This window comes from Bacillus cereus group sp. BfR-BA-01379, assembly GCF_022663605.1.
GTDB classification, from domain to species: domain Bacteria; phylum Bacillota; class Bacilli; order Bacillales; family Bacillaceae_G; genus Bacillus_A; species Bacillus_A mobilis.
In genome coordinates this window covers 1-57,671 of the sequence record NZ_JAKUFT010000005.1, presented here as the reverse complement: position 1 = coordinate 57,671, position 57,671 = coordinate 1, and the positions used below count along the sequence as shown (strand labels likewise).

The window sequence follows — 57,671 nt, the reverse complement described above, 5'->3', positions numbered from 1 at the left end:
TAAAACCTATTATGGAAAATGGAAAGATTACAGAATACGCTTTTGCCGTAGCATCCTTGCAACCTGTTAATGAAGCAATGCTCGTTTTAAAGGATTATTATGTCTATGCCTTAATCATCGTATTTCTCGTAATTATTTTGTTATCCTTCTACTACTCAAAAATCATTGTGAAACCATTAATTAAAATGAATCGTGTTACAAAAAAAATGGCCAATTTTGATTTTAGCGAGAAATTACCTGTGACAGCAGACGATGAAATTGGTGGGCTTTCCGGCAGTATTAATACGTTATCTGTAAATTTAAAAGACCGAATCGATCGATTAAATGTTGCCAATACAAAATTACAACAAGATATTGAACGTGAACGTCAATTAGAGAAAACGCGAAAAGAATTCATTTCTGGTGTATCACACGAATTAAAAACACCACTCAGTGTAATTAGAAGTTTCGCAGAAGGAATTAAAGATGGCGTTAGTAAAGATACGACGTATTACACAGACGTTATCTTAGAAGAAACCGAAAACATGAACAGACTTATTGTTGAAATGTTAGAGTTAGCAAAATTAGAATCAGGTACGTACAAACTAGATATGACGACATTCTCAATCGGTGAATTAATTCAACAAGTCTATACAAAGTTATTATTTAGCATGGAAGAAAAGCATTTACAAGTGAACATAGATGTAGACTCTTCTATATTTGTGAAAGCGAATCGTAGTCGTATTGAGCAAGTGGTTGTAAACTTACTTAGCAATGCAATTCGCTATACGCCAGATGGAGAAAAAATACAAGTCTCTGTTATAGCAATGGAAGATACAGTAAAAGTCGAAATCGAAAACACAGGAAACCCTATCCCAGAAGACAGTCTTGAAAAAATTTGGGATCGTTTCTACCGTTTAGATGCATCTCGTAGCCGTCATACTGGTGGTACTGGTCTCGGATTATCTATTGTAAAAAACATTTTAGACCTCCACCATGCCGAGTACGGTGTATATAACACGAATAATAGTGTTGTATTCTACTTTAATTTACAAAAAGTAAAAGAAGTCAAATAATTTGTCTTAATTTCACTAGGAGTTCACATGAAATTCACACTCTCCCTTTATAGTAAGAAACAAGTTAATCCTTTCCTTTACACACATAAAAGAGGAGAGTGCGTGAAATGAAACAAGCAGGACAACCTATTCAAAATGAAAAACAATTAGAAACTATCAAAAATATACTTTTACAATCTTCGAAACGTGATGGCTTATTATTCGTATTAGCTGTAAATTCTGGCTTAAAAGTAAGTGAAATCTTACAATTAAAAGTTAGTGATGTAATCGATGAAAATGAAAATGTTCGCCATTCCATTTTATTTTACAATGAAAAAGTAAAGAAACATAAATGGTTTGCTGTAAATGAAGACTTACAGCACGCGATCGAAGACTACATGAAAGAACGTAAAACTTGGAAACGTAATGAACCATTATTAAAGTCTCAAAAAGGAACAAAATCTATTACGAGACAACATGCATGGTACATTTTAAACAAAGCTGCAAAAGAAGTTGGATTAGAAGGGATTAGCTCACATACACTTCGAAAAACTTGGGGATATTGTGCATACAAATCAGGTGTTGATATCGCATTTTTACAACACTTCTTTGATCACAGTACTCCATCAAAAACTTTAAAGTATATCGGTATTGCTTAATAACTCTTATACATAAAAAAGGTTACCATTTTATAAATGGTAACCTTTTTTATGTTTCACACTCTCTTTTCTTGTCTCTCCTATATTGTAGTGGTACTCTAATAATAAGGGGGAGAAATTATGAACACATTAACAATTGAATTACCGAAAGAAACGGCTGAAAAACTTGATTTATTAAAACAAGCTTACGAAAAGAAAACAGGTGCTTCCATTTCTGAGAGTACTCTTGTTCAAACACTTATCTCAAAAGAGTTTATCCAAGCGATAACTCCTTTTGATTTACAACAATTCGTTACTGGAAAAGAACAGCATTAATTGCTGTTCTTTTTTTGATACTTTATCAGGAGTTTACTAGCATTCTCCTCCGAAAAACTTCTTTGCTTCTGCCTAACTTTTTATCAGGAATCTTCCTACCCGTTACTGTCTCATAAAAAGTTTTTTATTTATTTTTCGGAAAACCATTGACAATGATAATGATAACCATTATCATTTATTATGAAGCCAACAATTGATGAATCAACCAAACGCTCAGTAACATTGTTACCCCTCTTTTTCATATAGAAAGGCACTGTACATTCCCCCTGTTTGTACAGTGCCTTTCTTGTTTATTATCATTCAAACAAATTTAATTGCTCAGGCTTCGGCTCACCATATGTAATGTTCATCATTTTCATAAGCTGTTTCGCATTATCCGCTGCATCTCCGCCCGAATTATTGTTAAATAGTACATATATGCCCTTTGTCTTCTTTTTCAATTGCTCTAGTCTTTCTATCCATTCTTCTAATTCTTTATTGTTATAGCGATATAAGCAACGAACCGCTCTCCAATTTTCACCTTTATCCAGCCAGCCATGAACATTTCGTCCATGAAAACGTATTAACACCATCTCTGCATTCGTTACTTCTAAAACGAGCGGTACCGAACCTATCCCCGCCTGTGGCTCGTCACAAATTGTATGAATCCATTTCTCCTGTTCCAAAAACCGTAAAGTCTTATCTCTCATTTCTGGATAAAACCATGTTTGATTTCGAAATTCTATGGCACACGGCAAACCTTCCATTTTTTCTTTCGTATATCGAAGAAAATCTACATTTTTCTTTTTACAATCAAACCATGGTGGATATTGAAATAAAATCGTTTTTAATTTATTAGCTTCTATTAAAGGAAGAATAGATTGTTTATACACATCAAACATCTCGTCGAAGGTAGAAAACGGAATTTCACCTTTCATATGTCCCGTCATCCCTTGATATGCTTTTACGACAAAAGAAAAATCTTTCGGTGTCTCCGTTGCCCATTTTGTATAGTTTCGCGCAGGTTGCATCGCATAAAATGAACTATCCACTTCCACAATAGGAAAATGCTCACTATATGTTCGTAATTTATTTCTATTTTCATAGGGATCTATATATAAAGAATCATGATCTCCCCACCCTGTCACTCCAATGAAAAGCAAATATATCCCTCCTTTTTAACTTCACCTTCTATCCACTCTACTCACTTCCCGAACACTTCGACTAATCAATTTCATTAAGTAGCCCCTTCTTTAAGAGTATCCGTATAAAAATATGATATACTAGATGGAAGAATTTTTAAATTGAGGGGTTATTTATTTATGCTTCCAAACGATGATACTGTATCTCATGAAAAGCGAATAGAAGAATTAGAAAATAAAGTACGTTTTTATGAAGAACTTGTGAATCAATTACCACATCATTTCACATACAAAAATCCACATATTGGTTTACAAATAAAGAAAACGAGAACAACTCATTCTATACAAGACATACAAAAAGAGAATAAAGAGGCTGATTTTCAACTTACTTGCGATTCATTATTTTTATTTGAGCAACTTGAAACATACTTTGTTCATATTTTTGATGCTTTTTCACATCATGTTACCTTTGTTGATAGTAAAGGAAATATAACTTTATGTAATCAAGCTGCAGCAGATGATTTTGGTGTAGTACGAAATGATATAATCGGGAAACCAATTCAACAATTATTAAAATTGCCAGAAGAAAAAATTAAAGCTCTTGAAACATTAAGAACGGGAACTGAATTATATAATGAAGAAGTTTTAGACAAAAATTATGGCATTTTAAATAACCGAATTATTCGTGATTATAACGGAGAGATTTTTAGAGTTATAAGTGTCTTTCATTATTTAAACACAGAACGTGATGCAGAAAAATTTTCGTTAGCAGGGCGAATTGCAGCTGGGATTGCACATGAAGTACGTAATCCTCTTACAACCGTGCGGGGTTATTTACAATTTTTACAAGAAAGTGTTTCTCCATCTAATAAAGAATTATTTGAAAACTTACTCATTCCTGAATTAGACCGGGCAAATAGTATTATTACAAAATTTTTAGCTATTTCAAAAACACGCGAATTTACAAGAGAACCGTTTCCTATTAACACATTTTTACGTGAGTATATTCAACAGTTACTAGCTAGTGAAGTCTTTTTACATAACATTTCAATTGATTATAATTTTTCTACCGAATTAGATAATGTATTAGTCCATATTGATCGTCATGAACTTGTGCAAGTTTTTTTAAACCTATTTCAGAACGCTGTCGATGCTCAAGGTGAAAAAAAACTTTCTATCCAAATTACTAGTTATCGCCTAGATAATTTTGTTCGTATTACTTTCACTGATAATGGAATTGGTATTCCACCAGCCATTCAAGAATATATCTTTGATCCATTCTTCTCAACAAAAGATTCAGGAACAGGACTGGGTTTGTCAGTAACGAAGAAAATTATTCAAAATCATAACGGTACATTAAAAATGACCAGTAATCAAGATGGTACAACTTTCACTATTTCAATTCCAATTTTACCTAAAACGACCCTTGAAAGATTAAATGAATACAAATGAGGTATTCCTCCACAAAAAGCATGCCAATTGTTATATACTCTCAACAATTGGCATGCTTTTTTATATTGAACTAATTTTCTTTCAGTTCTATAACTCTTTCTCCATAACTTAATTGTTTTTGCTTGATAGGCAAACTTCTTATTTTTTTAGAAATAGTAGTTTGTCCATCGCGAATTTAGTACAATTTTCATTTTAATATATAGTAACGACTATTGATTCTATGAAAGAAAGGAATGAAAAGATGAACAATAAAAATAAAGGAAAAGTATTTTATGGTAATGATTGTTGCGAAGTCAGAGCTTGTAGTTATATTAACATCTCCAAGTCCGAACTTACAGAATTCGTTAAACTTCTTCAAGCTCTTGGTCAAGCTATTCAAGCTGTCTTCCAAAACCCTTCTCAAAATAATATCGATAACTTGATTGTTGCCCTAAATAACCTACAAAAATTCCTCAATTGCTTAGATTTGTCTCCAGCACAAAAACAAATTGGAAATTCGATTATCGCTAACCTATTAACTATTTTAAAAACAAAACCTTTCTCATGCGGAGCATTGTATGTTGAGCTACAAAGCTTGCTTAATTATTTATTGTATATCGCTAAGTTATTCAAAGTAGATTGTTGTACGATCGACAAACTAGTTAAACTCATAACAGAGATCCAAACTATCCTAGTTCAATACGGATCAGGTTGCCTTGGAGGAGGAGGCGCAACAGGTGCTACTGGTGCTACCGGGCCTCAAGGTGCTACTGGACCTCAAGGGCCGGCTGGCGCTCAAGGTGCTACTGGACCTCAAGGACCAGCGGGCGCTCAAGGTGCTACTGGTGCTCAAGGGCCTCAAGGTGCTCAGGGACCAGCTGGTGCTCAAGGCGCTACTGGACCTCAGGGCGCTCAAGGTATTCAAGGACCGGCCGGCGCTCAAGGTGCTACTGGTGCTCAAGGACCGGCTGGCGCTCAAGGTGCTACTGGTGCTCAAGGACCGGCTGGCGCTCAAGGTGCTACTGGTGCTCAAGGACCAGCCGGCGCTCAAGGTGCTACTGGTGCTCAAGGACCAGCGGGTGCTCAAGGTGCTACTGGTGCTCAAGGACCGGCGGGTGCAACAGGCGCTACTGGTGCTCAAGGTGCTACCGGCGCAACAGGACCAGCGGGTACTCCAATTCCTGTAACTATCGCTGCAATTGGAAACTCCAATGCTCAAACTATATCACCTGGAATGAATATCCAATTCAATCAAGTTTTTGAAATAAATAATATTAATTTTAATGACACTACAGATACTTTAACAGTTTTAGAAACAGGCGTATATGATATTAGTTTCTCAGCGTCTACAACTTTCCCAGGATCTTCACCATTTGGATTCGGTATTTCATTCAATGGTCAACCACCTACTCGTAATTTCTCAACTAATGTTATCGGTAGTGCTGTTTCGTTCTCTACAATCGTTACTTTACAAGCTGGTACAACGATTTCTATACAGCCTACAGCAAACACTATTTCTATTCCTAACACAGGTGATACAACTGCAACACTATCAGTATTCCGAATTTACTAATTTTCACTAAATAAGCATATTTATAATAATATGTATCGTTTTACCGTGCATTAAATCTCTCTTTATATAGAAAGGAGCACTTATTTGGGAGGATAAGTGCTCCTTCTTTACGTTTCTTTACCTCAAATTTACTCTACCTTAATCCTCATTCTGTATGATAAATATTGAAGTCAAAGATATGAAAGAGGGATGAAAATGAGAGTTATGTCACTAATACGCATTTGGTTTGCTCTTATGGTATGCATTATTTTATGTGTAGGATTTTTTTTAACTCTAAAATATTCCACTATTTCAAAAGCAGAGAGAAAAACTGTTCCATACAAACTTTTGTATACAAAACAAAGCAACATCCCTTATTCCAATGCAACAAATAATGAAAAGAAAGTTATAAAGGGAATGCTTATTACGAAAGCTTCTAGTTCCGAAGCGTTACTTCAAATTGCTGAAACGATTAAAGATCAGTATACAAATAAAAAAATCGATGAAATTACACTTTCTATCCACAATGAAAATAATGGTAATTACGAAGAAGAATTACCTTACGAACCTATTAGCAAAGGAAAAATAATCGTCACATACGATTCTCAATCCTTTGGCAGTACGAACATTATACTTAACGAGTAGTAACTAGTAAGGAGAAGGGATAATTTCAACCGTTTAAAGTTTCATTATGTTTTTCATACAAAAAAGAGGCGAATTTTGTTATTCGCCTCTTTCTTTTACCAAAATGAAGGAATCCATTCTTTCACTTTATCAATCCACTCTTGTTGCTCTTTTTTTCTTTGTTGTTCCTCTTCTTTCCTTCTCTTCTCTTCTTCTTTTCTACGTTTTTCCTCTTCTATTGTATTCAATTGTTTTTTATACTCAGCCTCAGATATGAGCGATAACTGGAATGCTTTTTGAGCTGGATTGGCATTCGCCTTTTTCATAATATCCCGGAACATTGTTGTCGTAATTTGACTGCCCCCTGGAACATAATGATCGCTATCTGTTTTATCATACCCTACCCAAATCGCACCTACTAAATCTGGTGTGTATCCAACAAACCATGAATCCTTTGCCCCACTGCTTGGTCCATTTACAATTTGAGTCGTTCCTGTCTTACCTGCCGTATCAACATTATTAACTTTCGCCTTTTCGCCCGTTCCCTTTTCGACAACGCCTTTTAATAAATATGTCATCTTTTGAGAAATTTTCTCGCTTGTCACTCGTGTCTCTTTCTTATACCACTTTCCAATCGTTTCACCTTCAGCATTTTGTATCTCTCTAATCGCATGAGCTTCCACTTGGACACCGTCATTTGCAAACGTACTATACGCTTGAGCCATTACAAATGGAGATGTCCCCACATGCATCCCGCCTAAAGCGATTGGATACGTACGATCTTCTGGCACTAATGGAATACCAAAACGCTCTAAAGATTTCAATCCTTTATCCAACCCAATTTGCTCTAATAACCAAACAGCTGAAACATTGTACGACTTTGCCACAGCTTCATACATCGTCACATCACCGTGAAAAGTATGATCGCTATTTTGTGGTTTATATTCTTTAATATTAAATGGTTCATCTTTTAATATATCGTATACTTCATACCCTTGCTCTAACGCTGGTACATATACAGCTAAGGGTTTTAACGTTGAGCCAGGTTGTCTTTTTAACTGGGTTGCATGATTAAACTGTAAAAACTGATACGGCCCTCTGCCCCCAACTAAAGCTGGTACGCCACCTGTTTTTGGGTTCATAAGAACTACACCCGTTTGCATAAGTTGGTCTGAGCCACTATCTTTGAAATAGCTATCATTATTCACAACGTCTTCTACAGCTTGTTGTTTTTTCGGATCAAGCTCTGTATAAATACGATAACCACCCGCTAAAATTTCATTTTGTGTTAATTCGTACTTGTCCATCGCTTCTCTAACAATATAATCTACATATTGAGAGTATTTCCCCTTGTATTTATCATCCACACCACGTTTTAACACAAGACCGCTCTCTTTTTCTTTATTATACTGTTCATCAGAAATATATCCTTGCTCTTTCATTAAACTTAAGACGACATTACGTCGTTCGATAGACTTATTAAAGTTTTTATAAGGTGAATAGGCAGACGGTGCTTTAATCAATCCAGCAATCGTTGCAGCTTCTGAAGCTGTTAAATCTTTTACATCTTTATCAAAATAAGATTTAGCTGCCCTTTTTATACCCCAAGCACCTTCACCAAAATAAATTTGGTTCATATACATTTCAATAATTTCATCTTTCGTATACGTACGCTCTATTTTTTTTGTTAAAAAATATTCCTTTATTTTTCGAGAGTATGTGCGGTCTTGGGTCAGAAATACATTTTTCGCAAGTTGTTGCGTAATTGTGCTTCCCCCTGCTACAACTTCTCCTGCTGTAATATTTTTAAAAACTGCACTTATAATTCCACTATAGTAAATACCGTGATGGTTAAAAAATTCCTTATCTTCTACTGCAACAATTGCCTGAACCATAATGTCAGGAATATCTTTCCTTTTAACACCTTCTGTTTTAGAGGAAGCTAATTTAGTCGCAACTTCATTATTTGCATCATAAATTAAGGTCGGTTGCGGAACAGCTTGTTTTAATTCAGATATGTCTTGAATGGAAATTATTATATTTATAGCAATAAATAGAGTAGCAAGTAAACTTCCTAATATAATTAATGAATTCCGAAGTTTCTTCCTCTTATTGAACCACTCCTGCATTTTTTTTAAGTGAGTGTTCTTCAATTTCATTCGTTCACTTCCTTCGTTTGTTTACACTCTTCTTTTCAAAAGGAAGAATATACCTCCTTTTAAATTTATTATAATAACGTAGTCTTTCCTGTAGTGTAAAGCTTTTCTTTCACATTCATACTTTTTACAAGAAAAGGACATTCTACAAGTAAGATATTCAATATTGATTATTAATATTATTAATACAACAATGAGAGTTATGTTAAGTTTTTGTAAACTTTTCGATAAAATGTTTTAAAAAACGACAGTTTTTTGTTAGAATTGACTAGCCAATATATTTTACATATATTACTTTTGTGGGGGTAACTAATAATGGTATTTAAATCAAAAAAAGATAAATTTTCTGAAATGTTAATGAATGTTTCCGAAAATTTAAAAGAAGGCGCGCAGTTTTTCGTGGAGTATAAAATTAAAAATGCTAGCGATTTAAAAGAGTTTTCTATGCGCATGAAAGAGTATGAGTCAAAAGGTGACTCATTTATTCACGAAATCATTATGGAGCTAAACAAAGCGTTTATTACTCCAATTGAACGTGAGGACATCCTACAACTTGCAATGAGTATGGATGATGTATTAGACGGATTAGATCATAGTGCTGGTCTATTCGAAATGTATTCTATTACAGAAGCTGATGAATACATGATTAAATTCGTTGAAGCAATTAATCAATGTGCGATTGAGATTGCAAATTCTGTTGAACTACTGTCTAAAAAGAAGTTAGTCGACATTCGTACGAACGCGATTAAGATTAAGGATTATGAATCACAATGTGATGATATTCGCCGTCATGCGATTAAGCACTTATTCTCTCGTGAGAAAGATCCGATTAAAATTATTCAATACAAAGAGATTTACGAAGAGCTTGAAGAAGTAGCGGATAGCTGCCAAAGCGTTGCAAACGTATTAGAAACAATTATTATGAAGAACGCGTAAGGAGTTTGATCATGGATACACTCTTGTTACTGACCGTTTTAGTAGTCATTTGCGCTTTAGCTTTTGACTTTATTAATGGATTTCACGATACAGCAAACGCTATTGCAACGGCTGTTTCAACGAAAGCTCTAAAGCCTAGACATGCAATTATTATGGCAGCTATTATGAATTTTTTAGGTGCGATGACATTTACAGGTGTAGCAAAAACGATTACAAAAGATATCGTTGATCCATTTGCCTTGCAAAATGGTTCTCTTGTAATTTTAGCTGCTTTACTTGCGGCAATAGCATGGAATTTGATCACTTGGTACTACGGTATTCCAAGTAGTTCTTCGCATGCAATCATTGGCTCAATCGCAGGTGCAGCTATCGCTGCGGCCGGTATTAGCTCATTAAACCTTAAAGGGTTCATAAAAATTCTTGAAGCTTTAATCATTTCACCGATTATCGCTTTTGTTATTGGTTATATCGTATACAGTATATTTAAAGTAGTCTTTAAAAACTTCAATTTAACGAAGACGAACAAAAATTTCCGTATATTCCAGATTTTCACTGCTGCATTACAAGCTTACACACACGGTACGAATGATGCGCAAAAAGCAATGGGAATCATTACAATGGCTCTTATGGCTAATAGCTATCATACTTCTAGCGACATTCCGTTCTGGGTACAATTATCTTGTGCGATTGCAATGGGCCTTGGTACTTCTGTCGGTGGATGGAAAATTATTAAAACTGTCGGTGGACAAATTATGAAAATTCGTCCTGTAAATGGTGTAGCTGCCGATTTATCATCATCTCTTGTTATTTTCGGGGCAACATTCATTCACTTACCAGTTAGTACGACGCACGTTATCTCTTCTTCTATTTTAGGGGTTGGTGCTTCTCATCGTGTGAAAGGTGTAAAATGGGGAACTGCAAAACGCATGTTAATTACTTGGGTTATCACACTTCCTATTTCAGCTTCTTTAGCTGCTTTATTTTACTCTTTATTACACTTAATCTTTTAATCAAAAGTCGTCTTCCTTATTTTTCTAGGAAGACGACTTTTTTGTGAACAAACCTTTTTCTCATGAAAAAGCGTGTATAATAATTGGTGGATAAGTTATATAGAGGAGTTGGCAATTTTGGAATACATCATGTTACTTTTCATCGGGCTAATCGCCGGGACAGTCGGGAGTCTAGTCGGGCTTGGTGGCGGAATTATTATTGTTCCGTTATTAATCGGATTACACAGTCTATCACCACAACTTGCAGTAGGAACTTCAATGGTAACAGTCGTTTTTACAGGACTATCTTCCACCCTTACTTATATGAAGCATAAACGAGTGGATTACAAAAGTGGACTTATTTTATTTATCGGGAGTGGCCCTGGTGGTATCATCGGCTCGTGGGCAAACAAATTTTTAAACCAAGATACATTTTCTTTATATTTTGGGATTTTCCTTATTTTTGTCTCCATTCTTCTTATGTTACGAGACAAATTAAACCCTCTTTCTTTATCAAATATGACGGTAATTAAACGTTCTTTTACAGATAACGAAGGAAACACTGTACACTATCAATTTCCACCACTTCTCGCTATCTTTATCGCCTTTATAGTTGGTTTTATATCTGGGTTATTTGGAATTGGTGGCGGTGCCTTACTTGTTCCAGCAATGATGCTACTTTTTGCATTCCCAGCACATATCGCTGTAGCAACTTCGATGTTTATCGTATTTCTATCAGCAATTGTAAGTTCTGCAACTCACATCTCCCTTGGAAATGTCAGCTGGATTTACGCATTAATTCTTATTCCTGGTGCATGGATTGGCGGAAAAATCGGGGCTTATATCAATACAAAATTAAGTGGTAAAGCCGTAATTAATTTATTACGTATCACATTAATTATTCTCGGGACTAGATTAATTATTACTTCTTTTTTATGACGTGTTCTTTTTAGAATACGTTTTTTCTTATACACATGAATATAAAAATCCTCCTAAGAGAACAAATAAAATTAAACAAACACATAATAGCATATAATTTGAAATATGTACTTTCTTCAAGTTGACCACTCCTATAACTGCGACTGTTATCTTTATGATAGCGAAAAAATAGTTTACTTGCAGTTACAAAGTGCTAACAATGCAAAATCATTTATTACAAATTTTATCCTTATATTTCATTTCTTTGTATATTCTATCGGTTTAATAAAAAAAGATGTCATATTGACATCTTTTTTAATGAAGAAGTGACCATCCCATAAAATCCTCATGTACTTGGCACGCCCTCTTATCGTTTCGATCATATAATTCAGCATAACTATCTGTTTCTTCATCATAAGCCATCGTATAAATAATTTGGCCGTCTACTTCAACGGATAATACGACTCCACCTTTCATCTCTTCTACATGAATGATAGCATTCGCCGGAATTCTCATATCCGTCATTTTTATCGCATCTAACAATATACTAAACCCCCTACAGCGTATTCATTGCTAGTACTATTACACACTAAATAGTATACTACTGTAATAGCATACATTTCGTCAATGAAATTGCTGTTTAAATAGCATATTGTCTTTATACATATACGCTACAATAAAAGAAATAGAAATGTTTAAATGGGGGGCTAACATTGATTCTACACAAAGGAGATGTACTATTCCGTCAAGGCGAGGACGGTCCTTTATATTTTATAAAAACAGGCTTATTAAAAGTAGTAAGGATCGAAGAAGATGGAACGCCATTTTTATTCAACATTATTGTTCCAGGTGAAACGATACCTCACCATTCTTTAATTTCACCGAAGGAGTATCACGGTACAGCAATCGCTTTAATGAAAACAGAAGTTGAACCTATCATTAGTAGTGAATGGTACGATCAACTTCAGGCAAATCCCGCTTCGTACGCAAATATCGCTATGCAATTACAATCAAAATTAAGAATGATGCAGCAGCGTATCGATCAATTAACAACCGTCTCTCCGAAAGAACGTCTTCATCGTTTACAAGAATGGTTCACACTATATTTAGGTGACATTCCTATATATGAAATATTGACGCAAACTGAAATTGGCCAACTGATTGGTATACGCCGTGAAACGGTAAATCGACTATTACGAGAACAAATAAAAAACGAGGTAAAATAATACCTCGTTTTTCGCTTATTCAAATCCATCTTATTGTAAGCTTGCTGCTGGACCGAAAAATTCATAATGAATATGCTCTTGTTTCACACCTAAATCAGTTAGTGCAGCATTTATATGTTTCATAAATGGTACAGGACCACAGAAATAAAATTCTGCTTCCGTTGTCGGGATAATAGTCTGTAACCATTCAGATTCAATGAAACCTTCTTTATCAAAGTTCTTCATTTCCAAATCTTTTTCAGTTGGTGCAGAATAACAAGTGTACGCTTTAACTTGTTCGTATTCATTATCTACTGCCTCAACGTGTTCTTTCATTGCATGTGTATTACTATTTATCGCTGCATGAACAAAACATACATTACGTGTTGAGTCTCGTTCAATTAACGTATTTAGCATACTCATCATCGGAGTAATACCTACTCCACCACTAATTAGTACAACTGGTAAAGTTGAATCCATATTTAACACGAAATCTCCTGCTGGTGCACTTACTGGTAACATATCGCCTTCTTCTACATGATCATGTAAGTAGTTAGATACTTTACCATCCGGTGTATCTACACCTTTTTCTTTCTTTACACTAATACGATAATATTCTTTTCCAGGAGCATCTGATAAGCTATATTGACGATTATGTGTATATGTTTCACCTTCGATATTTATTTGAATCGTTACATATTGTCCTGGGATGAATGCAGAAACTTTCCCGCCATCTTCAGGTTTTAAATAAAATGACGTAATAACATCGCTTTCCTTTACTTTTTTAACAACTACAAAGTTACGGAAATCTTTCCATCCACCTTCTTTATGTGCCGCTTCTTCATACATCTCTGCTTCAATGCTAATGAATGCATCAGCAATGACACCATAAGCTTCTCCCCATGCATTTAAAACTTCATCAGGTGCACCTGCAACCTCTTTAATTGCGCGTAGTAAACATGTACCTACAATCGGGTAATGCTCCGCTTTAATACCTAAACTTCTATGCTTATGACCAATTTGTTTTACAACTGGAATAATAGCTTCTAAATTATCAATGTACGTTGCAGCTGCATAAACAGCATTTGCTAGCGCTTGTTGTTGTCTTCCCTTTTTCTGATTTGTATGATTGAAAATATTCAATAACTCCGGATGTTCCAAAAATAAAATTTCATAAAATCTCGTTGTAATTTCAACGCCTTTTTCTTGTAATAATGGTACTGTTGACTTTACGATTTCAATTGTTTTTGCACTTAACATTGTATCCCACTCCTCTATTTCCTTAACTGTTTTTAGTTTAACTGAATTGTATAGTACATATTGTGATTTTAATCACTATTCACACGGTGTTTTTGTGAAAAATATATGAACATTGCACTTACAAAAGAAAATAAGCCAACTAGAATGCTAGCTAGCTTATTATTATTTGGACTGTATCGCTTGTTCAATTACCCTTATATCTTTCCCATCTCCAAACTCTGTATACCCCCAGATATTCGTTTCACCTCTATATTTATTTACGATAATATCCAGGTCATGGTATACACGATGCGCATAAACTACATACTCAATATTTTGAAGTTCCACACCTTTTTTTGCAATTTCATAGCTTCTATTTACATCACGTTTTATTTTTTCATTCTTTATTTCTGTATGTATATTTTTTAAAGACGATTCTTGTTGTTGAAACCATTGTTTCAATTGGTTCCAGTCCCCTTCTGTATAATTCTCTGCTTTACCATAATTTAAGAAATTATTATAACTTTCATGTGTCATACGAATAAAATCCAGTACTTTTGTCTCTTCTTGTACATCTTCTATTTGAGCTATCGTATTTACCTCAGCAGGCTTATTCGCATAATGTAACAGCACTTTCATAAGACTATAACTCGCAATGATCATCACGATAATAATCCCGAATACACGTAACAATTTCTTCATATACAGAACCCCTTCTCTACTAGAGATATTACAATGTAGTACTATACTTGTAACATTCTCTCGTAGAAATCTAATTCCTGTATAAATTCTTCCTATCATTTCGACAATATTTTTCTATACATTCCTCGTTGGCAAATGTTCTTGTAAAACCATATACCCTTCATAAGCTGCGTAACCGAGTATAGCCATTAATCCGATATAACAAGCAAATACCGTCCATTTCGTTTTCGTATCCACTTTGTAATAATTTTCCTGTTGTCTCTTTTCTGCATCCCATTCCTGTAATTTTCTTTCTGATATTTCAAATGCTTCTCTTATATGAATTGTATGCGTTTCTTTTTCATCTTCATACGGAACGTAATCAAGCGGCTCATACTTCGGTAAAAGATACTCTAACACTTCAATCTTTTGAAATTCTCCTGTTTTTAATTCTTTCTCTCTTTCTTTATGCCTTAATACATTTATTTCATGTTGCATCATATATATATTTCGATGTACTGCACCCGTTTCTTTTAATTCCTCTTCCAGCCTTGCAACATATTCTTTCATTCCATCAATTCTATATCCTAATTCCTTAATCGGCTCATCTCGCTTTATTACTCTATATAATTCCATACAGCCGATAATAACAATAAATCCTCCTAAAATACTTTTAAAGTAAATGGAATAACCGAGCAATACAATAAGACCCGTTCCCCAAATCTTTGTACTTACAACTGAGATAATTCGTCCACCATCTAATGGAGAAACTGGAATCAAGTTAAAGAAGTTAATCATACTTCCAAGCAAAATAATTAATGCCCAAAATGGCTCTTTCGTTATTATATAAAGTGGAATTGCAGGCAAAAATGACAACAAGCCGAAAAGAGGTCCCATATAGGCGATATAAGCTTCATCTTTTGCATTTTTCGGCATCTCTTTCATCCCAATAAGAGCACCCATAAATGGAATAAATATTGCTGGTGATGTTGGTATACCTTTTCTTTTCGCAGCCCATAAATGGCCCATTTCATGAATAAACAACAAATAAATGAGCGCTACTCCAAATTTCCACCCATATATAACTGCGTATGCACCAAGTGATAGAAACATACTAAATACCGTTGAAAACTTTGCTAATTTAAAAATTGCAAATACCCACTTTAACTTAGAAAGTAAAAATAAACCTATGGCAACAATAATTCCCCATAATCCTTTTTTATTATTTTTCATATTCCTCTCCTTTATCTCTCATTAATGAATCATATTTATTCATTAACGCCGGTTCTTTCTCTATTATGACATATTTTTTTCTATTGTTAGAAATAATGTTTATATAATCCATTTTTAGCCAAAAATATAAATAAAAGGAGGTGTATACGAATGAATTTACAATCTCTCATAATAGGCGCGCTATCGTTTTTAGCTTCAACTCTTATTTTTTATACCGTTAGCTACGTATTATTATTAGATTTGTTGCCAAATCACATATTTATTGCTTTTATCATCCTTTCCGCTCTTATGATTTCTTTTCTTATTACGCGAAAATCAATGAATGAGCCCTCTGCAAAAGCAAAGTAATAGAGAGGGGTTTTTCCCCTCTCTATTATCATTTCCTAGGAAAGTCCATATAAACTTTACAAATTACATTCATCCCGATCCTCCAGGGCTAATTAAAGTTTCGTTTTATCTTTGTAAATTCATTTTTTCACCATACTCTTTAACAATTTGAATGATATTTTGAAAAACACCTATTTTTTCTTTTTTACTATTTAATATTTTTAAATCATAATTTTCATAATATGTTTCTAATGCCTTTAATTGTGATTCTGAAGCGTCTTTTACCTGCACAGTAGCATGCAATTCATACTGTTTATACCCTTCCTTTACCTTTTCCCCTAAAAATTTTTCACTCTCTTTTTCTCCAATTAATTTTTGAACTTTTTCTGGGAAGATGACTTGTAAATAATATTCTTGTTCCTTCTCTAACTTGTTGTATAGTGATTGTGAAATCGTATACCGTACCGTATAATTCACTTTTTGATCACCTGCTTTAATATGAAACGCGGTAATCTGCAAATCTTTTTTTGTTACTTCCGTTAAAGGACCTGCCTGCATCTCATCTTCTTTTTGTTCTGAAACATTTGGAAATATAGCTAAAAGCTTTTCCGTATCTTTTTTATTCAGCATGTACATAGCGTTCTTATATTGTAGCCATCCTCGTCTATCTTCTCCTCTTAGCCATGCATAATAGGTTTCTTTTTTTCCATCTCTACTAATTTGTATTTCATATTCCGGCTCACCAAAACTACCTGTTACGTCTTGTTTTTCCGCTTTATCTATAATGTCTATTACTAACTTAGCTTCTGATTCCTGTAACTTTTTCTCTTTATCTTTTTTTTGTATAACGGTTACCCCTACTGTTTCTTTCACTTCATTCACCGTCTCTTCTACTTTTTTTGTTTCTTTTTTTTGCTCAACTTGACCACAAGATGCTAGTAACATAACAAACAACAACAATACATATTTCCTTTTCAACTTAATCCTCCTTTTACAATAAGAAATCCTTATACTCATCATATAAAAAACAAAAACGTGACACACTATAAAATGCGCTATAATAAGCATTGAAAGGAGGTCTTTTTCATGTCCATTAATTTTCACGATGCAAATAATAAATACACATACGCACAGCGAAACGCCCATATTTCTTGGGGTGAAATGATAAAGAGTATTACAAACATACAAAACAAGCAAATAATCGATATCGGCTGTGGTGGCGGTATTTATACGAAAGAACTCGCCCTTATGGGAGCAAAAAGTGTTCTTGGGCTTGATTTTTCAAAAGAAATATTACAGGCTGCAAAAGAAAATTGTAACGGTTTTCCAAACATTTCTTTCATTCACGGTGATGCACATAGCGTCCCATATCCTAATGAAACATTCGACATTGTTATTTCGCGCGCAGTTATTCATCATTTACAAGACATTCCTACATTTCTACGTGAAGCTTCTCGTATATTAAAGAAAAACGGTGTGCTCATTGTACAAGACCGCACCATTGAAGATTGTACAATTCCAGGAAGCCCCGAACACATTCGTGGATATTTCTTCTCCATCTTTCCAAACCTTATTGAAATAGAAGCAAAAAGAAGACCAAAAACCACCACGATACAACAAGAATTACAAAAATATTTTCTTCACGTGTTCCCCACTCAAACACAATGGGAAGTACGCAAAATACATGATTCTGTAGAAGCATTGTTACAAGATTTATCACCTCGAACAGGTCGATCCATTCTATACGAATTAACAGATTATGAACTTTCTCAACTTCTACAACAGGTCCAGACCGCCTTACAAAACACCTCTCCTATCATTGAAAGAGATCGGTGGACAATTTGGAGTGCCATGAAATTGTAAGGAAGGAAGCCTCACAAAATAATGTGAGGCTTCCTTCTTTCATAATCTACTTTTGCAACACTCTTGATATCCTCCACTTCTGGCCTGTGCACTTCCACACTTCGGACATACTAAATATCTAGACTGATTTGTCAACAAACTACCTTTTTGAAAGAGTAAAACTTCTGCTTGTTTAAACGAACGCGAATAATATAACCACATAAAACCAATTATAGCAATAATGCCAAATAATACTCCCATCGCAAGCATTTCAGTCACCTCTTTTGGTTTGTTCTTTCCAGCAAGTGGATTGTTGTATTATTCTCTGCAAATTCAAACAATACCTTCTTTACTCCTATAAATATCAACTTTCTCTATAAATTTTACAATTCTCCAGAAAATTTTACTCCCATTTTACAATCCACCATTCCCTTCACATCAACGAATATCACATTCAATATTTCCGTATATAAATATGCCTTTCAAAAAAATATATTGACTTTCAAAAAAAAACATGCAACAATACTGTCAGAATACTTGAATAAAAATTCATTGACGAGAAAGAGTACGTTATAGGACTGTCCCCCAGAGAGTTGGCGAATTGCTGAAAGCCAACGTTCAGTGCGTAGCCGAAAATCATCTCCGAGAAGTAGAACCGAATGTTGCAGTAAGTTCTTACCGGCTGTCCCCCGTTACAAGGAACACGTATCATGTTGTACGTTGTAAAGCCGTATACATATAGACTCATTTCTACATGTATAAATTAGGGTGGTATCGCGGGTAAATATAACTCGTCCCTTTCTTTAGGGACGAGTTTTTTGTGTTCTTACAAATGAATTTAAAAAGGAGGAAAAACAATGAACACTGTATCAAAAAAACATATTTTTTTCACGGGTCTTATGCTATTTTCTTTATTTTTTGGGGCAGGTAATTTAATTTTCCCTCCCATGCTTGGACAAAATGCAGGTGAAAATTTTTGGCCGGCAATGATTGGATTTTTACTAACAGGAGTCGGTTTACCCTTATTAACTGTTATTGCAATTTCTTTATCAGGAAACGGTATGCAACAACTCGCAAGTCATGTTCACCCATTATTCGGAATTTTCTTTACTGTAGTTGTATACATCGCAATCGGTCCTTCTATGGGAATTCCACGTGTTGCGAATGTCGCTTATGAAATGGGCGTTAGTTCCTTTTTACCAGAAACAATTCGCTCTAGTAACCTAGCACTATTTTTATACACGGTCGTCTTCTTCGCTATCGTATTTTGGCTTAGTTTAAATCCATCCAAACTTGTCGATCGCATCGGAAATATATTAACACCTATTTTATTACTCTCTATTTTCTTATTATTTGTTAAAAGTGTATTTACACCACTCGGGCAATCAGGACCTGCAATGCAAGAGTATCAAACTTCTCCAATCTTCAAAGGCTTTATGGAAGGATACTTAACAATGGATACCATTTCTGCGCTTGCATTTGGAATTATCGTTGTAAATGCCATTCGCTCCAAAGGTGTAAAGGATCGTAAATCCATTGCTATCGCAACAGCGAAAGCAGGACTTATCGCCGCTACTGGTCTCGTACTTGTATATGGTGCACTTGGCTGGCTCGGTGCAACTAGCGTCTCTCTCGGATATGCAAAAAATGGAGGACAATTACTTACTGTTATCGTACAACAATTATTCGGTCCATACGGTTTGCTTCTATTATCTCTTATCGTTACACTCGCTTGTTTAACGACATGTGTTGGACTTGTATCTGCATGTAGTCAGTATTTCTCAACTTTATTGACTAGATTTTCATACAAAACGTTCGCGAGCATCATTTGTGCATTAGGCTTATTAGTTGCCAACTTAGGATTAACAAAAATTATCGCCATCTCTGTTCCAATTCTACTTGTTGTATATCCAATTGCAATTGTACTTGTTCTACTATCATTACTTCATAAATATTTTGGTGGATATCGCTCTGTTTATGTAGGTGCTTTAATTGGAGCAGCATTTGTAAGCGTATTTGATGGATTAAAACAAGGTGGTATTTCAGTTTCATTTATCACTCCATATTTTGAATTTATCCCTTTATATAAAGAAGGAATCGGCTGGCTCATACCAGCAGTAGCCGGAACTCTTATCGGCCTTATAATCGCTAAGTTAAGCGGTGCGAAAAAAGTGCCCTTACTAACCGAATCTCATGAAGTAAAAGCATCCTAAAAAAACTCCCTTTCGGGAGTTTTTTTACATTTGAAAAGCAGTATGGTTAAAACTGCTTATTTTATAAGCTTTCGTATAATAGTCGATATTTGTATCCACTGTTTCTACTTTGACAACATCGTAGCAATCTTCTTGTTTCACTAAAAATAAATAGTACTCTTCTGTCGCCTCAACAATTGCAATTTTATCTGTTTCCACATTATATTGTTCACAAAGCGCTTGCAATGCGTTCACATAATCCCCTAATTTTTTAGACTTATCCATGCCAAATATAGTTTGAACTAACATATACATTCTCCCCTTTGTATGTACTGTTAACAACTTAATGATAACGCTTACATTTATTAACGTCAATAAAAAGATTTGGCACAAACTAATAAACAGTGGGATAACACCCACTGCTTATTAGTTTCAACTTATCATTTCGTCAATTGATGTCTAAACGCATAAATAACCGCCTGCGTACGATCACTTACATTTAATTTATTTAATATATTACTTACATGTGTCTTTACCGTTTTAAGCGCAATAAATAGCTCATCCGCAATCTCTTGATTACTTTTTCCCTCTGCAATTAATAACAAAATTTCAGACTCTCTTTCTGTTAGCTCCTCATGCAAAGGTTGTTCTTTCTTCTGACGCATGCGAGACATCATTTTACCAGTAACTTTTGGCTCTAATACCGTTTCTCCATCATAAGTAGCTCGTACAGCGTCTGCTATATCACTCGCTCTTGATGTTTTTAATAAATAACTAGTCGCTCCTGCCTCAATAACAGGATACAATTTCTCATCATCTAAAAAGCTCGTTACGACTACAATTTTCGCTTCTGGCCATTCCTGAATAATAGCACGTGTTGCTTCAACCCCATCCATCTCGTCCATGACAAGATCCATCAAAATAATATCCGGCCTTAATTGCAAAGCTAACTCTGAACCTTTTCTTCCATTTTCAGCTTCTCCAACTACTTCAATATCTGGCTGCGTTGATAAATATGCTGATACACCCATTCGAACCATTTCATGATCATCAACTAATAATACTTTTATCATGACTCTCCCCCTCTCTCAATCATAATCGGTACTTTCACTTCTATTTGTGTACCTTTATTTGGAAAACTAAGTACTTTTAATGTACCACCAATTTCATGAACTCGCTCTTGCATTGATCTTAAACCATACGAACCAGCCTTATTAACCCCTACTTTAAAACCGACACCATCATCAATAATTTTCAATATTGCATATTGCTCAATTTTGCGTAGACGTACTTCCGTTTTCTTTGCCTTCGCATGCCGTAAAGTATTGGACAGCGCCTCTTGTACAATACGGAATAAATGATCTTCTACACCCTTTTTTAATTGAATTGGTTCAATTAACCATTCAATTTTCATATGTTGCTTTCTAGACAGTTCTGTTAATAATTCTTCTATACCCTCTGTTAGTTTCTTACCTTCTAACTGCACTGGGCGTAGATGAAGAAGCAATGCTCTCATTTCTGACTGTGCATTTACAACCATATTTTCAACAAGCTGCAACTGTTTTTTCGTCATTTCTGGAATTTCAGCTACTTGTTCATTAATAGCCGACATCATCATCGACATTGCAAAAAGCTGCTGACTTACAGAATCATGCAGCTCCCTCGCTAATCGATGCCTTTCCTGGGAAATCGCTTCTTGTCTCATCTCTTCATTCCAATGAGCTCGTTCATTCGTTACTTTTTGAAAGAGTCCAGCTTGCTCCTCTAATCGACGAGCCAGAGCGATTACTTTTCGTTCCACTTCATGAAATTCATCATCTGCAGTAAACGAAACATCGCTCGGAAAATTCCCTCGCTCTACTTCAAATAGAAACGTATTTAATCCTTGTATACGCTGCTCTATATAGTAACCGATTGCATATCCTACAATTCCCCCGATAAGTAAACTTGTAGTCATGATAAACAAGCCAATTGGAACAGAAGCGATGGATTCCTTCCATAATAAATCATACACTTGTTGCTCGCTTTTCCATACATATACAATTGTACAAATAAGTGCGATACTAACAGAGGACAACATAGAATAACGAATATACATCCACGAAATATTTTTTTGTTTTTTCATTATACTTTCCTCACTTCCGTATCGCCTACGACAAGCGAAGAAATAATTTTAATACGACGAGGAGCCTCTTTATACTGCTCTGTTCTAAATGTAACATTGCGGTTAAATCCTGTTTCTTCATGACCTGGCAGAAGCACACGTCCGACAATAACAGAATGATTTAAAGACAGTTCAATATCATATGGCACATATAAACGGATATTACCAACGATACCGCGAATAACAATTACCGTCTCCCCTTCTGGGATCATAGCAGTTGTTAAATCTATTTCCACATCACAAGCACCATATTGAACATTAATATCCTCAAGTTCATAAATATGATCCATCATTCGTATATTCCCTACAAACATATTTTTCAAATACGGTTCTGTACGATATATTTGCTTCTCTTCGTCTATAATCCCTTTTTCTTTAATTTCAACCTTCATTGCTTTTTGCTGATGTCCTTGTTGAATCAGTTGATAACCAATTAAAGCTAAACAAGCAAATACGACAAGAACAAATGCTGCTGATGAAAATAAGAAGAATAAAAATACGATACCACCAACAAATAAAAATACATTTCCCCGTACGTAACGATTTTTTTTACGATAATGCCTTCCAAACATAAGCATAATAAATGCAAAAATGAGACCACCTGGTTCAAAATGTCCAAGTATCATATCAAGAAAAAGACCGAATCCAAATATGATGAGGAGCATCCCCATTAATTGTGTTTTTGAAAAATGCTTCTTCATTTCAGCTCCCCCCTTCTTTTCACATATACATAGAAGAAAAGGCATTGCTTTCCAACACCTTTTCTCCTATCACTATATCATAAGCCTGTTTTATAATATACTACTATTATTTTGTTAACTCTTTCGTTAACGATACATCATTCTTTTCTTTCATTTCACGCTCAAGCTTTGCAATCTTCATATCAAATGTGTCACGTTCATGCTCCTCATTTATACGAGTTTCTAAGTCACGAATATGATCATCAATTTCTTCAAAACGTAAGAACGGATTGTTTTCATCCATTTTATGCATCGCTGTATTCATACGACGATTTGCATGTGCCATATTTTCACGCGCCATTAGTTCCATACGCTTTGCGTGCATTTCTTTTAATTTATTTTTCATTTCAGAAAGACGACGCTCTAATTCATCGATTTGCTCTACAACACCTGCATACATTTCTTCTAATCGAGTTACTTGCCCTTCATAATAAGCTACTTCTTCTAATGCACGTTCATGTAACTGTAATTCGCCTGCTTCTTGAGCGATGATAGCCTGTTTTGATCTTTTATTAACGAAATAACGTGCTTGCTCAAGCTCACGAGCGAAATTAGATTTTAATGTTTTATGACGCTGAATTAACTTCTCAATTTTTGTTGTTTCACGCTCACTATCGCGTAAATATTGGTTTAACATAGCGATTGGATTTTTTCTTTCTTTCTCATCTAACACATTATGAAAATCTGCTAAAATTGCATCGCGTACACGTCCGAATAAAGATTGTTTCATTATAATCTTCCTCTCTTCTACTTTATAAATTTGATTTGATTTTTATTAAATTTTTATTAGTTTTTCATTAACTTGTTCCACTCATCTTCAAAGTTGCTATATGGTTTAGAACTTTCTGGTGCAGAATCAACAACTACATTTTTTTCTTTTTTCCACTCACGGTATCCGTAGTATAAAACTACTAATGCTGCGATACCGATTAGTGCTGGGGAATGAGAAAGGGCGATGGACAAGCCGATCAAACCAACAATACCCCAAGCTAACTTTCCAAAAAATGATTGTGCTCGCACAAATGATTTATAGCTCCAGTACACAACTCCTGCTCCAATTGCGAACCCTATAATACCAGCAAGACTGCCAAGAGCAATTAAAGCTAAAATACCAGCCGCGATAAACGCTAGAAATTGTTTCATCTTGTGCTTGCCTCCCTTCGATTTGATACTCTTATCTTAACTATTTTTTCTTTTTTCCATAACGAGCTTAAGAACCGTTTTTAACTCAGACTTAAGACTGAGTCGCATTCAGCCTTTTGTAAAAACTACAATTGGATAGGATGTTTCACTCTTTTATTGCACATAAAAAGCCGTACAGAGAATATTCTCTGTACGGCTTTCATTACTATGCCTAAACTTCATTTTTCATTATGCTGTTTTATGATATTCTTTCTTTCCCGCCACTTTAGAAAACCTCGGGAAACCAATTAATATAGAAATGATTCCACATACTCCAACTAAAATTGGATAAAACGCATATGGTAACAATTCAATCGGAGATAACGCCGCAAAGCCTGCTGCTGTTAACATTTGAGCACCATACGGGATTAACCCTTGCACACAGCATGAGAAAAGATCTAATACACTCGCTGATTTACGAGGATCAATTTCATACTGATCTGCAATGTTTTTCGCAAGCGGACCTGTAAAGATAATAGAAATCGTATTATTCGCTGTACACATATTCGTCATACTTACTAAGCCAGCGATACCGAACTCCGCTCCTTTTTTCGAACGAATGTTACGCGTTAAAATATTCATTAAATATTGAATGCCACCATTATATTGAATCAGTTCGACCATACCGCCAATTAAAATAGCAAGTAATACTAACTCCATCATACCGCCCATTCCAGTTGTTACACTTTTAAAGAAACTCTCTAACGTGTAACTTCCATCTAAAAGACCAATAACGCCGGATAGTACAGTTCCACCAGTTAACACAATAAGCACATTCCAACCAAGTAACGCTGTTATAAGTACCCCTGCATACGGTAAAATCTTTATCCAATCAAAGCTATGCGCTTTAATCTGCGTGTCGCTTCCTAAAGTAACGATTACTAATAATATTATTGTAATAATAGCCGCTGGTAATACAATTAAAAAGTTCGTTTTAAACTTATCTTTCATTTCTGTTCCTTGCGAACGTACAGCTGCGATTGTTGTATCTGAAATGAATGATAAATTATCACCAAACATCGCTCCGCCAACAACTGTCGCCATCGTAAGTGCAATGGAGATATCAGTTTGTCCACTAATACCTACAGCTATTGGTGCTAATGCAGCTATTGTTCCCATTGAAGTTCCCATCGCTAATGAAATAAATGCCCCTATAACAAAAATTCCTGCTACGATAAATCCTTGCGGTAAAACGGATAACGCCAAGTTAACTGTAGAATCAACGCCGCCCATCCCTTTTGCTGTTTCAGAAAATGCTCCTGCAAGCACAAAAATTAGAACCATAATCATAATATCTGGGTTCCCTGCACCTTTAGCAAATCGTTCTACTTTTACATTAAAGCTTTCTTTACGATTCATTGCTAAAGCGACCCCTACAGCAATTGAAATTGCTACAAGTATCGGCAATTTATAGAAATCACCTGTAATAATTCCAGAACCAATAAATAGCGCCAAAAATATCCCAAGTGGTAATAAAGCCAAACCATTTCCTCTCGTTTCTTTCAAAGTACCATCTCTCCCTAGTTTCAACCTTTTTCTAATGAATAACAAAAGACCTCTTCCAATGAGAAGAGGTCTTATACATCTATAAGAAACGCTCTTCTCATCTTTCAAGCATATGCTTGCTGGATTTGGCACAGCACTCTGAAATCGAGTCCGCTGCCGAGGCATCGTAGGGCCAGTCCCTCCGCCTCTCTTTATAAGAAGGTTTCATATTTATTTTTTAATAATAATTTCTTCCCTAACTTTACTCGCTTACAAAACAAAAGTCAATTATTTTTTGTATAGTTTTTTTTGGTAATTATGCAAAAATTTGAATACAATAATCATTTTAACTTTTTGATTTCTTCTTCTAATATTGAAATCCAATAAAATTCACTATTTTTTATTGCAGCTATTATCCATTTCGTAGTGTACCAAGCTAACTCATACTCTTCTTTTGTAACATCGCCACTTTTATAAGCATCCTCTAACTCATCTTCATCCAATATATACATTTTACCATTCGGTAATAACACTACATCTAAATATAAATCATCAAAATACGGCAAACCACGGTCGTCTATTTCATATTCTTTCGCCACATCAATATAATATTGCACTAATTTTTTCTGATCATCTAACATAGCTGTAATCGCAAAATTTTTCCCGTCTATGAAATATTGAATCCACGTATATTGATTCCCTGCAATACGAAGTTCTTTCCCATCATATTCTTTACAACTAGGTTCTCTCACCTTTTTTATTTCCAGTATTCCTAGCATTCCCTCTTCTATTTGCTTAACTGTATAATCTTTCTCTATTAGTCGCTTCCACGAAGAACCGTCACCATATTTACGTTTCATTACGTCCGCTTCCCTTCTATATAGAAAAGCCCTCACATATTATGTGAGAGCTTTTTCAAATTATAATTAAGCCGCTTGCTTATTAGAAATTTCTTCCAAATAGGCCTGTCCTTTTTCAGCGTCATACTGACCTTCCCACTTAGACATAACTACAGCTGCTAAAGAGTTACCTACAACGTTAACTGCTGTACGAGCCATATCTAAAATACGGTCAATACCAGCGATGAAGGCTAAACCTTCAGCTGGAATACCTACTGTACCAAGTGTTGCTAATAATACAACGAACGATACGCCCGGTACACCCGCAATACCTTTTGATGTAACCATTAATACAAGTAATAATGTAATTTGTTGAGAAATAGATAAGTCAATACCGTACATTTGTGCTAAGAAAATAGCCGCAATTGCTTGATATAAAGTTGATCCATCTAAGTTAAATGAATAACCTGTCGGAATAACGAAAGATGTAATTGCTTTCGGACAACCGAACTTCTCCATTTTCTCCATGATTTTCGGTAAAACTGTTTCTGAACTCGCTGTAGAGTATGCTAAGATCAGTTCGTCTTTTAAAATCTTGAAGAATTGGAAAATGTTAATTCCAAATATTTTCGCCGTAAGTCCTAAGACAACTACAACGAAAAAGATCATTGCTCCATAGACGACAATTAGTAATTTACCTAATGGAATTAATGACGCAAGACCAAATGTAGAAACTGTAACACCGATTAGTGCAAATACACCAAATGGTGCGAATTTCATAACCTGGTTCGTCACGTAAAACATTGCATCAGCTACACCTTGGAAAAATTGAAGAACCGGTCTTCCTCTTTCACCAATTGCTGCTACACCTAAACCAAATAATACAGAGAAGAAGATAATAGCAAGCATATCTCCGTCAGCTAATGACTTCATAATGTTCGTTGGAACAATATTTACAAATGTATCTGCAAATGAATGACTTTGTACCTGCTCTGTCGTATGTGTATATTTCGAAATATCTGTCTTTGTTAACTGGTCCATATTTACGCCTTTTCCTGGTTGGAAAATATTCGCTATTAATAGACCAACAACAATTGCAAGTGTTGTAATAATTTCAAAATAAATAATTGTTTTCCCGCCTAGTCGACCTAGTTTTTTAACATCGCCAACACCAGCAACCCCAACAACAATACTTGCTACAACAATCGGTACAACGATCATTTTAATTAATCGGATAAAAATATCACCAATTGGTTGTAAGTAACTCACCACTGCCGGATTGCCAAAGAAAATCGCCCCAACTGCAATACCTAGCGCAAGACCAATTAATATTTGCCATGCAAGTCCTATTCTTTTCATACTTGTTGTAACCCCCTCTTCGATGTGTCACTCTACCTCTCATTCTATATCTATAAAACTTGAAATTAAGAGTATTACATATTATTCGACAATTCACTACATTTTGTCCCTGTTAAAAATCATAAATCAAAATTTAAAATCTGACAACAAAATAAGTTTGCCCGAACGCAAATAATTTTCTTGACAAAAATAAATCCCATGTCAGAAAACCTCACATGAGAACGATTCCTTATCAGTGTTTTATTGGATTCCTATCTACCATTTTGCTGTATAAAACAAATATATTTTTCCTTTATTTCACAAATAAATCCAAAAAATACATCCTTATTGCACGAATAAAAAAGTGCATCCAACATGACAATTATCATTAAAAGATGATAATTTCCGACAAAACTTAGCAATTTTATAAAATTTTCTTTACATTATGATTACAACGATAGACACTCTTCTTCTTATGATATATAACATTCATAGGGAAAGGAGCCAGACAACCATGAAAAAGAAATTTGCAGCGTTTAGTGTTTTAGCAGCAGGAACGATTTTTGTTTCTCCGCTACTTTCACCCGTATATGCTGAAACGAATCAAGATAAATTATCTAATATTCAATCTGAATTAGAAGGAAAACAAAACGACTTACAAAATAAATCAGCTGAGAAAGACCAAATAGAAAAAGAAATTCAAGAATTACAAAAGAAAATTGACGATTTAACTACTTCTATTAATAAAAACGAAGCTGAATTAAACGATACAAAAAAAGAAATTAGTAAAACACAACAAGTAATTGCTGAAAAAAAGAAACATATAGAGCAATTACAAACAAACATAGATACGCGTCAGGAAGTTATTAAGCAACGTTTACAATCCATGCAAGAAAAACCTCGTACAAATATTATTACAGAGGTAATAACAACTTCTACAAACATCGCTGATCTTGTTGATAACATGTACTCTGTAAGCTTAATTTTAAACAACGATACTGATATTGTGAAAAAACAAACAACTGATCAAAATGCTGTGACGAAAGAAAAAGAGGCTGTTGAGAAAAAAGAGCAGCAACTAAAAGAAGCTGAACAGAAATTAGTTCAAAAACAACAAGAGTTGCAAACGAATCAACAACAACAGCAAACATTTATTAGCGATCTACATACGAAAGTAGCAAAAGTAGATTCAGAGATTGAAGGATTAGAAGAATCCAAAGGCATTTTAGAAAATCAGCGTCAAGCCGTTCAAAAGGCAATTGAAGAAGAAAAACGTGCGGAAGAGGCTCGTAAGGCTGAAGAGGCACGTAAGGCAGAGGAAGCTCGTAAACAAGCTGCTACATCTGCTCAAACAGCTCAAGCAGCTCCAACACCACACGATACAAATATTGGCGGCTTTATTAAGCCAGCAGCTGGATCAAAAACTTCTGGATTTGGCGCACGTTCTTTAGATAACCATAAAGGAATCGATATTGCCGCTTCAGGAACTGTTCCAATTATAGCCGCTGCAGATGGCGTCGTTATTCGCTCAGAATTATCATCTAGTTACGGAAATGTTGTGTACTTATCTCACCGTATAAACGGAAAAACATACACAACAGTATACGCTCATATGAGTAGCCGTTCTGTATCAAATGGACAAACTGTAAAACAAGGCACTCAACTTGGTTTTATGGGGAACACTGGCCAATCATACGGACAACATTTACACTTCGAACTTCACCTTGGAGAATGGAATGTCGGCAAAACAAATGCAGTTGATCCATCTCCTTATATCGGATTATAAAAAAACTCGGTACACACCGAGTTTTTTCTTTACCCTTCACAAACTATAGGCATTCCACATAGACTACAACTAAATGCCTATAGTTTACGGGGTGAATCATATGAATACACAATTACAACAAAAAATAGAAGAAGCTAGAGAAACTTTCATCGGCCGGTTATTTACATTTGGCGGCTCAGCATTATTTTTAATCGGATCATTTATTGCAGTCATCACAGCCTATAAAGCGTATAGTCGTTTATTAAATACACCTACAGCATAATAAAAAGACGGAGATTTCTCCGTCTTTTTATTATGCAAACATTTTAAATACGCCTATCGCATTTAAAAATACAATAATTACAGTTACCGGAATAACATAACGAAGCAGGAAGAACCAAATATTAAATAATGTTTTCCCTTTCGTTTCCGTAACTTCTAATTCTTTCATTAACATTTCTTTACTCATTTTATTCGGTACGAATAGCGAGATGGCTAGTACGCCAAGCGGCAGTAATACATTACTTACCGCAAAATCGACGAAATCAAAGAATGTCTTACCAAATATTTTCACATCACTCATAATTCCAAACGATAATGCTGACGGGATTCCAACTGCAAAAATAAGAATACCAATTAATAATGATGCTGACGGACGCTTTTTCTCATTATCTTTCGCAACAGATGCTACTACAATTTCAAGCATAGAAATCGCAGATGTTAACGTTGCAAAGAAGAATAAAACTAAAAACATAATGAAGAAAAATTGTCCAAATGGTATTTTCGCAAATACTGCTGGAAGGACGATAAACAGTAGTCCTGGACCTTCAGTCGGCTTAACGCCCAATGCGAAAATCGCTGGAAAAATTGCTAATCCTGCAAGCACTGTAATAAAAACAGTTAAACTTACAATAGATGTTGCTGATTTCGCTAAATGTTCTTCTTTCTTCAAATAGGAACTATACGTGACCATTACTGAGGCACCTACTGTTAGCGAGAAGAACGATTGTCCCATCGCGTATAAAATCGTATCTGCTGTCAGCTTTGAAAAATCTGGTTTTAAGAAGAACTCTACCCCAGCAAAAGCACCATCAAGTGTTAAAGCACGAACTATAATCGCAATAAACAAAATAAATAATAGCGGCATCATATACTTACTTGCTTTTTCTATCCCTTTCTCGACACCTTTACTTACAACAAAAATAGTGCAAAGCATGAAGATAAATTGGGCTCCAATCGCGCTTACTGGATTTGAAATCGTTTCACCAAATAATTGTCCGTAATCAACAACACCATTCCAAAAGCTTCCTGTAACACTATAGTATAAGTACAGTAAAATCCATCCACCTACAACACTATAAAATGATAGTACACTAAAACAAGTAACAACTCCCATACGACCAATCCAAGGATATAACTTACTATTTGGCACCAATACTTTATATGCTGTAACTGCCTCTTTTTGTGTGCTACGTCCAATAACAAATTCAGCTAAAAGAAGCGGCATACCTATAAATAAAGTTAATAGTAAAAATACAAGGAAGAATGCGCCTCCCCCACCATTACCTGCAACATATGGAAATTTCCATATGGCACCAAGACCTACTGCGGCTCCGGCTGCTGCGAGTACAAAGCCTATTTTCGACGTCCATTGCTGTGTTTCTTTCATCATAAATTCTCCTTTTCTGAATATTTAAACTTTTGTTAATTATACACTTTCATTTCATACTCGCACACCTCCTTTAGAAAATAAAAAAGTCCCCTACACGCAAATATGCATGTAGAGGACGATATATGTAATGTAAATACCGTGGTACCACCTCAATTGGATTGATAAATCCCACTTGTTCAAGTACAGGAAAAATTCCGATACTCTATCCTTTTAACGGCGGAACCCGGGTTGCCTACTACAATGTTCAACATACCTCTCGCAAGCCCATTCTGTATATTTTATCGTACCGGGCTCACACCTTACCCCAGCTCTCTGACCGTATCAAATATACATACTCTTCTTGCTCATCGATTTCATTTATTGAAGTTACTTGTGATTATAAATTATATTTTTATAGTTGTAAAGTGCAATTTATTCATTATCCTATATGAACTCTTTTCTCTAATTCTTGTAAAAACAATTCTCTTTTTTGTTCATTTTGAACATATATCGACTTTAATACTTCTTGCAACAATATATTTCTCTGCTTTTTCTCTATTTGTAATTCTTTCACTTTAATTCTAACTTCGTATAAAAAATCAAGATATGATTCATACGCCTCATCATATTTATTTGCGATATCATCACGAATTTTTTTTGCCAGTTTCGGACTCGCTCCTCCAGTAGAAACAGCCACATTCAGTAATCCACGATGAATCGCCGCCGGAAAATGAACATTCCCACTTTCCGGATTCGTAATAACATTTACTAATTGATTCTCTGCACTATCCTCAGCAACTTGTTCATTTAATACAGCATCACCACTCGCTGCAACAACTAAAAAAGCACCTTGAATATCACTTTTTTCATACTCCCTTTGATACCAACGAATTTGCTTTTCTTCCACTAGTTTCACTAAATTCGCATCCAATTCAGGACTTATCACAATTATATCCGCACCTTGTTTTAGTAAAGGAATAATTTTGAATCCCGCGACTTTTCCTCCACCAATGACAACAACACGTTTCTTCTCAACTCGCACTGTAAGTGGATACATATTGATCCCCCTTCAATAATTTCTTCGTTTTCTGAATTAACATATATTGAAACGCTTCATTCTTTCCTAAATACGGACTTATTTTTATCTTATCCGACTCATATTGGCGTACTTCTTTTTCAATATGTTTCATAAGTAAACCGGTAAATAACAAATAAGGCAGCACAACGATGTTCTTTTCTTTTCGTTCTACAACTTTCTTTAACTTCTCCTCAAATTTTGGCTCGGCAGCTGCTAAATAGCAAACCTCTACTTTTTTAATTTTCTCTTCCATTTGAAATAAAGAAGCGATCCAGTTTATATCTTTTAATACTTCAGGATCGCTACTCCCTCTTGCAACGAGAAGTAACGTCACCTCATTCGTCTCTTCCTGTTCGATACCACTTCCGTTATACACTGATTTAACGAGTGTTTCTGATACACCAAACGGATTACCGTAGGTCACTTTAACACTTGAAAATTGATTATTTAACTTTTCTAATTCAAACGGGATATCTTTTTTCACGTGACCTGCCGCTAATAGAAAAACCGGAATAACAATAATCTCTGTAGCACCACGACTCACACATGTACGGAACCCTTCATCAATCGTTGGACTCGCTAACTCTAAAAAACAAACTTCTTGAATACTTGCCTCTACACGGTTCATGCATGACGTAATAAACGTAATCGCTTCTTCTTTAGCGGCTTTCAAACGACTTCCATGACATATATATAAGATGGCTTTCATTTTATAACACTCCGCTTACTTGATACGTACTTTCCGTCTGTTTCTCAAACCAATGGATCTTTTCCCTAAAACGGACCACTTCTCCAATTACAATCATACTCGGATTTTGAATTTGTTCTTTTTTCGCAACATCTACAATTGTCCCTAACGTCCCGATAACTGTGCGCTGCATAGAAGTCGTTCCCCTCTCAATAATAGCAGCAGGCGTACTTGTATCTTTTCCATGTTTAACCAGCTGTTCACATATGTAGGGTAAATTACTAACCCCCATATATACAGCTAAGGTCTCTACACCTTTCGCTAAATGTTCCCACTTCACTTCCTCTTCAGCATCTTCTTTCCTATGCCCCGTCACAATAGCAAAACTTGCACTCGCATCACGATGTGTCACTGGAATGCCAGCATAAGCAGGAGCAGCTATTCCAGCTGAAATACCAGGAACAATTTCAAATGGTACACCTTGCTTCGCTAACGCTTCAGCTTCTTCTCCCCCTCTACCAAATACAAATGGATCCCCACCCTTTAGCCTCGTTACAACTTTTCCTTTTTTCGCGTATTTAATAAGAAATGTGTTAATTGTCTCTTGCTTCATCGTGTGATAATTTGGTAGCTTTCCACAATAAATTAAATCCGCTTCGGGCTTTGCATATGAAAGCAACTCTTTATTTACGAGACGGTCGTATAAAATAACGTCTGCTTTCTCAATACATTTCAATCCTTTCACAGTAATTAAATCTGGATCACCAGGACCTGCTCCAACGATATAAACCTTCCCCATCATCTCTCCTCATTTCTACTATTAAAGTGAAACTTCCATCCTTATATACGAATGGAAGTTTTCATCATTTCCTATTACCTGTTCCCTACTCATGAATAACAAATGCCGCACCTTTTCGAATCTTCTTTTTTTCAAATAGAGAAATTTCCTTTACTTCTGGCAGCGGTAAAAAATGCTTTTCAAGCTCCATCTCCGCGAGCTTAAATGCCTGTTCTTCACTTTGAGCAACGACAACAATCGGAACAATACTATTCACTAACACGGCTTCAAATCGATATAAATCCATATTGTCCCTCCTAAGACGCTATTACTTCTTCTAACACGGTATTTAACGCTATTTGTAGTGTGTCTACACCGATACGACCAACAAAATCATAAAACGTTTCAGCTGGTAATTTATTCTCTTTGAAATAACTTATAAATGATGCAAGTACATCAGGTAGATCCTCGCCATCTATTTTCCCTTTTAACTTTTGATTGTAAGCACCGCCATCTAACAACGTTCCACCTACGTATATTTCAAATGCTTCAACAATCCCTTTTTCCTTCGTTTTCATTTTCACCCCTTGTAATCCAATGTCAGCAATTTGACGTTGACCACATGAATTCGGGCATCCTACCATATGAATACGAACCGGAACATCGAGTGCAATTTGTGTATCTAAGTATTCGGCGATTTTGCGTAATCTTTCTTTCGTTTCTACTAATGCAAGATTGCAATATTCAATACCAGTACAAGAAACCGCATGACCAATAAACGATTTCGGACTTGCTGATATTGCTTCAAACAATGGTTCATTTAATAAACCCGTTACATTCCCTGGCGGAACATTCGGAATAATGAAGTTTTGCGAGTTACATGTACGAATCTGTCCATTTCCATACCGCTTAGCAATTCTCGCAATCTCAAACATTTCTTCTGCATGTAGACGTCCTACCGGTACATTAAAACCTACATATTTAAGCCCATCTTGTTTTTGATCTTGAACTCCATAAAAGTATCCCGCATTCCAGCCTTTTAGAGCACTTTCCCCTTTACTTTGCAATGGTCCTGTATACTCTATTAGTTTCTCTTTAAATTTCTCTACTCCCCAGTCTGCAACAAGAAATTTCAAACGAGCTAAATGACGTTTTTCACGGTATCCAAAATCACGGAATATCGTAGCAATCGCAATCGCTACCGCCTTCACTTCTTCTGGTAAAACAAATACATCTAATTCATCAGCTAAATATGGACGAGCTGATAATCCACCGCCTACTTTTATATGAAAACCAACTTTTTTCTCACCATCTATTTCTTTCGTAGCAGGTGTAAATGCAACACAGTTAATCTCTGCGTTTGCTGAATTATAAATATTAGAACTAATAGACATTTTAAATTTACGTGGTAAGTTAGAAAACTCCTCATTATGTTGGAAATAGTCATATACCTCTTTCACAATACCAGTTGTATCAAACAGCTCATTTGCATCAATGCCAGCAAGTGGATTCCCTGTAATATTACGCGTTATATCACCACAAGCCCCAGCTGAAGATAACCCAACTCTTGCTAATCTTTTAAAAATATCTGGCATTTGATGGATTTCTAACCAATGAAACTGAATCGCCTGTCTTGTCGTAATATCTATTACGTCACGCCCATAATCCTCAGCGATAGAAGCAAGCACTTCTGCCTGCGTGTTCGTAATAATCCCTGAAGGAATATTTACACGCATCATAAAATAACCAGCTTCTTTCGGTCTTTGTAAATACAACCCTGCCCATTTGAATGCGTCCCACTCTTCTTTCGGAATAGATTCGAAGCCATTCTCTGCATAATAAGGAATATCATTAAAGATTTCCAATCCATCTTTTTTTAATTTATTTTTCTCAGTCTGATTTAATTTTTCATTGTTAGCCCATACTTTTTCATAACTCATTTTTTATCCCCCTATATAAAACTACGCTCTTGTAAGTACTTCACGATTTGTTCTGCACATTCTTCAATAGAATACTTGTGCGTTTCTACAATTAATTCCGGTTTCTCTGGTTCTTCATACGGTGAATCAACACCAGTAAACTCTTTAATATCACCTTGTCTCGCTTTTTTATAAAGCCCTTTCGGATCACGCTTCTCGCACTCTTCAATTGGGCACTTTACAAACACTTCTATAAACTCATCTGCAGCTAATAAATCCCTCACTTGTTTTCGGTCTACTCGAAATGGTGAAATAAACGCTGTAAGAACAACAGTACCTTGATCTACAAATAGCTTCGCCACTTCGCCAATCCGTCTTATATTTTCCATACGATCACTTTCAGAAAAACCTAAGTCTTTATTTAAACCGTGGCGTATATTATCCCCATCTAGTACATAGTTTCCAATCTTCTTTTCAAATAGTTTACGAGCAACCGCGTTCGCTACCGTAGATTTACCTGAAGCTGATAGACCAGTAAACCAAACTACAAAACTATGATGCCCATTTCTTACTCTTCTCTCATCTTTTGAAACAGATGCTGTATGCCAAGTAATATTTGTATCCATCTCATTCTCTCCCTATTCTGTTACTACTTCTTTTTTCAAACCTTTAATTAGCACTTCCACTACTTCTTTACGACTAAATGTACTCGGCGGAACCTCACCGTTTCTTAATAGCTCTCTTACTTTCGTACCCGATAAAATAACATGATCTTCTTTGCTGTGCGGGCATGTTTTCGTCGAAGCCATCGCTTCACATTTCGTGCAGTAAAAACTATGTTCAAAAAATAACGGTGTAATTCCTAACTCTTCCACTGTAAAGTTTGTAAAAATTTCTTGCGCTTCATAAGTACCGTAATAATCTCCTACCCCTGCATGATCGCGTCCTACAATAAAGTGAGTACATCCAAAATTCTTTCTAACTAATGCATGGAATATCGCTTCCCTCGGTCCTGCGTAACGCATCGCTGCAGGAAATACACCTAAAAAGACACGATCTTTCGGATAATAGTTTTGAAGTAATACTTCATAACTTTCCATCCTTACATCAGCAGGAATATCATCCGACTTCGTTTCCCCAACGAGTGGATTTAAAAAGAGGCCATCTACAATTTCAAGAGCAGATTTTTGAATATACTCATGAGCACGATGTACCGGGTTTCTCGTTTGAAATCCGACTACTGTTTTCCAACCACGTTTTTTAAATTCTTCCCTCGTTTCAATTGGATCTAAATGATAAGAAGGGAACTGATTATTTTCAAATCGTTTTGTAAGAATAATAGCTCCACCGACATAAACGTTCGGTCGTTCATATAATTTTTTCACTCCTGGATGAGCATCATCCGTCGTTTTATATACAAGTAATGCTTCTTTCTCTTTATCAGGTACAAAAATATCTTCTATTTGAATGACACCATATACATTTCCACTATTAACAAGCTTTACTTCTTCTCCAGCTTTTAGATTTTCTGCCACTTCTTCTGTTACCGGCAATGTAATCGGTATACTCCATACGCTACCACTTGCTAAGCGAAGCGTTTCTACGACCGAATCATAGTCTTTCTTTCCTAAAAAACCAGTAAGCGGGCTATATCCCCCTGTCGCTAATAACTCCAAATCACTTAACGCAATGTTATCTAGTTGAATTTCTTTTCTAATTTGTGATACGTCGTATGTCTCGTCTATACGGTTTACTAATTCGTTTCTTGTACTCATTTTCTATTTCCTCTCTTAGCTTTATTTTCAAATTCATCTTATTGGTAATGCAGACCACATTCTGTTTTCACTTTCCCAGACCATCTACCATCTCTCGAATCGCCACCCTCACCTACAGGTAACGTACACTTCTCACACCCAATACTTGGATATCCAATATCATGCAGCGGGTTATACGGCAAGCTATGTTTGTATACATACCGCCACACTTCTTTCCACGTCCAATGAATGAGTGGACAAACTTTAATAGATTGAAAACGATGATCTTGATTTATAAACTTTGTATGCTTACGCGTTTCTGATTGTTCCCTCCTTAAGCCCGATATCCACGCTTTTTCCGCTGCTAATGATTTTTCTAACGGTAAAATTTTTCTAATTTTACAACAAAGGTTCGGATTACTTTCCCATAATTTCTCACCATGCAACTTCGCTTGTTCATCAAGTGTAAGTTCCGGCTGTTTTTCTATAATATTTAATGAAGGAAATCGTTCCCGCACTTTTTGAATTAATTCATACGTTTCGCGAAAATGAACATTTGTATCTAAAAATACAACTTTAGCAGATGGATTTACTTGGTTTATAAGGTGCAGCAGTACCATCCCTTCCACTCCAAAGCTACATGCGTATACAATTTCACTTTCATATTCTTTATAAGCCCAACGTAATACAGATAACGCGCCTTTTGTTTCATCTTCTTCTGAAAATGAAATGTTACTTTCTTCCCACGTTTCATACGTCAACATGTTCTTTCCCCCTGTAAAAGCAAAAAGACGGTTTTAACCTAATCAAAATAGGTTAAAACCGCCTCTAGTTTTTCTAGTCAGCGCTTTTTACTTTAAACGTACCTTTTCACTTTTCTCCAATTGAATGACCTTTCCATCTTGCACAACAATTGTAATTGAACCATATTTCATATCAGCAAGCATCGCTTCAATTTTCTCAGACACTTCCTCAAAATGTTCCCGTACGCTCACGCGAACAGCCCCCCTTTTTATTCATAAAAAAAATCTTTCCCATTTCGAAAAGACTGTTCGGTAATATATTTTACCTTATCTTTCAAAATGGATTCCATTTTGCTGGATTTAGCACCTTGCTTTCTATAAGCAGGTTGCCGAGCTTCGTCGGGCCAGTTCCCTCCGCTTCTCTTGATAAGCTTTGTATTTGTATTTTATCACAATTCTGATTTTTTTCAATCCTAGTTTTCCGATATATTTTATTTATTTTATTTTTATAAAAAAGGAATTGCCCATCCGAACAACTCCTTTTCCCCATTTACACAAGTTCTTTAATACGTATGCGATCGTTCCCAATAATATTTTCATATGTTTCGCGCTCTACAACAATTTGTGATGTGCCGCCTTTCGCGAAGACGACAGCTGGTCTACGAATCCGATTATAATTATTTGCCATGGAGTACCCGTATGCCCCTGTACAAGAAATTGCTAGTAAATCGGCAGAAGCAACTTTCGGTAGAGTAATATCCCAAATTAACATATCTCCACTCTCACAACACTTCCCAGCAATCGAAACAACTTCCTCGTTCTCATCATTTCCTCGATTCGCTAACATCGCTTCATAACGAGCGTTATATAAAGCAGGTCTTAAATTATCAGTCATCCCCCCATCCACTGATACATATTTCCGAATACCAGGAATGTCTTTCACAGATCCAACTGTATAAATTGTCGTTCCAGCATCACCTACAATACTACGGCCTGGTTCAACCCATATTTCTGGTAAGGGATAATTACATACGGTAAATTGTTCCCTCACTGCACTTGTTACAGCTCGCACATATGTCTCAAGAGTTAATGGTGTATCTGACTCTGTGTAGCGTATTCCGAATCCTCCGCCCACATTTAATACTTTTACTACATAGTTCGCGCGCTCTCTCACTTCTTCTAAAAATTGATGAAGAACTTCAATCGCTCGAACAAATCCAGCCGTTTCAAATATTTGCGATCCGATATGTGAATGAATTCCTAACACATCATAATTTGATTTTTGTAAAGCAAGCTCAATCGCTTGCATCGCTTGACCATTTGAAACTCCAAACCCAAATTTCGAATCATCTTGACCTGTTGTAATATATTCATGTGTGTGCGCCTCTACTCCAGGCGTTACACGGATTAATATGTTCACAAATTTCCCATGTTGCACTGCTAAATCATGCAAAATTTCTAACTCTAAGAAATTATCGACAACAAAACAACCAATATTCGCCTGAAGTGCCATCACAATCTCTTCTTCTGTTTTATTATTGCCGTGAAAATGAATACGAGATGCTGGGAATCCCGCTTGAAGCGCAGTATATAATTCCCCTCCAGAAACAACATCTAATGACATATTCTCTTCACGAGCTACTCGGCACATCTCCATGCACAAGAACGCCTTGCTTGCATATGCTACTTGATAAGAGAACCCACTTTCTTTAAAAGCACGATGAAACGCGCGGCACTTTCCTCGAATAGACTCTTCATCGTATACATAAAGTGGTGTTCCATATTGTTTTGCGAGCTGCGTCGTATCGCACCCTCCAATTTCTAAGTGTCCTTGCCCATTGATTCGGCTTGTGCCGTGTAAATACATTTGAATTCCTCCCTTATTTCCTCTAAAACTCATAACCCCAATCTTCTATTCATTGCAGCACGCTTTTAGATAGACAAAAAACGCGCGGAACAATGTTCACACGCGTTTCTTATTAGGAAAAATATATATTGAAAAAATAAACGAGTTGTTATCTCCTCAAAATAAGAAACCGCATCAACATCTCCAAATAGCTCTCCATAAAATAATCTTATGACAGTACTACATTTATTCAATGCAGTCCCAATATATGAATAAGATGGTTATTCTTATATTTCGGCAATAGTCCCTTTCAACCTATGATCACAGATTCCATTAAATCTCCCATAGCTTACTCTTTCCTATTGCGGCCTCTACCTTTGAGAGTAGATGAGGTAAGTCTATTTAATTTTCAAACATCTGATTGTTGCTATTAACAATACCAAAGGACCATTTTATTTGTCAAACAATTTTTTATATTGTTTTTTTACAGTTTAATTTCGTATCATTTGGTAAGCGCTTTACTAAAATCTTTGTCACTTCCCATTCGCCTTCTTCATTATTAAAAGTAATTGTTACTTTTTCAAATGGCGGAACAATTTTCCCACCAACCTGTTCATATTTCGTCACTTCAATAACCGCTTGAAATAAATATGTACCGCTATACACTTTTTTTAAACTAATAATTTTAGGACATTGATAAGGCTTTAAGCTCCCATATTGTTTTTCAATAGCTTTATTTATTTTCGGAAACAAAACAGAATAAAAGGCATCTTCCATAAGAGGTGCATCATATTGGGCTACCGACACAGTCGGTGAAGCAAAAAGTATAACACTACTGCATACTATAAAATATAATAATTTTCGCATGATAACCTCCGTATTGTTACACGATTCTTTCTGCACACGATAATAATCATACATAGAAACTCCGTTTTATTGTCTCCTACTGCCCTTTTTCTACTCAATTATTATAAAAAAGCCCACAACTCTCTTTTATTTTCGTATAATGATACTCATAGTATAATAAACATAATAATAAAGGACTGTTCGTATATATAAAATGAGGTGCTAATCAAACCAGCTCACAAGAACGGTCATGCTTTTTAGGAGAGGAGTATATTATGCTACAACGTCTATTTCCAAAACTGCGATTTGCACTCGTTGCAGTCGTTTTATTATGGATAAAAACATATATTGTGTACAAGCTAGCGTTTGATATTAAAATTGATAATTTCTTTGAAGAATTTATGCTTTTTATTAATCCACTAGCTGCGTTACTTTTATTTTTCGGTTTTGCTTTATTTGCATCTAAACACCGAAACCGCATTATAGTTGGAATCAGTTTTATACTGTCCTTTATTTTATTTGGAAATGCAATGTTTTATGGGTTTTATAACGATTTCGTTACGTTCCCAGTTTTATTCCAAACAAATAATATGGCTGATTTAGGGACGAGTATTAAAGAACTCTTTACGTACAAAACATTACTTTTATTTGCAGATGCGATTATTTTAATGTTTCTTTCACGTAAATTCCCGGCATTTTGTGACAAGACGCCGCTTTCTCGCTCTGAGAAGCGAACTTTCTTTAGCGGTGTAACAGCTTTATTAGCACTACAAATTGTTGTTTCCGTTATTTATAAGCCACAAATGTTCTCACGCTCATTTGATCGTCAAACAGTCGTGAAAAATTTAGGTTTATACACATATCATCTATTTGATATTACACTTCAATCTAAATCTTCAGCTGAACGTGTATTTGCAAGTGGAGACGGGTTTTCTGAAATTAAAAACTATACAGACTCAAAAGATAAGCAAGTCGATAAAAACTTATTTGGAGCTGCAAAAGGTAAAAATGTTATTTTGATTTCCATGGAATCTACACAAAGTTTTGTTATTAATAAAAAAATAAATGGAAAAGAAATTACACCATTTTTAAATGAATTTATTAAAGATAGTTTTTATTTCGATAACTTCTATCATCAAACGGGACAAGGTAAAACTTCTGATGCTGAATTTATCGTTGAAAATTCACTTTATCCGTTAGACCGCGGTTCTGTATTCTTTACTCACGCAACAAATGAATATACAGCTACACCAGAACAATTAAAGAAATACGGATATTCTTCTGCTGTCTTCCATTCAAACGATAAAACGTTTTGGAATCGTGATGTAATGTATCCTGCACTCGGATATGATCGTTACTTTAATTTAAATGATTACGTAGGCACAGAACAAATGTCTGTCGGCTGGGGATTAAAAGATAAAGAGTTCTTTGAACAATCGATTCCAAAGCTAAAATCTTTACCACAACCGTTCTATACAAAATTTATCACTTTAACAAACCATTTTCCATTTCTTCTAAATCCAGAAGATCAATATGTTGATGAGTTTAATTCAGAAAGTGGTGTTGTAAACCGCTACTTCCCAACCGTTCGTTACACGGATGAAGCTCTTAAATTATTTATTAAACAGTTAAAAGATGAAGGACTGTATGATAATTCTGTTATTGTCATTTATGGAGATCATTACGGCATTTCAGAAAACCATAATGCAGCTATGGCCCAGTTCCTTGGGAAAAACGCTATTACACCGTTTGATTCTATGCAATTACAACGCGTCCCTCTCATTATTCATGTACCTGGCCAAGAAGGAAAAGTCATTTCTAAAGTATCTGGTCAAATTGATATTAAACCAACGCTACTTCATTTACTTGGTATTAAAACAAATCAATCCATTGAATTTGGAACTGACTTATTTATTAAAGAAAAAGATCCACTTATGGTAATGCGTGATGGTAGCTTCGTTTCGGAAGATTATGTGTATACAAAAAACATGTGCTATAAACGAAATACAGGTGAAGAAGCTGACATTTCATTATGCCAACCTAATATTGAAAAAGCAAAAACTGAATTGAAACTCTCCGATAAACTCATTTATGGAGATTTATTACGTTTCGATCCTAACAATCGTTATAAAACTGGAACAATGACAACGAAATTTGAGTAGTACTAGAAGCAACTTTATAAAAGTTGCTTCTTTTTTTACTTATTTTTCAAATCATTCTTCTATGAAATCTTTCACAAATTGGGAATTTCTTTCGTATGAGGAAGAAATTTATGGTATGATAAAATAAGTAAAATTTCATACACTAATTAAGAATTTATTACAGAAAGCAAGGGATCAGATTTTGTATAGAGCAGCTATTCCAAACTTATTTACGCTCGGAAATTTATATAGTGGATTCTTGTCAATCGGCTATGCATCTTTAGGATATTATAAATCAGCTGCTATTTTAGTACTTATCGGGATGATGTTAGATAGTCTTGATGGGCGTGTTGCTCGTTTATTACGCGTTGATTCACAAATGGGAAAAGAGCTTGACTCACTTGCGGATGTCGTGACATTTGGTGCAGCACCTGCTGTTCTTATGTATTACACATCTTTCTCCAATTACGGAATCATCGGACTATACATAGCGGGACTATTCCCTCTTTTCGGAGCATATCGTTTAGCGCGATTTAATGTAACACCATCTTCTACTTCAATGAAATATTTCACTGGGGTACCGATTACAGCAGCGGGAGGGCTTGTTGCTTTCTTAACATTATTTTCACATATCATTCCAAAAATCGTTCTTATTACAGTCTTTGTAACGTTCGCATTTTTAATGGTGAGCCGCATTCGTATCCCAAGTTTAAAAGATGTACCACTTCCACGATATAGCATCATTATTACACTATTTTTAGTTGGAAGCATTATCACAATGTACCAAACAGGGATCGGTAACTTTTCTGTTTTCTTATTCATTGCTATTCCACTATATATTTTGTATATGCTATCTCAATTTCTTAGACAAAGACCATCTAAAAGAGCAAATAAAGAAAAATAAGAAACCTTCCGATTTCGGAAGGTTTCTTTTTATTTTGTAACTACTGCTTTTTGATTTACAGGTGTTACAGGCTCTTCACCTTTTAATACGGCTAAAATATTTCTTACTGCCATTTCAGCCATCGCATCACGCGTTTCGAATGTTGCATTTCCTACGTGAGGAGCAAGTACTACATTCTTTAATCCTTTTAGCTCTTCAGTAATTTTCGGTTCAAATTCAAATACGTCAAGAGCCGCCCCTTCAATTTCATTCGTTTTTAATGCATGAGCAAGTGCCGCTTCATGCATAATTGGTCCACGTGAAGCATTTACAATATACGCTGTTTTCTTCATCATTTTAAACTGTTCTTCATCAATCATATGATGCAATTTCGGATTATACGCACAGTTAATTGTAATAAAGTCTGCTGTTTGTAATAATTCTTCCAATGTTACATATGTTGCTTCTAGTTCACTTTCAGCTTCAGGTTTTCGATTTGGCCCTGTATATAAAACATTCATTCCAAACGCTTTCGCACGCTTTGCAACTGCCTTTCCGATTTCTCCAAGGCCAATAATTCCAATTGTTTTCCCGTGTACTTCACGGCCTAAGAAAAATAATGGCGCCCATCCGTTAAATCCAGTTGTACGACATAGCGTATCGCCTTCAGGAATTCTACGTGCAGCTGCTAAAAGAAGTGCAAATGTTAATTCTGCTGTCGCTTCAGTTGATACTTTCGGTGTATTCGTTACCGCAATGCCTTTTTCTTCGGCATACGAGTAATCAATATTATCGTAACCAGCACCGTAGTTTGCAATAATTTTCAAATTAGGTGACGCATCAATCACTTCTTTTGTCACCTTTGTAGAAAGTAGGCTTAACAATGCATCTTTATCTTTTGCATGCTCTGTTAATTCATCTAAAGAAATTAAAGCCTCTTTATCGTACATTTCTACATCATGATCCTTTAATAGTTCTAATCCGATTGCTGGAATTTTTCCTGCTACTAATATTTTCGCCACTACTAACACCTCTTCTATAGAAAATAAGATACCTCTTATCTTTCATTGTAAGAAATCCACATATAAAAACCAAGGAATTTGATTATAGTTTTGAAAATCGACACTTTTCCATAAAAAAAGAGGAGATGCAAGTCTCCCCTCTTCTTATGCTTTTTCTTGCGATTCTTTTCCAAGCTTCACATCGATTGTTCCTTCTGCAACTGTATCACTAATTTGTTCCTCAATAACGGATTGAGATGTAGCATTCGTTTCAGAAGTATACGCTTGTTGCTCTGCACTTTGTACATTTTGTACATTTTGTTTATTTTGTTGTTTCGCCATTTCTTACCCTCCTTTTTATTCTTTCTTATTTTGAACAAAAAGGAGAGTTTTCATCAAAAAATCGTGATCATTTTGAAATGGATACTTCTTCTTCCAGTAATCTCATCGTTCTTACTCGTTTCGTAAAGGTAGCTAAGTGTGAAATATCATGATTACGTAACGTCTTTATATTCTCTTCCACATATTTTCCTAAATCATGCGGATAATGAGCATCTGAGGAGAGTGTAATCGGAACCCCGTGCTTAGCTAATACTTGTAAATATAGTGGACTCGGACACATTTCGCGCACAGGATAGCGATAGTACAATCCCGCATTTATTTCCGTTGCCGTATTCGTTTCTACTAACGCACACGCAATGCCCTTATAATACGAAATTTGTTCATTCTCATCTAACCGATAATTAAATACTTTTATGTTATCAAGATGAGCTATAATATCAAATAACTGAGAGCGAACTGCACACGCAACCGTTTTGAAAAACGTATCATATAAAGCATATAAGTCATGCTCCTTAAAATATTCTTTCGTATCTGGATTATCAAATCCCCAGCCATTTAAAAAATGAACAGAACCAATTACATAATCAAAGTCTCCTAATGCCAGTAAAGATTGTAATTCTTGTTCACCACCAATAAAATAGTCTGCTTCAATTCCAACTTTAAGCGTCACGCCTCGTTTACTCCATCGTTCTTTCGCTTCTTCTATTGCCTTTGTAAAATCATGTAGTGACGCTACCCTTACTTGGTCTAGCCACTCCTTCTGTAAATGACCAAGCTTAGAATCACTAATATCGACATATCTTTCATAGTATTCTTTCGCTTCATAAAAACGGTATAAATGATCGACAATACCAACTTCCTTTATACCTTTTCGCAAAGCTTCTTCTAAATATAAATCAATCCATTTCGTTGTAAATGGCCCTTCTTTCACACGTCTTTGCAGGCGTTCTTGTGTTTTCACAAGCCATTCCATAGAATGTTTTTCTTCTTTAAGCGGTTCATACTGTTGCAATGATTCATTTATTTTCGCTAGCCACCCTATTGAATATGGACCTTCTTCTAAATGAATGTGATAATCCACCTTCATCTATATTCCCCCTTATAATGTATCTATGTCTCTTCTGTCCCCTACTCGCGAAAGCTTCCCATTTCTTTCTGTCACTTCCTCCATAACATCTTCTAATGATATATTTTTTTCGGCTAATAAAACGAAGCAGTGATACAATACATCCACCATTTCTTTCACCAATTCTTCTTTATCATTATTTTTAGATGCGATAATTACTTCCGTGCATTCCTCACCAATTTTCTTTAAAATTTTGTCTTCTCCTTTTGAAAACAAGTAATTTGTATACGATTCAGGAAGTGGATTTCTCTTTCGTTCTTCAATTGTTTCAAATAGTAATGTAAAGGCGTTTCCCATATGTATCCCCCTATATAATTTTGTAATGAAAACACGTTTTCTCTCCGGTATGACAAGCAGGTCCCACTTGCTTTACGACAACAACGATTGAATCTTGATCACAATCTAAATACAGAGATTGCACATATTGGACATTTCCTGATGTTTCTCCTTTATTCCATAACGACCTTCTTGAACGAGAATAAAACCATGTTCTTTTCGTTTCTAGCGTTTTTTCATATGCTTCTTCATTCATATAAGCTAGCATTAAAACTTCTTTTGTCCCTTCTTCCATTACAACTGCTGGTAATAATCCTTTTGAAAAGTTTGGTTTCATAACCGCACCTCAACGTTTGCATTTCTTAATTTTCTCTTTACGTCCTGCACTGTCGCCTCACCATAATGAAAGATGGATGCCGCTAACGCTGCATCAACTGTTGTCTTTTGAAAGACTTCTATAATGTGATCAACATGACCGCACCCGCCTGACGCGATGACTGGTACGGAAACGCTTTTTGAAATTTCTTCTGTTAAACGGAGGTCATATCCATTTTTCGTTCCATCTGCATCCATACTCGTTAACAAAATTTCGCCTGCCCCTAGCTCGGTAACGCGATTTGCCCATTCAATTGCATCCATTCCCGTATCAACTCTTCCGCCGTTCACATATACATTCCACTTATCTTCTGCTATTTTTCTAGCATCAATTGCGACGACAATACATTGTGAGCCAAAGTGTTCTGCCCCTTCTTTGATTAGCTTTGGATTTCGCACTGCCGCTGAATTGATTGAAACTTTATCTGCTCCCGCTCTTAGTAAATTGTACATATCTTTAACACTTGAAATCCCCCCGCCAACTGTAAGAGGAATAAATACTTTCGAAGCTGTTTTTTCTACAACATCGATAATTGTTTTTCGTCCTTCATGCGTTGCCGTAATATCTAAAAATACAATTTCATCTGCTCCCGCCTCATTATATAAAGCAGCTATTTCAACAGGATCACCGACGTCTTGTAATCCTATAAAATTTACACCTTTTACGACTCGCCCTTCTTTCACATCTAGACATGGAATAATACGTTTCGCTAACATAACTTTGTTACCTCTAACACTTCTCCTAAATTAATCGTTTTCTCGTAAAGAGCCTTACCAATTATGACGCCGTATATATTCATATCATTTAATTTTTTCACATCTTGAATAGATGCCACTCCTCCAGAAGCAATAAGACGAATGCCCACACTTTTTTGTAGTAACTCCAATTGCTCTACATTCGGCCCTGCAAGTGTCCCGTCTTTCGAAATGTCTGTAAACACAATTGTTTGAACACCTACATTCTCCATTTCCTTCGCTAAATAAATATAAGAAATTTCAGAAACATCAAGCCAGCCTCTCGTTGCTACGAAACCATTTTTCGCATCAATTCCAACAATGATTTTTTCTTTATATAGACGAACTGCTTCCCCTAAAAATTCCTTATCATAAAGAGCAGCTGTTCCTAAAATCACTTTATCTACACCTACTGACAATAACTTTTCTACCGCTACAAGTGACCGAATTCCGCCTCCAACTTGCACAGGAATGTGTACTGCCTTGCAAATTTTTTCAATGATCGGCAAGTTTAACGATTCGCCAGCAATTGCACCATCTAAATCAACAATATGCAGTGTTTTCGCTCCCGATTTTTCGAATATAATCGCTTGCGCAACCGGGTCTTCATTCATTACTGTTTCTTTACTAAACTCTCCTTGATACAATCTAACGCATCGTCCCTCTTTTAAATCGATAGCTGGGAAGATTTCCATGCTTCTACCACCCCTTTGAAATTTTTCAACATTTGCATCCCAATGTCACCACTTTTTTCAGGATGAAACTGTGCGCCGTATATATTTCCTTTTGCTACAAAACCAGGTACTTTCAATCCATATTCACTTATTCCATATACAATTTCATTAGGACAATCTGCGTAATAAGAGTGGACATAATATACGAATGAACCGTCCTCTACTCCATTCCAAAGCGCTATTTCCCCCTCTTTCTTTAGCTCATTCCATCCCATATGTGGAATTTTATAAGGGACTTTTAGCTTTCGAATAACACCTGGCAATAAACTTAATCCGTTACAGTCTTGTAGTTCCTCACTATTTTCAAATAAAAGCTGCATTCCTAAGCAAATGCCTAAAAGCGGTTTTCCTGAACGCCCGATTTCTTTTAATACACACACTAAATCTTTTTCTTCCAATACATCCATCGCTTTTGGAAATGCACCTACTCCTGGTAAAATCACTCCATCACTTTTAAAAATCTCTTCTTTATCACTTGTTACGATGTACGCTGCTTCAATATATTTTAATGCTTGTTCTACACTACGAATATTCCCCATTCCATAATCTATAATAGCAATCAATTACAACATCCCTTTCGTTGAATTTACACCAGTAATGTTGGCATTTTTATCAACCGCTTCCCTAAGCGCTCTACCAAACGCCTTAAACAATGCTTCAACTTTGTGATGTGTATTACTTCCATATAAAATGCGGGCATGTAACGTAATATTTGCAGCATGAGCAACCGCTCTAAAAAATTCTTCTGTTAGTTCTGTATCAAAATCCCCTAGCTTCGGATTCGTTAATTCTCCTTGAAATACAATATACGAGCGTCCGCTTATATCAATTGCTACAAAACCTAAAGATTCATCCATCGGTACATAAGCAGAGCCATAACGGTTAATCCCCTCTTTATTTTGCAATGCTTCTTTCAAACAATTTCCGAGTACAATTCCAACATCTTCAACTGTATGATGTGCATCAACGAATACATCTCCTTCCGCCTCCACTTGTAAACCGAATCTTCCATGCCTTGCAAATAAAGTTAGCATATGATCAAAAAATCCAACTCCCGTTTGTACAGAAACATCCTTCCCTTCATCAAGCTGCAAACTTAATTTTATTTTTGTTTCTGTCGTCTCACGTATTTGACTATACTCACGCATTATTCTTCCTCCTCAAATCTTATTTGAATTGCTCTCGCATGCGCATGTAACCCTTCTTTATTGGCTAGTTCTATAATATGATGTTGTACATCTCTTAACGCTTCCTCCGTATAAGACAGGAAGCTTGATTTTTTCACGAAATCATCGACTGATAACGGTGAGAAAAATCTTGCCGTACCACTTGTCGGTAACACATGATTCGGTCCTGCTATATAATCACCGAGTGGTTCCGGTGCATATGGTCCAAGAAAGATAGATCCTGCGTGTTTCACATAAGCTAAAGCATTCATCGGTTCTTTTATATGTAACTCTAAATGTTCTGGAGCGATTTCATTCGACAATTGGAGTGCCTCTTCTAAAGAAGGAACGATACAAATGGCTCCATTTCTATTTATCGATTCACGTGCAATTTCGCTTCTTGGTAATGTTTCTAACTGTCTTTCTATCTCTTTTTCTACTTCTTTCGCTAACTCTATATTCGTTGTAATACAAATTGCCGTTGCTCTCTCGTCATGTTCTGCTTGTGATAATAAATCAGCAGCAATATATTTTGCATTACCAGTTTCATCAGCAATAACTACAATTTCTGACGGGCCGGCAATCATATCGATATTTACTATTCCGTATACTTCTCGTTTCGCTAGAGCGACATACAAATTTCCAGGTCCAACTATTTTATCCACTTTCGGAATCGATTCCGTCCCGTATGCTAAAGCAGCAATTGCTTGCGCGCCACCTATCGTATACATTTCATCTACTCCTGCAAGGCTTGCAGCAACTAAAATATGTGGATCAATTCCTCCTTCTCTCGGCGGTGTTACCATTACAATTTTTTTCACACCTGCGAGTTTCGCTGGTAATACATTCATTAATACTGACGAAGGATAGGAAGCAGTTCCGCCTGGCACGTATACCCCTACATTTTCTAACGGCCGAATGATTTGTCCCCTAATGATGCCTTTACTCTCGCAATCGAATATGGATTGCCTTTTTTGCTTTTCGTGATACGATATAATGTTTTTCTTCGCCTCTTGTAACGCTTCTAAAAATGAATTTTCTACAAACATACTCGCTCGTTCTATTTCTTCTTCACTTACACGAAACTCTTTCATCTCCACACCATCAAACTTGTTTGTATAAAAAGATAGGGCCTCATCCCTATTCTCCCTTACATTTTGAACAATCTCTCTTACACTTCTTTGAACAGTTTCTTCTATTATATTAGCGTTTTCTCGCAGCAATTTTATTTTCGATAACGCCTTTTGAAAATCTTCACAAACGATCTCCATTTCAAGTCCCCCTATTTTCCTGACAAAATTTCTTGCTCCATCATATTTACAATACTGAATATTTCGTCTTTTTTAGTTTTTAATGCAGCCTTATTTACGATCATTCGAGCAGATATAGAACACATTTCCTCAAATACAATGAGTCCATTTTCTTGTAATGTTGTTCCTGTTTCAACAATATCAACAATTGCATCTGCCAATCCAAGAATAGGAGCGATCTCTACAGAACCTTCTATTTTAATAATTTCTACATCCTCTCCTTTATCATGAAAATAGGTAGAAGTAATATGGGGATATTTCGTTGCAATACGTTTCTTCCGGTAGCTCTTCGGGTTATATGTAGGGATAGAAGCTACACAAAACTTACACACGCCTACTCCTAAATCCAACATTTCATAAATATCTTTCTCGTTTTCCATTAAAATATCTTTTCCAACGACCCCAATATCCGCTACTCCATGTTCTACATAAGTAGCAACATCTACTGCTTTCACTAAAATAAATGAGATATCTGTATTCTTACTTTGAAAGACAAGCTTTCGCCCTTTATTTTTGAGCTCTGAACAATCAATTCCAATTTGCTCAAAGAGTGGAATCACATGCTTTTCTAATCTCCCTTTCGTTAACGCAATTTGAATGTTACGCATGAGGCTTCTCCTTCTTTCTGGACTACCCATTTCTCTTTCCATACATATTCCACTAATGATTCATTCTTTGCCTCAACGACCGTTATTATTTGATTTTTTCTTGCAAATTGAAAGGTATCGTTTACATTAGAGAATAAAGATAGCTCTACTTTTTTCCCGTCCTTTTGAAGTAAACTTCGTAATCTTTCCGCTTCTGCTAATCTGTTTAACTCATAATGAATAATAATATCTATTCTCTTTCGTTCATATGGTTCTTGCTGCTCTTGCAGCGCCTTCACAATTTGATTGACTTGCACCGCGAGTCCAACGGCCGGCAGCATTTCTCCAAAATTTCCAATTAACTCATCATATCTTCCGCCACTAACAATTTCTTCTCCAATTTCATATATATACCCTTTGAAAATAACTCCCGTATAGTAATCTAGATGTTGGATCATACCTAAATCAATTGATATGTAAGATCCATAGCCTAGTTTTTCAATGGCTTCATATATTTCTTTCACTCTTGCGATGGCCATTTTCATTTCATTACTCGAGGCGAGTTTTTCCGCTTCCTCAATCACTTCTAAATTCCCAAATAACCTTGGTAATTTCTCAAGTAATCTCACTGTTTCATCACTTCGATCTAATTTCTTTTCTCTAATAAAATTTGATAGAGCAGCATAATTTTTACTTTCAATATATGTTCTAAGTACTCTCTCTTCTTCCTCATGAATGGAGAGCTTTTTGACAATACATTTATATAACTGCACTTGCCCAATCTCTATTGTAAAAGATTGCACCTTCACCTTTTGAAGTGATTGAATGACGCTTATGACGCATTCAATTTCAGCTCTTACATTATCAATCCCAATAATTTCAATACCACTTTGTACAATTTCATTATATTTTCCAGTAAGGGACTCATTCGCCCGAAATACATTCCCGCCATACGTCAGTTTTAGCGGCGTATCCCACCTCTGCGTTCCCATTACTCTCGCTAAAGGAATTGTCATATCTGGACGTAAGACGATAATCCGTCCCTTTTCATCAAAAAATTTATACATCTTTTCTTCATCTATCGGTCTATTTTGAAAGGCAAAAACATCATAAAATTCTATTGTAGGTGTCCTTATTTCCTCATAACCTCGCTCTAAAAAAGTACGTCTTAATTTTTGTTCCACTTCTTCAATTAACGTACATTCTTCGAATAAATAGTCTCTCGTTCCATTTGGATTTGCCCGTTTCCATTTTGTCATCTAAATTCTCACACCTTTCCCTTTCTAATGTATGCCTATTTCATTCACCTAAACCGAAAATAAAAAGAGCCTTGTAGACAAAATACCTACAAGGCTCTTTAGTAGAGTGTAGGTACAACGGGAATAACCCTTGTGCCTACACGTTTTCACGCTAGGTTCAAGGGCTTTATGTATGATGATGTAGTTGTGTAAGCATTTCAATAGGTTGCACGATATTCATAATACTTACTCCCTTTCTCCTCTGATTTTTTACATAGTATATAATACTTAATTCTGAATGTAAATACATTTCGAACATTCCGTTATTTCTTAATATAAAGCTGCTTTCCTTTCATATTCTACAATCTCTTGTTCATATTGCATTGTAATACTAATTTCATCTAGACCATTTAATAATTTCTCTTTCCACATTTTCTCGATTGTAAAATGAAACCTGTGCGTACTCGTTGTAATGACTTCATTCTCTAAATCTACTTCTATTTGTTCTCTCGCATCCGTTTTGGCAAGTTGTTCTCGCATTTCTTTATCCATTACAATTGGTAACATACCATTTTTCATACAATTCATATAAAAAATATCTGCAAACCCGCCAGCGATAATAACGCGAAAACCATAATCAGCAAGCGCCCATGGAGCATGTTCTCTTGAAGAACCGCAACCAAAATTATCACCTGTAATTAATATACTTGCTCCTTTTCTATCTTGTGCATTAAGTGGAAAATTAGGGTTTTCATGGCGGTTATTATCATAACGCCATTCATCGAATAAATATTTTCCAAATCCCGTCCGTTCAATTCTCTTTAAATATTGCTTCGGAATAATTTGATCTGTATCAATGTTATCATTCATCAGTACTGCGGCAGTACCTTTATGAATACGAAATGGCTCCATCATAACTCTCCTTTCTAGTATCAACAAAATGACCATATAATGCAGCTGCTGCCGCCATTGCTGGGCTAACCAAATGTGTTCGTGCTCCTTTTCCTTGTCTTCCTTCAAAATTACGGTTTGAAGTGGAAGCACAATGTTCTCCTTCAGGTACTTGATCTGGATTCATTCCAAGACACATTGAACATCCAGGTTCTCTCCATTCAAATCCCGCTTCTTCAAAGATATGATGTAGCCCTTTTTGCATCGCAGCTTCTCTTACTCTTTTCGATCCAGGCACAACGAGTGCTCGCACACCTTCTTTTACCTTTCTTCCTTTCACAACAGATGCAGCAATTTCTAAATCAGAGAGCCTGGAATTTGTACAAGATCCAATAAAAACATGCTGAACTGGAATGTCATACGTACTTTGTCCAGGGCTTAATCCCATATAAGAAAATGCTCTTTCGTCATTTGCATCATGCTTTTCTGGCAATTTTTCATCAATACGAACACCCATACTCGGGTTTGTTCCCCACGTAACGTACGGTGCTAAATCCGCCACATCAATTGAAATATGTAAATCATAAATCGCATCTGAATCTGTATACAGTTCAGACCATTTTTTCTCGAAAGTTCCATAGTCTTTCGGTGCATATTGACGTCCTTTTACATAAGCAAATGTTTTTTCATCTGGTGCTATAATACCAGCTTTCGCTCCTCCTTCAATTGCCATATTACAAAGCGTCATTCTCTCTTCCATCTCCATAGCTCCAATTGTCTCTCCATAAAACTCCATTACGTATCCGGTTCCAACTGCTACACCGTACTTTGAAAGGAGATGCAAAATAATATCTTTAGCGTAAACACCTTTCTGTAATTTCCCTTTTAACTCAATGCCCATCGCTTTCGGTTTACGTTGCCATAACGTTTGTGTCGCCAATACATGTTCCACTTCACTCGTGCCAATGCCAAATGCTAGCGCGCCAAACGCACCGTGTGTTGCTGTATGACTATCACCACAAACAATTGTTTTTCCTGGCTGCGTGAGCCCAAGTTCTGGTCCGATAACATGAACAATCCCTTGCTCTTCATCTCCAATATCCGCTAAAGGTACCTGAAATTGTTTACAATTTTCACGAAGTGTATCTAGTTGCTGTTTCGCAATGCGATCGGTAATATTCCAAACATCTTTCGTTGGAATATTATGATCCATCGTTGCGAATGTTAAATCTGGTCTACGGACCGTTCGATTTGTAAGCCGCAAGCCTTCAAAGGCTTGCGGTGACGTTACTTCATGGACAAGATGAAGATCGATATATAATAAATCCAACCCATTTTCGTTTGTCGTAACTATATGTCTTTCCCATAGTTTATCTAGCAACCTTTTCCCCATTATCTCCCTCTCCCTACTAACGCTTGCTCTTCCATTTCTTGCATAACCGCCTTCGTAAATGAAGTTGTCGTTTCAGTCCCACCGATATCTGCTGTACATTTCCCTGATGTAAGGACTGCAGAAATTGCTTCTTCAATTGCACACCCTTCTCTCGTTAATCCGAACGATTGCCCAAGCATCATTGCAACAGAGCGCATCATTGCAATTGGATTCGCCTTATTTTTCCCGGCAATATCCGGTGCTGATCCGTGAATAGGCTCGTATAATGAAGGTCCCTTTTCCGCGTGACTTGCTGATGGAAGCATCCCTAATGATCCAGCTAATACGGAAGCCTCGTCACTCAAAATATCTCCAAATAAATTTTCCGTTACAATTACATCAAACCGTCCTGGATTTCGAATTAATTCCATCGCGGCGGCATCTACTAAAATATGTTCTAGTTCAATGCCTGGATAACGAAGTGCTACTTCTTCTGTCACAGTTCGCCATAGTTTACTAGACTCTAAAACATTCGCCTTATCAATCGATGTCACTTTCTTCTTCCGCTTGCTCGCTAATTGAAAAGCATACGAAACGATACGCTCAATTTCATGACGATGATACGTAAGTGTATCTGTTGCTACTTCGTCCGTTCGTTCTTTCGGATAAGAAAAATAAATTCCACCTGTTAATTCACGAACGACAACGAAATCAATTTCATCAGCCTTTTTTAATGGCGATAAATGTGCCGTTGCGCTTTCTACCGTTACAGGGCGAACATTTGCAAATACGCCGAGTCCTTTTCTTAAAGCTAATAACCCTTTCTCTGGTCTTTCTTTCGCACTATCCCACCTTGGTCCACCAACTGCTCCTAATAAAACTGCATCACTTGCTAAACAGGCGGCAAGCGTTCGCTGTGGTAATGGTTGCCCATTTAAATCGATAGCACTCCCACCAAAGTACTCATCTTGCAAATGAAAACGATGCCCATATAATCTCTCTACCATATGCAATACTTCCTTCGCACTTTCCATAACTTCCGGGCCAACACCATCACCAGCTAAACAAACGATACGTTTTTCCAAGTTCAACACTCCTTTTAACTGAATTTTCAGAACTTTAATTTGATAGGTGAGGAAAGCTTCTCTCACCTATCAACCACTTATTTCACAAGCTGGATAAAAGATTTTAATTTCCCCGCCGCATGGACATATGCTCTCGCCGACGCTTCCAATACGTCTTGCGCGACACCAAAACCTGATACTTGATGCGTTCCTTCTTTTAATTCAACATGAACATGAGCTAGTGCGTCTTGACCTTGTGTAATAGATTGTATGCGATAATCCGCCAATTCACATTCTAATCCTAAAATTCTTTGGATTGCATTATAAATCGCTTCAATACTACCAGAGCCAGTAGCTGCATCTTCGTATATATTTCCTTCCTCATCTTTTAGCACAACTGTCGCGCATTGTGTACTATTTGATACGAAATGTACTTGCAGTTGCGTAATGGTATATTGCTGAGCCGCAAATGCTGCTTCACCAAGCATAAGTGCACGTAAATCTTCCTCCGTAATTTCCTTCTTGCGATCAGCTAATTTTTTAAACGCTTCAAACACCGCATCTCGTTCTTCCTTTGTAAACTCATAGCCAAGCTCTTTCATTTTTTCTGTAAACGCGTGACGTCCAGAATGTTTTCCAAGTACGAATAGATTTTGAGATTCGCCTACTAGCTCTGGTTCAATAATCTCATACGTTGTCACTTCTTTTAATACACCATCTTGATGAATGCCTGATTCATGAGCGAATGCATTCGCTCCAACGATCGCTTTATTTTTCGGTACAACCATACCTGTTAATCTGCTTACTAGTGTACTCGTCGCTTTAATTTCTTTTAGCGTCATAGAAGACTCTGCTTTATAGAAATCTTTTCTAATATGAAGAGCAACTGCGACTTCTTCTAACGCCGCATTCCCTGCTCTTTCTCCAATTCCATTAATTGTTCCTTCTACTTGCAACGCTCCACCTTCAACTGCAGCTAATGAATTAGCTACAGCCATCCCAAGATCATCGTGACAATGACAAGAGAAGATTGCTTTTTCATATGAAGGAACGGATTCTTGTAAGTATTTAAAAAGAGAATAATATTCTTCTGGATTCGTATACCCAACTGTATCTGGAATATTAATTACATTTGCTCCTGCACGAATCGCAACTTCTAC

At 36.0% G+C, this 57,671-nt stretch carries 62 protein-coding genes, 3 riboswitches and 2 other annotated features (1 of these 67 running past the window's edge); of the genes, 17 read left to right on the top strand and 45 right to left on the bottom strand.

Annotation, left to right across the window (positions count from 1 at the left end; genetic code table 11):
- The 3 genes from MR113_RS03375 to MR113_RS03365 form a co-directional block, all read left to right on the top strand.
- A protein-coding gene (locus MR113_RS03375) for a sensor histidine kinase (RefSeq protein ID WP_242251015.1) crosses the window boundary here: on the top strand, positions 1-1,055 show its 3' portion. It extends 757 nt beyond the left edge of the window; only the last 1,055 of its 1,812 coding nucleotides appear in the window; its start codon lies beyond the left edge, outside the window; it ends in the stop codon at positions 1,053-1,055.
- A 107-nt stretch (positions 1,056-1,162) separates the two neighbouring features.
- A complete protein-coding gene (locus MR113_RS03370) occupies positions 1,163-1,693 on the top strand; it encodes a tyrosine-type recombinase/integrase (protein WP_000806236.1) in 531 nt (176 codons plus the stop codon).
- A 120-nt stretch (positions 1,694-1,813) separates the two neighbouring features.
- Positions 1,814-2,008 carry a DUF3924 domain-containing protein gene (locus tag MR113_RS03365; RefSeq protein ID WP_001094861.1) on the top strand — a complete coding sequence of 65 codons (195 nt, stop codon included), beginning with the start codon at positions 1,814-1,816 and terminating at the stop codon, positions 2,006-2,008.
- Between the two features lie 296 nt (positions 2,009-2,304).
- On the opposite strand, the gene MR113_RS03360 is transcribed toward MR113_RS03365, so the two are convergent.
- Complete coding sequence (locus MR113_RS03360) at positions 2,305-3,150, bottom strand: DUF72 domain-containing protein (protein WP_242251012.1); 846 nt, start codon at positions 3,148-3,150, stop codon at positions 2,305-2,307.
- Between the two features lie 159 nt (positions 3,151-3,309).
- On the opposite strand from MR113_RS03360, the gene MR113_RS03355 reads away from it, so the two are divergent.
- From MR113_RS03355 to MR113_RS03345, 3 genes are all read left to right on the top strand, one after another.
- Positions 3,310-4,581, top strand: coding sequence for an ATP-binding protein (locus MR113_RS03355; RefSeq protein WP_242251011.1), 1,272 nt, complete (start codon positions 3,310-3,312; stop codon positions 4,579-4,581).
- Between the two features lie 241 nt (positions 4,582-4,822).
- Positions 4,823-6,133 (top strand): Gly-Xaa-Xaa repeat protein, encoded by a 1,311-nt coding sequence (locus MR113_RS03350; RefSeq protein ID WP_242250996.1) that lies wholly within the window; start codon positions 4,823-4,825, stop codon positions 6,131-6,133.
- Between the two features lie 195 nt (positions 6,134-6,328).
- Positions 6,329-6,757, top strand: coding sequence for a hypothetical protein (locus tag MR113_RS03345; RefSeq protein ID WP_242250994.1), 429 nt, complete (start codon positions 6,329-6,331; stop codon positions 6,755-6,757).
- Positions 6,758-6,852: 95 nt separating this feature from the next.
- Here the strand turns inward: MR113_RS03345 and MR113_RS03340 are convergent, their stop codons facing one another.
- Positions 6,853-8,895 carry a transglycosylase domain-containing protein gene (locus MR113_RS03340; RefSeq protein ID WP_242250992.1) on the bottom strand — a complete coding sequence of 681 codons (2,043 nt, stop codon included), beginning with the start codon at positions 8,893-8,895 and terminating at the stop codon, positions 6,853-6,855.
- A 312-nt stretch (positions 8,896-9,207) separates the two neighbouring features.
- Here MR113_RS03340 and MR113_RS03335 point away from each other — a divergent pair, with 312 nt between their 5' ends.
- The 3 genes from MR113_RS03335 to MR113_RS03325 all read left to right on the top strand — a co-directional run bounded on the left by MR113_RS03335 (position 9,208) and on the right by MR113_RS03325 (position 11,756).
- A complete protein-coding gene (locus tag MR113_RS03335) occupies positions 9,208-9,828 on the top strand; it encodes a DUF47 domain-containing protein (protein ID WP_000231446.1) in 621 nt (206 codons plus the stop codon).
- 11 nt (positions 9,829-9,839) lie between these two features.
- Positions 9,840-10,838, top strand: a complete 999-nt coding sequence (locus MR113_RS03330) for an inorganic phosphate transporter (protein WP_061680306.1) — start codon at positions 9,840-9,842, stop codon at positions 10,836-10,838.
- Between the two features lie 117 nt (positions 10,839-10,955).
- Entirely contained in the window at positions 10,956-11,756 is an 801-nt protein-coding gene (locus tag MR113_RS03325; protein WP_000455763.1) for a sulfite exporter TauE/SafE family protein, read from the top strand.
- Between the two features lie 294 nt (positions 11,757-12,050).
- Here the strand turns inward: MR113_RS03325 and MR113_RS03320 are convergent, their stop codons facing one another.
- Positions 12,051-12,278: a hypothetical protein gene (locus MR113_RS03320; RefSeq protein ID WP_000882907.1), complete on the bottom strand. Its 228-nt coding sequence runs from the start codon at positions 12,276-12,278 to the stop codon at positions 12,051-12,053.
- Positions 12,279-12,448: 170 nt separating this feature from the next.
- Between MR113_RS03320 and MR113_RS03315 the strand changes: the two genes are divergently transcribed.
- Positions 12,449-12,961, top strand: a complete 513-nt coding sequence (locus MR113_RS03315; RefSeq protein ID WP_000600576.1) for a Crp/Fnr family transcriptional regulator — start codon at positions 12,449-12,451, stop codon at positions 12,959-12,961.
- A 30-nt stretch (positions 12,962-12,991) separates the two neighbouring features.
- Here MR113_RS03315 and hmpA read toward each other — a convergent pair whose 3' ends face one another.
- The 3 genes from hmpA to MR113_RS03300 all read right to left on the bottom strand — a co-directional run bounded on the left by hmpA (position 12,992) and on the right by MR113_RS03300 (position 16,093).
- Positions 12,992-14,200, bottom strand: coding sequence for an NO-inducible flavohemoprotein (hmpA, locus tag MR113_RS03310; protein WP_242250990.1), 1,209 nt, complete (start codon positions 14,198-14,200; stop codon positions 12,992-12,994).
- A 162-nt stretch (positions 14,201-14,362) separates the two neighbouring features.
- The gene (locus tag MR113_RS03305; RefSeq protein ID WP_242250978.1) at positions 14,363-14,881 is read right to left on the bottom strand and encodes a hypothetical protein; all 519 of its coding nucleotides are present in this window, start codon (positions 14,879-14,881) and stop codon (positions 14,363-14,365) included.
- Positions 14,882-14,995: 114 nt separating this feature from the next.
- Positions 14,996-16,093 carry a site-2 protease family protein gene (locus MR113_RS03300; RefSeq protein ID WP_242250968.1) on the bottom strand — a complete coding sequence of 366 codons (1,098 nt, stop codon included), beginning with the start codon at positions 16,091-16,093 and terminating at the stop codon, positions 14,996-14,998.
- A gap of 150 nt (positions 16,094-16,243) precedes the next feature.
- Here MR113_RS03300 and MR113_RS03295 point away from each other — a divergent pair, with 150 nt between their 5' ends.
- Positions 16,244-16,441 (top strand): hypothetical protein, encoded by a 198-nt coding sequence (locus tag MR113_RS03295; protein WP_001053351.1) that lies wholly within the window; start codon positions 16,244-16,246, stop codon positions 16,439-16,441.
- Between the two features lie 105 nt (positions 16,442-16,546).
- Here the strand turns inward: MR113_RS03295 and MR113_RS03290 are convergent, their stop codons facing one another.
- Positions 16,547-17,398, bottom strand: a complete 852-nt coding sequence (locus tag MR113_RS03290; protein ID WP_242250959.1) for a YhfM domain-containing protein — start codon at positions 17,396-17,398, stop codon at positions 16,547-16,549.
- Positions 17,399-17,506: 108 nt separating this feature from the next.
- On the opposite strand from MR113_RS03290, the gene MR113_RS03285 reads away from it, so the two are divergent.
- On the top strand, positions 17,507-18,283 hold the full coding sequence (locus tag MR113_RS03285) for a class I SAM-dependent methyltransferase (protein ID WP_242250957.1): 777 nt from the start codon (positions 17,507-17,509) through the stop codon (positions 18,281-18,283).
- Between the two features lie 39 nt (positions 18,284-18,322).
- On the opposite strand, the gene MR113_RS03280 is transcribed toward MR113_RS03285, so the two are convergent.
- A complete protein-coding gene (locus tag MR113_RS03280; protein WP_088095727.1) occupies positions 18,323-18,532 on the bottom strand; it encodes a hypothetical protein in 210 nt (69 codons plus the stop codon).
- A gap of 273 nt (positions 18,533-18,805) precedes the next feature.
- Positions 18,806-19,064, top strand: a binding site (T-box leader).
- Positions 19,065-19,119: 55 nt separating this feature from the next.
- Between MR113_RS03280 and brnQ3 the strand changes: the two genes are divergently transcribed.
- Positions 19,120-20,475, top strand: coding sequence for a branched-chain amino acid transport system II carrier protein BrnQ3 (brnQ3, locus tag MR113_RS03275; RefSeq protein ID WP_242250955.1), 1,356 nt, complete (start codon positions 19,120-19,122; stop codon positions 20,473-20,475).
- A 24-nt stretch (positions 20,476-20,499) separates the two neighbouring features.
- Here the strand turns inward: brnQ3 and MR113_RS03270 are convergent, their stop codons facing one another.
- From MR113_RS03270 to gltP, 9 genes are all read right to left on the bottom strand, one after another.
- Positions 20,500-20,838 (bottom strand): DUF3922 domain-containing protein, encoded by a 339-nt coding sequence (locus MR113_RS03270; protein ID WP_242251129.1) that lies wholly within the window; start codon positions 20,836-20,838, stop codon positions 20,500-20,502.
- 56 nt (positions 20,839-20,894) lie between these two features.
- A complete protein-coding gene (locus MR113_RS03265; protein ID WP_000598709.1) occupies positions 20,895-21,527 on the bottom strand; it encodes a response regulator in 633 nt (210 codons plus the stop codon).
- Entirely contained in the window at positions 21,524-22,579 is a 1,056-nt protein-coding gene (locus tag MR113_RS03260) for a sensor histidine kinase (RefSeq protein WP_242250953.1), read from the bottom strand. The genes MR113_RS03265 and MR113_RS03260 overlap by 4 nt, the downstream gene beginning before the upstream one ends.
- Positions 22,579-23,319 (bottom strand): cell wall-active antibiotics response protein LiaF, encoded by a 741-nt coding sequence (gene liaF / locus MR113_RS03255; RefSeq protein WP_242250951.1) that lies wholly within the window; start codon positions 23,317-23,319, stop codon positions 22,579-22,581. The genes MR113_RS03260 and liaF overlap by 1 nt, the downstream gene beginning before the upstream one ends.
- Before the next feature lie 106 nt (positions 23,320-23,425).
- Positions 23,426-24,088, bottom strand: coding sequence for a PspA/IM30 family protein (locus MR113_RS03250; RefSeq protein ID WP_061678633.1), 663 nt, complete (start codon positions 24,086-24,088; stop codon positions 23,426-23,428).
- Positions 24,089-24,144: 56 nt separating this feature from the next.
- Entirely contained in the window at positions 24,145-24,501 is a 357-nt protein-coding gene (locus tag MR113_RS03245; protein WP_000808634.1) for a lmo0954 family membrane protein, read from the bottom strand.
- Between the two features lie 228 nt (positions 24,502-24,729).
- On the bottom strand, positions 24,730-26,046 hold the full coding sequence (locus MR113_RS03240; RefSeq protein WP_242250942.1) for a Na+/H+ antiporter NhaC family protein: 1,317 nt from the start codon (positions 26,044-26,046) through the stop codon (positions 24,730-24,732).
- Between the two features lie 94 nt (positions 26,047-26,140).
- A riboswitch (SAM riboswitch) is annotated at positions 26,141-26,246 on the bottom strand.
- A gap of 120 nt (positions 26,247-26,366) precedes the next feature.
- On the bottom strand, positions 26,367-26,885 hold the full coding sequence (locus tag MR113_RS03235; protein ID WP_242250940.1) for a ribonuclease FAU-1 family protein: 519 nt from the start codon (positions 26,883-26,885) through the stop codon (positions 26,367-26,369).
- Positions 26,886-26,951: 66 nt separating this feature from the next.
- On the bottom strand, positions 26,952-28,223 hold the full coding sequence (gltP, locus tag MR113_RS03230) for a glutamate/aspartate:proton symporter GltP (protein WP_242250934.1): 1,272 nt from the start codon (positions 28,221-28,223) through the stop codon (positions 26,952-26,954).
- A 493-nt stretch (positions 28,224-28,716) separates the two neighbouring features.
- Between gltP and MR113_RS03225 the strand changes: the two genes are divergently transcribed.
- Both MR113_RS03225 and MR113_RS03220 read left to right on the top strand, forming a co-directional pair.
- Entirely contained in the window at positions 28,717-29,988 is a 1,272-nt protein-coding gene (locus MR113_RS03225; RefSeq protein WP_242250933.1) for a murein hydrolase activator EnvC family protein, read from the top strand.
- Between the two features lie 100 nt (positions 29,989-30,088).
- On the top strand, positions 30,089-30,250 hold the full coding sequence (locus tag MR113_RS03220; RefSeq protein ID WP_242250932.1) for a hypothetical protein: 162 nt from the start codon (positions 30,089-30,091) through the stop codon (positions 30,248-30,250).
- Between the two features lie 30 nt (positions 30,251-30,280).
- Here MR113_RS03220 and MR113_RS03215 read toward each other — a convergent pair whose 3' ends face one another.
- The 12 genes from MR113_RS03215 to MR113_RS03160 form a co-directional block, all read right to left on the bottom strand.
- Positions 30,281-31,636, bottom strand: a complete 1,356-nt coding sequence (locus MR113_RS03215) for a sodium-dependent transporter (protein WP_242250931.1) — start codon at positions 31,634-31,636, stop codon at positions 30,281-30,283.
- A gap of 111 nt (positions 31,637-31,747) precedes the next feature.
- Positions 31,748-31,996, bottom strand: a binding site (T-box leader).
- Positions 31,997-32,057: 61 nt separating this feature from the next.
- On the bottom strand, positions 32,058-32,675 hold the full coding sequence (locus MR113_RS03210) for an NAD(P)-binding protein (RefSeq protein ID WP_242250930.1): 618 nt from the start codon (positions 32,673-32,675) through the stop codon (positions 32,058-32,060).
- Positions 32,650-33,405 carry a sirohydrochlorin chelatase gene (locus tag MR113_RS03205; protein ID WP_242250929.1) on the bottom strand — a complete coding sequence of 252 codons (756 nt, stop codon included), beginning with the start codon at positions 33,403-33,405 and terminating at the stop codon, positions 32,650-32,652. Before MR113_RS03205 ends, MR113_RS03210 begins: the two co-directional genes overlap by 26 nt.
- A gap of 1 nt (position 33,406) precedes the next feature.
- Positions 33,407-34,183 carry a uroporphyrinogen-III C-methyltransferase gene (gene cobA / locus MR113_RS03200; RefSeq protein WP_242250928.1) on the bottom strand — a complete coding sequence of 259 codons (777 nt, stop codon included), beginning with the start codon at positions 34,181-34,183 and terminating at the stop codon, positions 33,407-33,409.
- Positions 34,184-34,268: 85 nt separating this feature from the next.
- Entirely contained in the window at positions 34,269-34,469 is a 201-nt protein-coding gene (locus MR113_RS03195; protein ID WP_000366917.1) for a DUF3906 family protein, read from the bottom strand.
- Positions 34,470-34,479: 10 nt separating this feature from the next.
- On the bottom strand, positions 34,480-36,102 hold the full coding sequence (locus MR113_RS03190) for a nitrite/sulfite reductase (RefSeq protein ID WP_242250927.1): 1,623 nt from the start codon (positions 36,100-36,102) through the stop codon (positions 34,480-34,482).
- Positions 36,103-36,113: 11 nt separating this feature from the next.
- On the bottom strand, positions 36,114-36,707 hold the full coding sequence (gene cysC, locus MR113_RS03185; RefSeq protein WP_097843816.1) for an adenylyl-sulfate kinase: 594 nt from the start codon (positions 36,705-36,707) through the stop codon (positions 36,114-36,116).
- Between the two features lie 12 nt (positions 36,708-36,719).
- Entirely contained in the window at positions 36,720-37,856 is a 1,137-nt protein-coding gene (gene sat / locus MR113_RS03180; RefSeq protein WP_242250926.1) for a sulfate adenylyltransferase, read from the bottom strand.
- A 38-nt stretch (positions 37,857-37,894) separates the two neighbouring features.
- Positions 37,895-38,599 (bottom strand): phosphoadenylyl-sulfate reductase, encoded by a 705-nt coding sequence (locus MR113_RS03175; RefSeq protein WP_242250925.1) that lies wholly within the window; start codon positions 38,597-38,599, stop codon positions 37,895-37,897.
- A gap of 87 nt (positions 38,600-38,686) precedes the next feature.
- Entirely contained in the window at positions 38,687-38,830 is a 144-nt protein-coding gene (locus MR113_RS03170) for a YezD family protein (RefSeq protein WP_000116161.1), read from the bottom strand.
- Positions 38,831-38,902: 72 nt separating this feature from the next.
- Positions 38,903-39,011, bottom strand: a riboswitch (SAM riboswitch).
- A 117-nt stretch (positions 39,012-39,128) separates the two neighbouring features.
- Positions 39,129-40,445, bottom strand: a complete 1,317-nt coding sequence (gene lysA / locus MR113_RS03165) for a diaminopimelate decarboxylase (RefSeq protein ID WP_071722356.1) — start codon at positions 40,443-40,445, stop codon at positions 39,129-39,131.
- Between the two features lie 180 nt (positions 40,446-40,625).
- A riboswitch (Lysine riboswitch) is annotated at positions 40,626-40,806 on the bottom strand.
- Positions 40,807-40,895: 89 nt separating this feature from the next.
- Positions 40,896-41,291: a DUF3888 domain-containing protein gene (locus MR113_RS03160; RefSeq protein ID WP_242250924.1), complete on the bottom strand. Its 396-nt coding sequence runs from the start codon at positions 41,289-41,291 to the stop codon at positions 40,896-40,898.
- Positions 41,292-41,545: 254 nt separating this feature from the next.
- On the opposite strand from MR113_RS03160, the gene MR113_RS03155 reads away from it, so the two are divergent.
- Complete coding sequence (locus tag MR113_RS03155) at positions 41,546-43,432, top strand: LTA synthase family protein (protein ID WP_242250923.1); 1,887 nt, start codon at positions 41,546-41,548, stop codon at positions 43,430-43,432.
- A gap of 181 nt (positions 43,433-43,613) precedes the next feature.
- The gene (pssA, locus tag MR113_RS03150) at positions 43,614-44,315 is read left to right on the top strand and encodes a CDP-diacylglycerol--serine O-phosphatidyltransferase (RefSeq protein ID WP_000285414.1); all 702 of its coding nucleotides are present in this window, start codon (positions 43,614-43,616) and stop codon (positions 44,313-44,315) included.
- A 29-nt stretch (positions 44,316-44,344) separates the two neighbouring features.
- Here pssA and MR113_RS03145 read toward each other — a convergent pair whose 3' ends face one another.
- From MR113_RS03145 to leuA, 16 genes are all read right to left on the bottom strand, one after another.
- Complete coding sequence (locus tag MR113_RS03145; RefSeq protein ID WP_242250922.1) at positions 44,345-45,316, bottom strand: NAD(P)-dependent oxidoreductase; 972 nt, start codon at positions 45,314-45,316, stop codon at positions 44,345-44,347.
- A 144-nt stretch (positions 45,317-45,460) separates the two neighbouring features.
- The gene (locus tag MR113_RS03140) at positions 45,461-45,637 is read right to left on the bottom strand and encodes a DUF4025 domain-containing protein (protein ID WP_242250921.1); all 177 of its coding nucleotides are present in this window, start codon (positions 45,635-45,637) and stop codon (positions 45,461-45,463) included.
- Between the two features lie 67 nt (positions 45,638-45,704).
- Positions 45,705-46,724, bottom strand: a complete 1,020-nt coding sequence (locus MR113_RS03135; protein WP_242250920.1) for a histidinol phosphate phosphatase domain-containing protein — start codon at positions 46,722-46,724, stop codon at positions 45,705-45,707.
- A gap of 12 nt (positions 46,725-46,736) precedes the next feature.
- On the bottom strand, positions 46,737-47,060 hold the full coding sequence (gene hisI / locus MR113_RS03130; protein ID WP_000525958.1) for a phosphoribosyl-ATP pyrophosphatase: 324 nt from the start codon (positions 47,058-47,060) through the stop codon (positions 46,737-46,739).
- Positions 47,061-47,070: 10 nt separating this feature from the next.
- Entirely contained in the window at positions 47,071-47,376 is a 306-nt protein-coding gene (hisI, locus tag MR113_RS03125) for a phosphoribosyl-AMP cyclohydrolase (protein ID WP_073517398.1), read from the bottom strand.
- Positions 47,373-48,131, bottom strand: a complete 759-nt coding sequence (gene hisF / locus MR113_RS03120; protein ID WP_242250919.1) for an imidazoleglycerol phosphate synthase cyclase subunit — start codon at positions 48,129-48,131, stop codon at positions 47,373-47,375. Before hisF ends, hisI (MR113_RS03125) begins: the two co-directional genes overlap by 4 nt.
- Entirely contained in the window at positions 48,125-48,844 is a 720-nt protein-coding gene (gene hisA, locus MR113_RS03115; protein ID WP_242250918.1) for a 1-(5-phosphoribosyl)-5-[(5-phosphoribosylamino)methylideneamino]imidazole-4-carboxamide isomerase, read from the bottom strand. The genes hisF and hisA overlap by 7 nt, the downstream gene beginning before the upstream one ends.
- A complete protein-coding gene (gene hisH, locus MR113_RS03110; RefSeq protein WP_242250917.1) occupies positions 48,817-49,446 on the bottom strand; it encodes an imidazole glycerol phosphate synthase subunit HisH in 630 nt (209 codons plus the stop codon). The genes hisA and hisH overlap by 28 nt, the downstream gene beginning before the upstream one ends.
- Positions 49,447-50,031 (bottom strand): imidazoleglycerol-phosphate dehydratase HisB, encoded by a 585-nt coding sequence (hisB, locus tag MR113_RS03105; protein WP_242250916.1) that lies wholly within the window; start codon positions 50,029-50,031, stop codon positions 49,447-49,449. It abuts the gene before it with no gap.
- A complete protein-coding gene (hisD, locus tag MR113_RS03100; protein WP_242250915.1) occupies positions 50,031-51,320 on the bottom strand; it encodes a histidinol dehydrogenase in 1,290 nt (429 codons plus the stop codon). The genes hisB and hisD overlap by 1 nt, the downstream gene beginning before the upstream one ends.
- Before the next feature lie 11 nt (positions 51,321-51,331).
- Positions 51,332-51,967 (bottom strand): ATP phosphoribosyltransferase, encoded by a 636-nt coding sequence (gene hisG / locus MR113_RS03095; protein WP_242250914.1) that lies wholly within the window; start codon positions 51,965-51,967, stop codon positions 51,332-51,334.
- Positions 51,943-53,205 carry an ATP phosphoribosyltransferase regulatory subunit gene (gene hisZ / locus MR113_RS03090; RefSeq protein WP_242250913.1) on the bottom strand — a complete coding sequence of 421 codons (1,263 nt, stop codon included), beginning with the start codon at positions 53,203-53,205 and terminating at the stop codon, positions 51,943-51,945. The genes hisG and hisZ overlap by 25 nt, the downstream gene beginning before the upstream one ends.
- A 309-nt stretch (positions 53,206-53,514) precedes the next feature.
- A complete protein-coding gene (leuD, locus tag MR113_RS03085; protein ID WP_242250912.1) occupies positions 53,515-54,096 on the bottom strand; it encodes a 3-isopropylmalate dehydratase small subunit in 582 nt (193 codons plus the stop codon).
- Positions 54,074-55,468, bottom strand: a complete 1,395-nt coding sequence (gene leuC / locus MR113_RS03080) for a 3-isopropylmalate dehydratase large subunit (protein ID WP_242250911.1) — start codon at positions 55,466-55,468, stop codon at positions 54,074-54,076. The genes leuD and leuC overlap by 23 nt, the downstream gene beginning before the upstream one ends.
- The gene (leuB, locus tag MR113_RS03075; RefSeq protein ID WP_242250910.1) at positions 55,468-56,532 is read right to left on the bottom strand and encodes a 3-isopropylmalate dehydrogenase; all 1,065 of its coding nucleotides are present in this window, start codon (positions 56,530-56,532) and stop codon (positions 55,468-55,470) included. Before leuB ends, leuC begins: the two co-directional genes overlap by 1 nt.
- 77 nt (positions 56,533-56,609) lie before the next feature.
- A partial coding sequence (gene leuA, locus MR113_RS03070; RefSeq protein WP_242250909.1) for a 2-isopropylmalate synthase occupies positions 56,610-57,671 on the bottom strand: 1,062 nt, incomplete at its 5' end.

Bases quoted from the DNA above. Each gene is read 5' to 3' on its own strand.
- MR113_RS03370 (WP_000806236.1), top strand. From the start codon at position 1,163: ATGAAACAAGCAGGACAACCTATTCAAAATGAAAAACAATTAGAAACT.
- MR113_RS03365 (WP_001094861.1), top strand. From the start codon at position 1,814: ATGAACACATTAACAATTGAATTACCGAAAGAAACGGCTGAAAAACTT.
- MR113_RS03355 (WP_242251011.1), top strand. From the start codon at position 3,310: ATGCTTCCAAACGATGATACTGTATCTCATGAAAAGCGAATAGAAGAA.
- MR113_RS03350 (WP_242250996.1), top strand. From the start codon at position 4,823: ATGAACAATAAAAATAAAGGAAAAGTATTTTATGGTAATGATTGTTGC.
- MR113_RS03345 (WP_242250994.1), top strand. From the start codon at position 6,329: ATGAGAGTTATGTCACTAATACGCATTTGGTTTGCTCTTATGGTATGC.
- MR113_RS03340 (WP_242250992.1), bottom strand. From the start codon at position 8,895: ATGAAATTGAAGAACACTCACTTAAAAAAAATGCAGGAGTGGTTCAAT.
- MR113_RS03335 (WP_000231446.1), top strand. From the start codon at position 9,208: ATGGTATTTAAATCAAAAAAAGATAAATTTTCTGAAATGTTAATGAAT.
- MR113_RS03330 (WP_061680306.1), top strand. From the start codon at position 9,840: ATGGATACACTCTTGTTACTGACCGTTTTAGTAGTCATTTGCGCTTTA.
- hmpA (WP_242250990.1), bottom strand. From the start codon at position 14,200: ATGTTAAGTGCAAAAACAATTGAAATCGTAAAGTCAACAGTACCATTA.
- MR113_RS03305 (WP_242250978.1), bottom strand. From the start codon at position 14,881: ATGAAGAAATTGTTACGTGTATTCGGGATTATTATCGTGATGATCATT.
- MR113_RS03300 (WP_242250968.1), bottom strand. From the start codon at position 16,093: ATGAAAAATAATAAAAAAGGATTATGGGGAATTATTGTTGCCATAGGT.
- MR113_RS03295 (WP_001053351.1), top strand. From the start codon at position 16,244: ATGAATTTACAATCTCTCATAATAGGCGCGCTATCGTTTTTAGCTTCA.
- MR113_RS03285 (WP_242250957.1), top strand. From the start codon at position 17,507: ATGTCCATTAATTTTCACGATGCAAATAATAAATACACATACGCACAG.
- MR113_RS03280 (WP_088095727.1), bottom strand. From the start codon at position 18,532: ATGCTTGCGATGGGAGTATTATTTGGCATTATTGCTATAATTGGTTTT.
- brnQ3 (WP_242250955.1), top strand. From the start codon at position 19,120: ATGAACACTGTATCAAAAAAACATATTTTTTTCACGGGTCTTATGCTA.
- MR113_RS03265 (WP_000598709.1), bottom strand. From the start codon at position 21,527: ATGATAAAAGTATTATTAGTTGATGATCATGAAATGGTTCGAATGGGT.
- MR113_RS03260 (WP_242250953.1), bottom strand. From the start codon at position 22,579: ATGAAAAAACAAAAAAATATTTCGTGGATGTATATTCGTTATTCTATG.
- liaF (WP_242250951.1), bottom strand. From the start codon at position 23,319: ATGAAGAAGCATTTTTCAAAAACACAATTAATGGGGATGCTCCTCATC.
- MR113_RS03250 (WP_061678633.1), bottom strand. From the start codon at position 24,088: ATGAAACAATCTTTATTCGGACGTGTACGCGATGCAATTTTAGCAGAT.
- MR113_RS03245 (WP_000808634.1), bottom strand. From the start codon at position 24,501: ATGAAACAATTTCTAGCGTTTATCGCGGCTGGTATTTTAGCTTTAATT.
- MR113_RS03235 (WP_242250940.1), bottom strand. From the start codon at position 26,885: ATGAAACGTAAATATGGTGACGGTTCTTCGTGGAAGCGACTAATAGAG.
- gltP (WP_242250934.1), bottom strand. From the start codon at position 28,223: ATGAAAAGAATAGGACTTGCATGGCAAATATTAATTGGTCTTGCGCTA.
- MR113_RS03225 (WP_242250933.1), top strand. From the start codon at position 28,717: ATGAAAAAGAAATTTGCAGCGTTTAGTGTTTTAGCAGCAGGAACGATT.
- MR113_RS03220 (WP_242250932.1), top strand. From the start codon at position 30,089: ATGAATACACAATTACAACAAAAAATAGAAGAAGCTAGAGAAACTTTC.
- MR113_RS03215 (WP_242250931.1), bottom strand. From the start codon at position 31,636: ATGAAAGAAACACAGCAATGGACGTCGAAAATAGGCTTTGTACTCGCA.
- MR113_RS03210 (WP_242250930.1), bottom strand. From the start codon at position 32,675: ATGTATCCACTTACAGTGCGAGTTGAGAAGAAACGTGTTGTTGTCATT.
- MR113_RS03205 (WP_242250929.1), bottom strand. From the start codon at position 33,405: ATGAAAGCCATCTTATATATATGTCATGGAAGTCGTTTGAAAGCCGCT.
- cobA (WP_242250928.1), bottom strand. From the start codon at position 34,183: ATGGGGAAGGTTTATATCGTTGGAGCAGGTCCTGGTGATCCAGATTTA.
- MR113_RS03195 (WP_000366917.1), bottom strand. From the start codon at position 34,469: ATGGATTTATATCGATTTGAAGCCGTGTTAGTGAATAGTATTGTTCCG.
- MR113_RS03190 (WP_242250927.1), bottom strand. From the start codon at position 36,102: ATGAGTTATGAAAAAGTATGGGCTAACAATGAAAAATTAAATCAGACT.
- cysC (WP_097843816.1), bottom strand. From the start codon at position 36,707: ATGGATACAAATATTACTTGGCATACAGCATCTGTTTCAAAAGATGAG.
- sat (WP_242250926.1), bottom strand. From the start codon at position 37,856: ATGAGTACAAGAAACGAATTAGTAAACCGTATAGACGAGACATACGAC.
- MR113_RS03175 (WP_242250925.1), bottom strand. From the start codon at position 38,599: ATGTTGACGTATGAAACGTGGGAAGAAAGTAACATTTCATTTTCAGAA.
- lysA (WP_071722356.1), bottom strand. From the start codon at position 40,445: ATGTATTTACACGGCACAAGCCGAATCAATGGGCAAGGACACTTAGAA.
- MR113_RS03160 (WP_242250924.1), bottom strand. From the start codon at position 41,291: ATGCGAAAATTATTATATTTTATAGTATGCAGTAGTGTTATACTTTTT.
- MR113_RS03155 (WP_242250923.1), top strand. From the start codon at position 41,546: ATGCTACAACGTCTATTTCCAAAACTGCGATTTGCACTCGTTGCAGTC.
- MR113_RS03140 (WP_242250921.1), bottom strand. From the start codon at position 45,637: ATGGCGAAACAACAAAATAAACAAAATGTACAAAATGTACAAAGTGCA.
- MR113_RS03135 (WP_242250920.1), bottom strand. From the start codon at position 46,724: ATGAAGGTGGATTATCACATTCATTTAGAAGAAGGTCCATATTCAATA.
- hisI (WP_000525958.1), bottom strand. From the start codon at position 47,060: ATGGGAAACGCCTTTACATTACTATTTGAAACAATTGAAGAACGAAAG.
- hisI (WP_073517398.1), bottom strand. From the start codon at position 47,376: ATGAAACCAAACTTTTCAAAAGGATTATTACCAGCAGTTGTAATGGAA.
- hisF (WP_242250919.1), bottom strand. From the start codon at position 48,131: ATGTTAGCGAAACGTATTATTCCATGTCTAGATGTGAAAGAAGGGCGA.
- hisA (WP_242250918.1), bottom strand. From the start codon at position 48,844: ATGGAAATCTTCCCAGCTATCGATTTAAAAGAGGGACGATGCGTTAGA.
- hisB (WP_242250916.1), bottom strand. From the start codon at position 50,031: ATGCGTGAGTATAGTCAAATACGTGAGACGACAGAAACAAAAATAAAA.
- hisD (WP_242250915.1), bottom strand. From the start codon at position 51,320: ATGGAGATCGTTTGTGAAGATTTTCAAAAGGCGTTATCGAAAATAAAA.
- hisG (WP_242250914.1), bottom strand. From the start codon at position 51,967: ATGCGTAACATTCAAATTGCGTTAACGAAAGGGAGATTAGAAAAGCAT.
- hisZ (WP_242250913.1), bottom strand. From the start codon at position 53,205: ATGACAAAATGGAAACGGGCAAATCCAAATGGAACGAGAGACTATTTA.
- leuD (WP_242250912.1), bottom strand. From the start codon at position 54,096: ATGGAGCCATTTCGTATTCATAAAGGTACTGCCGCAGTACTGATGAAT.
- leuC (WP_242250911.1), bottom strand. From the start codon at position 55,468: ATGGGGAAAAGGTTGCTAGATAAACTATGGGAAAGACATATAGTTACG.